54 protein-coding genes, 2 tRNA genes and 1 riboswitch (2 of these 57 cut by a window edge) are annotated in these 55079 nt (G+C 68.7%); of the genes, 34 read left to right on the top strand and 22 right to left on the bottom strand.

Annotation, left to right across the window (positions count from 1 at the left end; genetic code table 11):
- Positions 1–278: the 3' portion of an MAPEG family protein gene (locus tag FBZ87_RS14710; protein WP_145611003.1), read on the top strand. The gene continues 121 nt to the left of window position 1, outside the view; 278 of the gene's 399 nt are visible here — the last part of the coding sequence; its start codon lies off the left edge, out of view; its stop codon occupies positions 276–278.
- Here the strand turns inward: FBZ87_RS14710 and FBZ87_RS14715 are convergent.
- From FBZ87_RS14715 to FBZ87_RS14725, 3 genes are all read right to left on the bottom strand, one after another.
- On the bottom strand, positions 275–817 hold the full coding sequence (locus FBZ87_RS14715) for a DUF3299 domain-containing protein (protein ID WP_145611004.1): 543 nt from the start codon (positions 815–817) through the stop codon (positions 275–277). The two genes, FBZ87_RS14710 and FBZ87_RS14715, sit on opposite strands and share 4 nt — an antisense overlap.
- A gap of 80 nt (positions 818–897) precedes the next feature.
- Complete coding sequence (locus tag FBZ87_RS14720; RefSeq protein WP_145611005.1) at positions 898–2118, bottom strand: ABC transporter permease; 1221 nt, start codon at positions 2116–2118, stop codon at positions 898–900.
- Complete coding sequence (locus FBZ87_RS14725) at positions 2115–2777, bottom strand: ABC transporter ATP-binding protein (RefSeq protein ID WP_145611006.1); 663 nt, start codon at positions 2775–2777, stop codon at positions 2115–2117. The genes FBZ87_RS14720 and FBZ87_RS14725 overlap by 4 nt, the downstream gene beginning before the upstream one ends.
- A 188-nt stretch (positions 2778–2965) precedes the next feature.
- On the opposite strand from FBZ87_RS14725, the gene FBZ87_RS14730 reads away from it, so the two are divergent.
- Positions 2966–3499: a low molecular weight protein-tyrosine-phosphatase gene (locus FBZ87_RS14730; RefSeq protein ID WP_145611007.1), complete on the top strand. Its 534-nt coding sequence runs from the start codon at positions 2966–2968 to the stop codon at positions 3497–3499.
- Positions 3500–3634: 135 nt separating this feature from the next.
- Positions 3635–6289 (top strand): DNA mismatch repair protein MutS, encoded by a 2655-nt coding sequence (gene mutS / locus FBZ87_RS14735; protein ID WP_145611156.1) that lies wholly within the window; start codon positions 3635–3637, stop codon positions 6287–6289.
- A gap of 15 nt (positions 6290–6304) precedes the next feature.
- Here mutS and FBZ87_RS14740 read toward each other — a convergent pair whose 3' ends face one another.
- On the bottom strand, positions 6305–6790 hold the full coding sequence (locus tag FBZ87_RS14740; protein ID WP_145611008.1) for an FxsA family protein: 486 nt from the start codon (positions 6788–6790) through the stop codon (positions 6305–6307).
- 164 nt (positions 6791–6954) lie between these two features.
- Here FBZ87_RS14740 and FBZ87_RS14745 point away from each other — a divergent pair, with 164 nt between their 5' ends.
- From FBZ87_RS14745 to purB, 8 genes are all read left to right on the top strand, one after another.
- Entirely contained in the window at positions 6955–7686 is a 732-nt protein-coding gene (locus FBZ87_RS14745) for a Tim44/TimA family putative adaptor protein (protein ID WP_145611009.1), read from the top strand.
- Between the two features lie 115 nt (positions 7687–7801).
- Entirely contained in the window at positions 7802–9028 is a 1227-nt protein-coding gene (mltA, locus tag FBZ87_RS14750; protein ID WP_186454757.1) for a murein transglycosylase A, read from the top strand.
- Entirely contained in the window at positions 9025–9603 is a 579-nt protein-coding gene (locus FBZ87_RS14755; RefSeq protein ID WP_145611010.1) for a Smr/MutS family protein, read from the top strand. Before mltA ends, FBZ87_RS14755 begins: the two co-directional genes overlap by 4 nt.
- Positions 9600–9953 (top strand): helix-turn-helix domain-containing protein, encoded by a 354-nt coding sequence (locus tag FBZ87_RS14760; protein ID WP_004274464.1) that lies wholly within the window; start codon positions 9600–9602, stop codon positions 9951–9953. The genes FBZ87_RS14755 and FBZ87_RS14760 overlap by 4 nt, the downstream gene beginning before the upstream one ends.
- Positions 9954–10129: 176 nt before the next feature.
- The gene (locus tag FBZ87_RS14765) at positions 10130–10552 is read left to right on the top strand and encodes a Fur family transcriptional regulator (RefSeq protein WP_004274465.1); all 423 of its coding nucleotides are present in this window, start codon (positions 10130–10132) and stop codon (positions 10550–10552) included.
- 11 nt (positions 10553–10563) lie between these two features.
- Complete coding sequence (locus FBZ87_RS14770; protein ID WP_145611011.1) at positions 10564–10773, top strand: hypothetical protein; 210 nt, start codon at positions 10564–10566, stop codon at positions 10771–10773.
- 16 nt (positions 10774–10789) lie between these two features.
- Positions 10790–11005, top strand: coding sequence for a DUF6434 domain-containing protein (locus FBZ87_RS14775; protein ID WP_145611013.1), 216 nt, complete (start codon positions 10790–10792; stop codon positions 11003–11005).
- A gap of 124 nt (positions 11006–11129) precedes the next feature.
- Positions 11130–12425 carry an adenylosuccinate lyase gene (purB, locus tag FBZ87_RS14780; protein ID WP_145611014.1) on the top strand — a complete coding sequence of 432 codons (1296 nt, stop codon included), beginning with the start codon at positions 11130–11132 and terminating at the stop codon, positions 12423–12425.
- Positions 12426–12624: 199 nt separating this feature from the next.
- Here the strand turns inward: purB and FBZ87_RS14785 are convergent, their stop codons facing one another.
- Complete coding sequence (locus tag FBZ87_RS14785; RefSeq protein WP_145611015.1) at positions 12625–12945, bottom strand: DUF1476 domain-containing protein; 321 nt, start codon at positions 12943–12945, stop codon at positions 12625–12627.
- 156 nt (positions 12946–13101) lie between these two features.
- Here FBZ87_RS14785 and FBZ87_RS14790 point away from each other — a divergent pair, with 156 nt between their 5' ends.
- The 3 genes from FBZ87_RS14790 (at position 13102) to purS (ending at position 15123) form a co-directional block, all read left to right on the top strand.
- Positions 13102–13887, top strand: coding sequence for an NRDE family protein (locus tag FBZ87_RS14790; RefSeq protein ID WP_145611016.1), 786 nt, complete (start codon positions 13102–13104; stop codon positions 13885–13887).
- 155 nt (positions 13888–14042) lie between these two features.
- The gene (purC, locus tag FBZ87_RS14795) at positions 14043–14801 is read left to right on the top strand and encodes a phosphoribosylaminoimidazolesuccinocarboxamide synthase (protein WP_145611017.1); all 759 of its coding nucleotides are present in this window, start codon (positions 14043–14045) and stop codon (positions 14799–14801) included.
- A gap of 82 nt (positions 14802–14883) precedes the next feature.
- On the top strand, positions 14884–15123 hold the full coding sequence (purS, locus tag FBZ87_RS14800; RefSeq protein ID WP_145611018.1) for a phosphoribosylformylglycinamidine synthase subunit PurS: 240 nt from the start codon (positions 14884–14886) through the stop codon (positions 15121–15123).
- A gap of 39 nt (positions 15124–15162) precedes the next feature.
- Here the strand turns inward: purS and FBZ87_RS14805 are convergent, their stop codons facing one another.
- Positions 15163–15786, bottom strand: coding sequence for a TetR/AcrR family transcriptional regulator C-terminal domain-containing protein (locus tag FBZ87_RS14805; protein ID WP_145611019.1), 624 nt, complete (start codon positions 15784–15786; stop codon positions 15163–15165).
- An 85-nt stretch (positions 15787–15871) separates the two neighbouring features.
- Here FBZ87_RS14805 and FBZ87_RS14810 point away from each other — a divergent pair, with 85 nt between their 5' ends.
- Positions 15872–17086, top strand: coding sequence for a TCR/Tet family MFS transporter (locus FBZ87_RS14810; RefSeq protein ID WP_145611020.1), 1215 nt, complete (start codon positions 15872–15874; stop codon positions 17084–17086).
- A gap of 22 nt (positions 17087–17108) precedes the next feature.
- On the opposite strand, the gene FBZ87_RS14815 is transcribed toward FBZ87_RS14810, so the two are convergent.
- Complete coding sequence (locus FBZ87_RS14815) at positions 17109–17633, bottom strand: MarR family winged helix-turn-helix transcriptional regulator (protein ID WP_145611022.1); 525 nt, start codon at positions 17631–17633, stop codon at positions 17109–17111.
- A gap of 157 nt (positions 17634–17790) precedes the next feature.
- Here FBZ87_RS14815 and FBZ87_RS14820 point away from each other — a divergent pair, with 157 nt between their 5' ends.
- Entirely contained in the window at positions 17791–19560 is a 1770-nt protein-coding gene (locus FBZ87_RS14820) for a redoxin family protein (protein WP_145611023.1), read from the top strand.
- Positions 19561–19623: 63 nt separating this feature from the next.
- Here FBZ87_RS14820 and radC read toward each other — a convergent pair whose 3' ends face one another.
- Positions 19624–20367, bottom strand: a complete 744-nt coding sequence (gene radC, locus FBZ87_RS14825) for a RadC family protein (protein ID WP_145611024.1) — start codon at positions 20365–20367, stop codon at positions 19624–19626.
- Between the two features lie 271 nt (positions 20368–20638).
- Between radC and FBZ87_RS14830 the strand changes: the two genes are divergently transcribed.
- A complete protein-coding gene (locus FBZ87_RS14830) occupies positions 20639–21124 on the top strand; it encodes a hypothetical protein (protein ID WP_145611025.1) in 486 nt (161 codons plus the stop codon).
- Positions 21125–21197: 73 nt separating this feature from the next.
- Here the strand turns inward: FBZ87_RS14830 and map are convergent, their stop codons facing one another.
- The gene (gene map / locus FBZ87_RS14835; RefSeq protein WP_088872221.1) at positions 21198–22043 is read right to left on the bottom strand and encodes a type I methionyl aminopeptidase; all 846 of its coding nucleotides are present in this window, start codon (positions 22041–22043) and stop codon (positions 21198–21200) included.
- A gap of 248 nt (positions 22044–22291) precedes the next feature.
- On the opposite strand from map, the gene FBZ87_RS14840 reads away from it, so the two are divergent.
- Positions 22292–23062 carry a competence/damage-inducible protein A gene (locus FBZ87_RS14840; RefSeq protein WP_145611026.1) on the top strand — a complete coding sequence of 257 codons (771 nt, stop codon included), beginning with the start codon at positions 22292–22294 and terminating at the stop codon, positions 23060–23062.
- Positions 23063–23167: 105 nt separating this feature from the next.
- Positions 23168–23254, top strand: a tRNA-Leu gene (locus FBZ87_RS14845).
- Between the two features lie 23 nt (positions 23255–23277).
- On the opposite strand, the gene FBZ87_RS14850 is transcribed toward FBZ87_RS14845, so the two are convergent.
- The gene (locus tag FBZ87_RS14850) at positions 23278–23538 is read right to left on the bottom strand and encodes a hypothetical protein (protein ID WP_145611027.1); all 261 of its coding nucleotides are present in this window, start codon (positions 23536–23538) and stop codon (positions 23278–23280) included.
- 171 nt (positions 23539–23709) lie between these two features.
- Here FBZ87_RS14850 and FBZ87_RS14855 point away from each other — a divergent pair, with 171 nt between their 5' ends.
- Positions 23710–24810 carry a patatin-like phospholipase family protein gene (locus FBZ87_RS14855; RefSeq protein WP_145611028.1) on the top strand — a complete coding sequence of 367 codons (1101 nt, stop codon included), beginning with the start codon at positions 23710–23712 and terminating at the stop codon, positions 24808–24810.
- A 246-nt stretch (positions 24811–25056) separates the two neighbouring features.
- Here FBZ87_RS14855 and FBZ87_RS14860 read toward each other — a convergent pair whose 3' ends face one another.
- On the bottom strand, positions 25057–25479 hold the full coding sequence (locus tag FBZ87_RS14860; RefSeq protein ID WP_145611029.1) for a YccF domain-containing protein: 423 nt from the start codon (positions 25477–25479) through the stop codon (positions 25057–25059).
- Positions 25480–25708: 229 nt separating this feature from the next.
- Here FBZ87_RS14860 and FBZ87_RS14865 point away from each other — a divergent pair, with 229 nt between their 5' ends.
- Together FBZ87_RS14865 and FBZ87_RS14870 are read left to right on the top strand one after the other, a co-directional pair.
- A complete protein-coding gene (locus FBZ87_RS14865) occupies positions 25709–26986 on the top strand; it encodes a PQQ-dependent sugar dehydrogenase (protein WP_145611030.1) in 1278 nt (425 codons plus the stop codon).
- A 146-nt stretch (positions 26987–27132) separates the two neighbouring features.
- Positions 27133–27420: a hypothetical protein gene (locus FBZ87_RS14870; RefSeq protein ID WP_145611032.1), complete on the top strand. Its 288-nt coding sequence runs from the start codon at positions 27133–27135 to the stop codon at positions 27418–27420.
- 102 nt (positions 27421–27522) lie between these two features.
- Here FBZ87_RS14870 and FBZ87_RS14875 read toward each other — a convergent pair whose 3' ends face one another.
- The gene (locus FBZ87_RS14875) at positions 27523–28176 is read right to left on the bottom strand and encodes an HAD family hydrolase (RefSeq protein WP_145611033.1); all 654 of its coding nucleotides are present in this window, start codon (positions 28174–28176) and stop codon (positions 27523–27525) included.
- Positions 28177–28407: 231 nt separating this feature from the next.
- On the opposite strand from FBZ87_RS14875, the gene FBZ87_RS14880 reads away from it, so the two are divergent.
- Both FBZ87_RS14880 and FBZ87_RS14885 read left to right on the top strand, forming a co-directional pair.
- Positions 28408–30498 (top strand): S9 family peptidase, encoded by a 2091-nt coding sequence (locus tag FBZ87_RS14880; protein WP_145611034.1) that lies wholly within the window; start codon positions 28408–28410, stop codon positions 30496–30498.
- A gap of 91 nt (positions 30499–30589) precedes the next feature.
- A complete protein-coding gene (locus tag FBZ87_RS14885) occupies positions 30590–31657 on the top strand; it encodes a COX15/CtaA family protein (RefSeq protein ID WP_246134403.1) in 1068 nt (355 codons plus the stop codon).
- 77 nt (positions 31658–31734) lie between these two features.
- Here FBZ87_RS14885 and FBZ87_RS14890 read toward each other — a convergent pair whose 3' ends face one another.
- Complete coding sequence (locus FBZ87_RS14890; RefSeq protein WP_145611035.1) at positions 31735–32337, bottom strand: DJ-1/PfpI family protein; 603 nt, start codon at positions 32335–32337, stop codon at positions 31735–31737.
- A gap of 360 nt (positions 32338–32697) precedes the next feature.
- The gene (motA, locus tag FBZ87_RS14895; RefSeq protein WP_145611036.1) at positions 32698–33558 is read right to left on the bottom strand and encodes a flagellar motor stator protein MotA; all 861 of its coding nucleotides are present in this window, start codon (positions 33556–33558) and stop codon (positions 32698–32700) included.
- A gap of 187 nt (positions 33559–33745) precedes the next feature.
- Positions 33746–33855, top strand: a riboswitch (TPP riboswitch).
- On the opposite strand from motA, the gene thiO reads away from it, so the two are divergent.
- From thiO to FBZ87_RS14915, 4 genes are all read left to right on the top strand, one after another.
- Positions 33823–35043, top strand: coding sequence for a glycine oxidase ThiO (gene thiO, locus FBZ87_RS14900; RefSeq protein ID WP_186454758.1), 1221 nt, complete (start codon positions 33823–33825; stop codon positions 35041–35043). It overlaps the preceding riboswitch by 33 nt.
- Positions 35040–35243: a sulfur carrier protein ThiS gene (thiS, locus tag FBZ87_RS14905; RefSeq protein ID WP_145611038.1), complete on the top strand. Its 204-nt coding sequence runs from the start codon at positions 35040–35042 to the stop codon at positions 35241–35243. The genes thiO and thiS overlap by 4 nt, the downstream gene beginning before the upstream one ends.
- Complete coding sequence (gene thiG / locus FBZ87_RS14910; RefSeq protein ID WP_145611039.1) at positions 35236–36009, top strand: thiazole synthase; 774 nt, start codon at positions 35236–35238, stop codon at positions 36007–36009. The genes thiS and thiG overlap by 8 nt, the downstream gene beginning before the upstream one ends.
- Positions 36010–36014: 5 nt before the next feature.
- The gene (locus FBZ87_RS14915) at positions 36015–36599 is read left to right on the top strand and encodes a thiamine phosphate synthase (RefSeq protein ID WP_145611040.1); all 585 of its coding nucleotides are present in this window, start codon (positions 36015–36017) and stop codon (positions 36597–36599) included.
- 49 nt (positions 36600–36648) lie between these two features.
- Here the strand turns inward: FBZ87_RS14915 and polA are convergent, their stop codons facing one another.
- The 5 genes from polA to FBZ87_RS14940 all read right to left on the bottom strand — a co-directional run bounded on the left by polA (position 36649) and on the right by FBZ87_RS14940 (position 43665).
- Positions 36649–39651, bottom strand: a complete 3003-nt coding sequence (gene polA, locus FBZ87_RS14920; RefSeq protein ID WP_145611042.1) for a DNA polymerase I — start codon at positions 39649–39651, stop codon at positions 36649–36651.
- Between the two features lie 158 nt (positions 39652–39809).
- A tRNA-Arg gene (locus FBZ87_RS14925) sits at positions 39810–39886 on the bottom strand.
- Between the two features lie 100 nt (positions 39887–39986).
- Positions 39987–40355: a hypothetical protein gene (locus FBZ87_RS14930; protein WP_145611043.1), complete on the bottom strand. Its 369-nt coding sequence runs from the start codon at positions 40353–40355 to the stop codon at positions 39987–39989.
- 175 nt (positions 40356–40530) lie between these two features.
- The gene (locus FBZ87_RS14935) at positions 40531–40854 is read right to left on the bottom strand and encodes a heavy metal-binding domain-containing protein (RefSeq protein ID WP_145611044.1); all 324 of its coding nucleotides are present in this window, start codon (positions 40852–40854) and stop codon (positions 40531–40533) included.
- 108 nt (positions 40855–40962) lie between these two features.
- Entirely contained in the window at positions 40963–43665 is a 2703-nt protein-coding gene (locus FBZ87_RS14940) for a M1 family metallopeptidase (RefSeq protein WP_186454759.1), read from the bottom strand.
- 813 nt (positions 43666–44478) lie between these two features.
- On the opposite strand from FBZ87_RS14940, the gene FBZ87_RS14945 reads away from it, so the two are divergent.
- Entirely contained in the window at positions 44479–46596 is a 2118-nt protein-coding gene (locus FBZ87_RS14945) for a methyl-accepting chemotaxis protein (RefSeq protein ID WP_145611046.1), read from the top strand.
- Positions 46597–46739: 143 nt separating this feature from the next.
- Complete coding sequence (greB, locus tag FBZ87_RS14950; RefSeq protein ID WP_145611047.1) at positions 46740–47276, top strand: transcription elongation factor GreB; 537 nt, start codon at positions 46740–46742, stop codon at positions 47274–47276.
- 9 nt (positions 47277–47285) lie between these two features.
- On the opposite strand, the gene FBZ87_RS14955 is transcribed toward greB, so the two are convergent.
- The 3 genes from FBZ87_RS14955 to secA are packed head-to-tail and all read right to left on the bottom strand — an operon-like array spanning position 47286 to position 50911.
- Positions 47286–47834: a YqhG/Tai3 family protein gene (locus tag FBZ87_RS14955; RefSeq protein WP_145611048.1), complete on the bottom strand. Its 549-nt coding sequence runs from the start codon at positions 47832–47834 to the stop codon at positions 47286–47288.
- Positions 47831–48091, bottom strand: coding sequence for a hypothetical protein (locus FBZ87_RS14960; protein WP_088872201.1), 261 nt, complete (start codon positions 48089–48091; stop codon positions 47831–47833). Before FBZ87_RS14960 ends, FBZ87_RS14955 begins: the two co-directional genes overlap by 4 nt.
- A gap of 51 nt (positions 48092–48142) precedes the next feature.
- Positions 48143–50911: a preprotein translocase subunit SecA gene (secA, locus tag FBZ87_RS14965; protein ID WP_145611160.1), complete on the bottom strand. Its 2769-nt coding sequence runs from the start codon at positions 50909–50911 to the stop codon at positions 48143–48145.
- A 498-nt stretch (positions 50912–51409) separates the two neighbouring features.
- Here secA and FBZ87_RS14970 point away from each other — a divergent pair, with 498 nt between their 5' ends.
- The 4 genes from FBZ87_RS14970 to FBZ87_RS14985 form a co-directional block, all read left to right on the top strand.
- On the top strand, positions 51410–52357 hold the full coding sequence (locus FBZ87_RS14970) for a peptidylprolyl isomerase (protein WP_246134404.1): 948 nt from the start codon (positions 51410–51412) through the stop codon (positions 52355–52357).
- 238 nt (positions 52358–52595) lie between these two features.
- Positions 52596–53828 (top strand): bifunctional glutamate N-acetyltransferase/amino-acid acetyltransferase ArgJ, encoded by a 1233-nt coding sequence (gene argJ / locus FBZ87_RS14975; RefSeq protein ID WP_145611049.1) that lies wholly within the window; start codon positions 52596–52598, stop codon positions 53826–53828.
- A gap of 186 nt (positions 53829–54014) precedes the next feature.
- Entirely contained in the window at positions 54015–54455 is a 441-nt protein-coding gene (gene mutT / locus FBZ87_RS14980; RefSeq protein WP_211106958.1) for an 8-oxo-dGTP diphosphatase MutT, read from the top strand.
- 141 nt (positions 54456–54596) lie between these two features.
- Positions 54597–55079: the 5' end (the start) of an amidohydrolase gene (locus FBZ87_RS14985; protein ID WP_186454760.1), read on the top strand. It continues 1431 nt past the right edge of the window; 483 of the gene's 1914 nt are visible here — the first part of the coding sequence; it begins with the start codon at positions 54597–54599; its stop codon lies off the right edge, out of view.

Genomic DNA, 55079 nt, shown 5'->3' on the forward strand with positions numbered 1-55079 from the left:
GCCCGCCGGCCTTCCAGCGGGTGCTGCGCGTTCAGGTGAACACCCTGGAACAGATCGTGCTGTTCCTTCCCAGCCTGTGGCTGTTCGCCAACATCTGGGGCGACCACCAGGCGGCGGTAATCGGCCTGGCATGGCCTATCGGCCGCGTGCTGTACGCCGTGGCCTACTACGCCGATGCCAAGAAGCGCGCCGCCGGCTTCGGCCTGGCGCTGTTCGGGACCTCGGTGCTGCTGGTCGGCAGCCTCATCGGCCTGGTGCGCTACCTGCTGGGGATTTAACTGCCCGCCTGCAGCGTGGCGTCCGCCAGGCGGTAGTACAGGCCGTTGTCGTCATCACCCACCATGTGCAGCGTGCCGGTCAGGGTGATGGGCTCGTTGGTCATGGCGATGGGGGCGCTGGTCTTCACCTCCATCAGGTCGGCAGGGCCGGGCGGCGGGCAGAAGGGGCAGCTGGGCGCCATGGCGCTCAACAGGAAATGGCCGGACTTCTCCTTCTGCTCCAGCGGGATGATGAAGCCGGCGATGGTCAGGGGCTTGCCCTCCAGCGCCTGGACCTCCGGCCCGAAGGCGGCGCGCACGCGCAGCAGGCCGTTGTCCATGCTGTGCACTTCCTTGACGTCGGCCAGCTTGTCCCAGCCCAGGGTGGCCTTGGGGATGTTGGCCTGCACGGATGCCGCCGTGCCCGGTGCCGGTGCCGTGGGCGTGGCCGACGCCACCTTCTTGTCGGCCGCCAGGGCGGGCGTTCCGGCGACGGCGCTGGTGGCAATGACCGCCATCATCAGGGCGGCGGCGAATGTGCGCTTGGCCTGAACCGTCATGGCGAAATCCTTTCTCTCAACTGCCAAATGCTTTGTTGGCCCCCAATCGTGGCCGATTGAGGGCTGGGTGTGGAGCGGGGTCACCCCCGCGACAGCACCGCCGACACGTCCGTGCGATAGGCCTGGACGGCCGGAACCAGGGCGGCCAGCACCGACAGGCCGGCCGCCAGGACAAGAAGATAGGGTTCGGTGGCCGGAAACTGGAGTCCTGTGATGCCCATGTCGCGGGCCTGGGGCACCAGGCGGCCCGCCAGTTCCACCGCGCCATGGCCCAGCGCCAAGCCCAGCACAGTGCCGGCCGCCCCCATGGCCAGCGCCTCGGTCAGCAGCAGGCAGGAGACGCGCATGCGCGTGGCGCCCAGGGCGCGCATGACCGCCAGGTCATAGCGCCGCGCCTGGGTGGCGTTGTACAGCGCGACAAAGATGCTGAGCGCGGACGAGGCGACCAGCAGAAGGCCGAAACCCCGCACCGTGTCCGTGCCGATGCCCACCAGGGACAGCAGCCGCGTCATCTCCGCCGCCGGCGAGGCCGCCTGCATGGCGCTGCCGGTGTTGATGCGCCGGGGCAGCAGCGCGGCCGCGATGGGGGAGCGGTAGCGCAGCAGGACGGACGTCACTTCGCGTTCGGGTGGCGGCTGGGTCACCTGCTCGTGCTCTTCAGCATCGCCGTCGTGGTGATGATGGTGGGCGTCGTGCACCGCCCACACGCTGTCGATGGGGGTCAGCACCAGGCGGTCCACCACGCCGCCGGTGGGGGCCAGAATGCCCACCACGGTATAGGGCATGCCCTCATGCACCGCCCCGCCGGCCGACAGGCCATGGTTGCCATTGAACTGATCGCCCACCTTCAGGCCGGCGGCCCGCGCCACCTGGGCGCCCACCGTCGCCTCCATGGGCGCCTGCCATAGCCGGCCGGTCGCCACCTGGGCATGGCGCAGGGCGACGAAGGCCGGGTCGGTGCCGACGATGCGGTATCCCCGGAAGCTGTCACCCAGGGCCAGGGGGACGGCCTGGGCCACCAGCGGGTCGGATGCCAGGGCCTGCGCCTGGGACAGCGGGATGTTCCCGGTGGGAATATCGATCTGGTACAGCGCGGACAGGATCAGCTGCAGCGGACTGCCCTTGGCGCCCACCACCAGGTCGACCCCGGCGGCATCCTTGGCCAGGCGGTCCTGCACTTGCGTGCCCACCAGGATCAGCACGACGATGGTGCCGGTACCCAGCGCCAGCAGCGCCACGTTCAGGCAGGTGGTAAGGGCCGTGCGTTTCAGGTACGCCCAGGCCAGGCCGAGGGTGGTCATGCCGCCTCCGTCACGGGGCTGAGCTTGGGCAGGTCCAGCCGGTCGGATATCCGGGCGCGGGTGCGCTCGTCATGGGTGGCCACCAGCAGGGTGGCGCCGCACACCTCCGCCTGTTCCAGCAAAAGGTCCAGCACCAGGGCGCAGTTCTCGTCATCTAGGGCCGATGTCGGCTCATCCGCCAGGATCAGCTTGGGCTGGGTGACCACGGCGCGGGCGATGGCCACGCGCTGCTTTTCCCCCTGGCTCAGATGCTCCGGCTTGGCGGCCAGGCGGTTGCCCAGGCCCACGCGGTCCAGCGCCCGGGCCACGGCCCCCGCGTCGCGCGACAGGCCGGCCAGCCAGCGGGCCAGATGCAGGTTCTGGCCCACGTCCAGCGCCGCGACCAGGTGCAGGGTCTGGAAGACGATGCCGATCAGGCGCCCCCGCAGATGGTCGCGGGCGGCGGCGTCCAGGTCCCACACCGCCTGGCCGTCCAGAAGGATGCGGCCCCCGTCCGGCCGCTTCAGGCCGGCCAGGGCATGGATCAGGGTGGTCTTGCCGCTGCCGCTGGGGCCCAGCAGCAGGCAATGCCGGCCCGCCTCCACCGACCACTGGGGAATATCCAGCACCGGCCGGCCCGCGATGGCGTGGCGCAGACCGGTGACGTCGATAAGGGGCATGGGACCTGTATCCTGCCGCGTTGCCGAACCCCGGCGGCTGCCACCGGCGGGACGGGCGCATCTTGGGCGGCGCCGCGACGTCCGGCAAGCGGGAAGGGGTGGGCCGGATGTCGCGGCCCTACCTTCTTGGAGAGGGGGACCGGGTGAGCATTTGATTCCCGTGTCCGAGGTTGCTACAGTCGCCGCAGATGTCTTGGCACTCCCGGAATAAGGGTAAGGCATTGGAAAATAATCGGAAAATTTCAATCCTGTTCGTTTGCACGGGCAACATCTGCCGTTCCCCCACGGCGGAGGGCGTGATGCGCCGCCGCCTGGCCATGGATGGCCTGGCCGACGATGTGACGGTGGCAAGCGCCGGCACCCACGGCTATCACGTGGGGGAGGCGCCGGACATCCGGGCGGTCGAGGCGGCGCGCCATCGCGGCGTCGATCTGTCGGCGCTGCGGGCCCGCCGCGTGGACGCGGATGATTTCGAGCGGTACGACATGGTGCTGGCCATGGACCGCGATCATCTGGATTTCCTGCGTCGCCTGGCGCCACCCAAACACCGCGACCGGGTGCAGCTGTTCCTGGACTACGCCCCCGACCATAAGGGTCACGACGTGCCCGATCCCTATTATGGGTCGGAGGACCAGTTCGACACCGTGCTGGACATGATCGAGGCCGCGGCCGACGGCCTGCTGGACGAGGTCCAGCGCCGGCTGGGGCGCAAGGCGGGCTAGGGAAACGGACTCGGCTTGGCGGGCCGGGGGCGCTATACCTAAGGGCCCCATCGTTCCCGTCCTACCGGATTTAGTGCCGTGCCCGATACCACCGATACCGCATCCCCGGCGTCCTCCGCCCAAGGCGTAACGCCCATGATGGCGCAGTACCTGGAGATCAAGGCCCAGCACCCGGGCGCCCTGCTGTTCTACCGCATGGGTGATTTTTACGAGATGTTCTTCGACGACGCGGTGGCCGCCGCTCGCGCGCTGGACATCACGCTGACCAAGCGCGGCCTGCATCTGGGGGAAGAGATCCCCATGTGCGGCGTGCCGGTGCATTCGCACGAGAACTATCTGTCACGCCTCATCCGCCTGGGCTTCCGCGTCGCCATCTGCGAGCAGACCGAGGACCCGGCGGAGGCGCGCAAGCGCGGTGGCAAGGCGGTGGTGCGGCGCGAGGTGGTGCGCGTCGTCACCCCCGGTACCATCACCGAGGACGGCCTGCTGGACGCCCGGTCCAACAACTACCTGGCGGCATTGGCCGAGGTGGGCGGCGCCCTGGGCCTGGCCTGGCTGGACCTGTCGACCGGGGAGCTGACCCTGCAGCCGGTGGAACGCGCGGCCCTGCCGGCCGCCCTGGCCCGCCTGGCGCCGGGTGAGCTGCTGGTGTCCGAACGCCTGACGCAGCAGCCGGAGCTGTTCGAGCTGTGGGCCGAGTGGCGCGACCAGCTGACGGTGCAGCCTAACGCCCGATTCGACAGCGAGAACGGCCGCCAGCGCCTGCTGGACCTGTATGGCGTGGGCACACTGGACGCCTTCGGCAGCTTCAGCCGGGCGGAGGTGGCGGCCGCCGGCTCCCTGGTCGATTATGTGGAACTGACGCAAAAGGGCCGGGTGCCCCGCCTGGACCGGCCGCGCCGCCTGGCGCTGGGCGCGGTCATGGAGATCGACCCGGCTTCCCGCCGCAACCTGGAACTCAGCCGCACGCTGACGGGGGAAAAGCGCGGCAGCCTCCTGGGCGCTATCGACCGTACGGTCACCGGTGCCGGCGCCCGCCTGCTGGCGGCCCACTTGGCCTCCCCCCTCACCGATCCCATCGCCATCGGCCGGCGCCTGGACACGGTGGCCTATTTCGTGGAGCAGGGCGGTTTGCGGGCCGACATCCGCGCGCACCTGGGCCGGGCGCCGGATATCGGGCGCGCGCTGTCCCGCCTCAGCCTGGGCCGGGGCAGCCCGCGCGACCTGGCGGGGGTGCGCGACGGCCTGGGCCGCGCCCGTGACATCTGCGACACCTTCCCGGCCGAGGCGCTGCGCGGCGCCCTGGAACCGCCGCTGCCCCCAGGCCTTCTCGACGCCCTGCACGGCGTGAAGGTGCCGGCCGACCTGGTGTCCATGCTGGCGGCGGCCCTGGGCCCGGACCTGCCGCTGAACGCCCGCGACGGCGGCTTCATCGCCCAGGGCTATTCGGCCCCCCTGGATGAACTGAAGGAGTTGCGCGACGACTCGCGCCGCCTCATCGCCAACCTCCAGGCCCGCTATGCCGGGGATACGGGCATCAGCACCCTGAAGATTCGGCACAACAACGTGCTGGGCTATTACATCGAGGTCACCGCCCAGCACGGCGACAAGCTGATGGCGGCGGAACAGCGCGGCACCTACATCCACCGCCAGACCCTGGCCAACGCCATGCGCTTCACCACGGTGGAGCTGTCGGACCTGGAACGTCGCGTGGCGGAGGCGGGCGACAAGGCGCTGGCCCTGGAACTGGCCCTGTTCGAGGAACTGACCCAGGCGGTCCTGGCCAGGGCCGACGACATCGCCTCCACCGCCCAGGCGCTGGCGTCGCTGGATGTGGCGACCTCGCTGGCCGACATCGCGGTGGAATGCCGCTGGTGCCGCCCGGTGGTGGACGACAGCCGCGAATTCCGCATCGTGCGCGGCCGGCATCCGGTGGTGGAGGCGGCACTGGTGGCCGCCGCCAGCGGGCCCTTCGTCGCCAATGACTGCGACCTGTCGGACGCCAACCGCCTGTGGCTGCTGACCGGCCCCAACATGGCCGGCAAGTCGACCTTCCTGCGCCAGAACGCCCTGGTGGCCGTGCTGGCGCAGATGGGCAGCTTCGTGCCCGCCGATGCCGCCCACATCGGTGCCGTCGACCGGCTGTTCAGCCGCGTGGGTGCCGCCGACGACCTGGCGCGCGGCCGTTCCACCTTCATGGTGGAAATGGTGGAGACGGCGGCCATCCTGAACCAGGCCACGGGGCGCAGCCTTGTCATCCTCGATGAGATCGGGCGTGGTACCGCCACCTTCGACGGCCTGTCCATCGCCTGGGCGGCGGTGGAGCACCTGCATGAGGTCACGCGCTGCCGCGCCCTGTTCGCCACCCACTACCATGAGCTGACGACCCTGTCGTCCAAGCTGCCGTCGCTGGCGTGCCACACCATGCGCATCAAGGAATGGCAGGGCGACGTGGTGTTCCTGCATGAGGTGGCCGCCGGCGCCGCCGACCGCAGCTATGGCATCCACGTGGCCCGCCTGGCCGGGCTGCCGGCCACCGTCATCAGCCGGGCGGAGGAGGTGCTGGCCATCCTGGAGGCGGGCGACCAAGGCAGCGCCGTGACGCGGCTGGCCGACGATCTGCCCCTGTTCAGCGCGCCCGTGCGCCGCGCACCGGAGCCCGCCGCGGCGCCGCCGCCAGAATCGCCGGCGCTGGCGGCGCTGAAGTCCGTTAGCCCGGATGAGCTGACGCCGCGCCAGGCGCTGGAAGAGCTGTACCGGCTGAAGGGGTTGTTGCAGGGCGCCCACTGAGGCGGGGCGGGCGCCTCATTCCTTGGGCAGCGTGGGGCCCTGGTCCGGCTTGGTGACGTCCACGAAGTCGCCGTCGATGACGGTGGTGGGACGGGCGGGGCCGCCATAGCTGCCGCCCCCATTCATTCCGCCCCCGGCTGTCCGCACGGTGAAGCGGGTGCCCGACAGCCGCTGGGCCTGGCCCAGCAGGGCGCGGCGCACCGGCGGGACCAGCAGGGCGACGCCGGCCACATCGCTGATGAAGCCGGGCACGGCGAACAGCACACCGGCGGTGGCCAGGCACAGGCCATCCCAGGCCTCCACCACCGGGGCCTGGCCCGGTGACAGCCCGGCGGCCTTGCGCAGGGCGTCCAGCCCCTGGCGCTGCACCAGCCACAGGCCGACGATGGTGGACAGCACCACCAGGGCCACGGTGCCCAGGACGCCCACCTTCTCCCCCACCCAGGCGAAGGCGGCGATTTCCGCCAGAAGATACGCGATGAGAAAAAGGGGAAGGCGCATAAGCTTGCTCTTTCTTCGGGCGCCGCCTATCTACAGCGAGAGGGCCGCCCGTAATGACAACCGGGTGTTCGGTCTTAACATGGTGGGGCGAGGGCCCCGTATCCAGGTGCCGATTGGGCCTGGAACGCGGGCTTATTTCAAGCGCCGGAGGTTCGAAGTCTGCAATGGGTGACAACTCCTACTTCTTCGAAATCATCATCTTCGCGATGATCGCCGTGTTCCTGGCCTATCAGCTGCACAAGGCGCTGGGCCGCAAGACGGGGGAGGAGCGTGAGCGCCCCAACCCCTTCACCGCCGTCCCTCCCGCGCAAGGGCCGACCACCCAGGGTCAGCAGGGCCAGGGTCAGCAGGGCGTGCGCCCGCCGCCCTTCCAGGGGGTGCAGCCCAAGGTGATCGAGGGCACCGCGCGCGACGTCACCCCGCCCGACTACGACGGCCCGCTGTCGCTGGAAGCCGGCCTCGCCCGCATCCACCAGGCCGATCCCAGCTTTGACGAGCGGCGTTTCCTGAAGGGCGCGGAAGGCGCCTTCGGCATCATCGTCGACGCCTTCGCCCGGGGCGATACCGGCGCCCTGCGCCCGCTGCTGGCCGACGCCGTCTACAACGACTTTGCCAAGGCCATCGAGGCGCGCGCCCGGGCGGGCGAGACGCTGGAGGCGCACATCCAGGCCTTCGACACCGTGGACCTGGTGCAGGCCCGCCTGCTGGAAGGCCAGGCCCTGTGCACGGTGAAGTTCATCACCCACCAGACCAACGTCACGCGCGATGCCCAGGGGCGGGTGGTGGACGGCGACGCCGAGCATCCGGCCGAGGTGGTGGACATCTGGACCTTCGCCCGCGACACCAAGTCGTCCGACCCCAACTGGCGCCTGGTCGAAACCCGCGTTCCGCATTAAGCGGGCGAATGGCGGCGCAAATCGCGATGCGCGCCGCATCCGGTGTTTCCTTCCGGCGGCGATCCGTTTTAAGGTCCGGCTCGACCTGACGATCCAGCCGCCCAGCGAGGAACCATTGCCCATACCGTGCCGGCCCGTTTTCGCCCGCGCGGCGCGCGGCGTGGCGGGCGCCCTGCTGCTGCTGACCACCGCCTGTTCCCTGTTCACCTCCGAAGAGCCGCCGCCGCCGGCCCCGGCGCCGGGGGCCAAGCTGGTGCTGCAGCCGGCCGCCTATGCCGACCTGCCCGGGTGGCAGGCTGACAGGGTGGTTGAGGCCGTGCCCGCCATCCTGCGTTCCTGTGACAAGATGCTGCGCCAGACCTCCGGTGTCGCGGGCAAGCCCCAGGACTGGAACGCCCCCTGCTCGGCCCTGAAGAACCTGCCGCCGGGGAACGAGGCCATGGCCCGCGCCGCGCTGGAACGCTGGTTCCAGCCCTGGCGCGCCACCGACAACGGCAATCCCGAGGGTTTGTTCACCGGGTACTATGAGGCGGAACTGCGCGGCAGCCGCACGCGCCACGGCCGCTACACGGTGCCGCTCTATCGCCGTCCGCCCGACCTGGTGATGGTCGACCTGGGCGAGTTCCGCGACAGCCTGAAGGGCCAGCGCATCGCCGGCCGGGTGACGGACGGCAAGCTGAAGCCCTACGAGGACCGCCGCCGTATCGATGCCGGCGCCCTGACCGGCAAGGGGTTGGAGCTGGTGTGGCTGGACGACGCCGTCGATGCCTTCTTCCTGCACATCCAGGGCTCTGGCCGGGTGGTGCTGGAGGAGGGGGGCGAGATGCGCGTGGCCTATGACGGGCAGAACGGCTGGCCCTATGTCGCCATCGGCCGCCAGATGGCGGCGGATGGCAAGCTGGACCGCGACGCTGTCACCATGCAGTCCATCCGCGCCTGGTTGGCCGCCAACCCGGCGCAGGCCCAGGCCACCATGGAAGGCAACCCGTCCTACGTCTTCTTCAAGCCGCTGGAGGGGGACGGCCCCCTGGGCGCCCAGGGCGTGGCGCTGATCCCCGGCCGCTCGCTGGCGGTGGACCATACCTACGTGCCTTACGGCCTGCCCGTCTGGCTCGACGTCACCGACCCGGAGGACGGGGACAAGCGCCTGTCCCGCCTGATGGTGGCGCAGGACACCGGCGGCGCCATCCAGGGACCTGTGCGCGGCGACGTGTTCTGGGGTCACGGGCGTGAGGCGGAGAGCCGCGCCGGCGTGATGAAAAGCCGGGGCGGCTATTGGCTGCTGCTGCCACGCACGGTGACGCCGGCCAACATTGCCGCCGGGCCCGGACCGTCTTCATGAGCCGCCAGCGCCGCAGTCCGACGTCGGAGGAAATCCGCCTGTGGCGTGAGGTCATGCGCGACGCCGCCCCGCTGCGCCGGGGCGCTCCCCTGCCGCCGCCCCCGCCCGCGCCGGTGGCGGCCGCCACCGCCGTGCCCGCCGCCCCGCCGCTGGCGTCGGCGCCGGCGGCCAAGCCCGTTCCCGCCGCCCCTCTGGTCCATCCCCCGCTGGTCTTCGGCGCCCGCGCCGGTCTGGACCGCCGCACCGACGACCGCTTGCGCCGGGGCCAACTGGTCATCGATGGCCGGCTGGACCTGCACGGCATGACCCAGGCCGAGGCGCACGGCGCCCTGAACGCCTTCGTCGCCCGCGCCCACCGCGAGGGTCGGCGCACCCTCCTGGTCATCACCGGCAAGGGCTCCGGCGGCGGCGTCCACATGGGCACCGACCGGGAAAAGGGCATCCTGCGCGTGGCGGTGCCCCGCTGGCTGGGGGAGGCGCCCTTGCGCCCCCTGGTGCTGGCCATCCGCCAGGCCCAGCCGCAGCATGGTGGTGGCGGCGCGCTCTACGTGCTCCTGAAGCGGCAGCGTCCATGACCCCCTTCGGCCAGCGGATGCGTGAGCTGCGTGAGCAGCACGGCCTGGCCCTGAAGGACATGGCCGCCGCCCTGCACATCTCCTCCGCCTACCTCTCCGCCTTGGAGCACGGTCGCAAGGGCACGCCCTCGCCCATGCTGGTGCGCCAGATTTGCGGTTATTTCGGCATCATCTGGGACGAGGCGGAGGAGATGGAACGCCTGGCGCAAATGTCCGACCCCCGGGTGGTGGTGGACACCAGCGGCCTGCACCCCAAGGCGACCCTGGCCGCCAACCGCTTGGCGCAGCGCATCGGCAAGATGGACGAGGCCACGTTAGATCGGCTGCTGGCGCTGATCGGGCCGGCCTGACCAGATGCCCTCTTTCCCGCCGCTGCTTCATGCGACGAAACGGGCTGCGCGGCGAAACGGGGCAGCCCTGCAGTCGATTCCACTCGAACCGGGCGGGGCGCTCGGTTTAGAATGTTTATAGTTTCCCGTCTTTACCGGCGGCCGGTTCACCATTTCCGTCTTTTGGGAGCGTCCCCATGCCATCGCGTCTTGAACAGCTTTGCATCCAGAAGGGCCTCAAGATGACCGAGCAGCGGCGGGTGATCAGCCGCGTGCTGTCCGAGGCCATGGACCATCCGGATGTGGAGCAGGTGTACCGCCGCGCCGTGGAGATCGATCCCAACATCTCCATCGCCACGGTCTACCGCACCATGCGGCTGTTTGAGGAAGCCAACGTCATCGAGCGGCTGGACTTCGGCGACGGCCGCGCGCGGTACGAGGAAATCCGGGATGAGCACCACCACCACCTGATCGACCTGCAGTCGGGCGAGGTGATCGAGTTCCGCAATGAGGAGCTGGAGCGTCTGAAGGAAAAGGTGGCGGCGGAGCTGGGCTATGAGCTGATCGGCCACCGCCTGGAACTGTATGGCGTGCCGCTGAACCGCGCCAAGCGCTCCTGAGGTTCCATCCCATGGCTTGCCGCGAGGATGCCACGTCCGACTGTTGCCGCCCCGCCGTCGTGCGGGCGTACCAGGAGATGCGCGGCAAAGGCCAGCCGGAGAAGTTCTGCCTGGAGGCGGCGATCACCGTCTACCGCTGGCACCACCCCAGCCCGGACGACCTGCCGCCCGAGGTCATGGCCATGGTGACCGGCTGGGTGCACGACGGCCTGCGGCACTGAGCGGGCAGGGAAGGGCATGGAAACGGTGTTCGACTGGCATGCCGACCCGATCGACCGCTCCACCCCAATCACCGCCGGCTATCGAGCCACCCAGAACGTGCGGCGCTTCTTACGCCGGGAGTGCGGGGAGCATTTTAGGTTCGACCGTCCCTTCATGGCCTGGATGAAGGCCGCCGTGGGGCGGACCATGGGCGATGCCGCCGATGAATGGCTGCGGCGGGACCGGGCCTGACCGGCGTGGGTGACGTCCGTCACCCTGGCAGCACCCTGCCCCTGCGCCCCTTGCACTGGTCAAGGCGTCTGGCCGCCCGTATGGTCCGGCGCCATCAGCAGCCCCCCAGCAGAGGCGACGCCCCATGATTCCGCGCTACAGCCGCCCCCAGATGGTCAAGATTTGGGAACCGGAGAACCGGTTCCGGATCTGGTTCGAGATCGAGGCCCACGCCTGCGACGCGCAGGCCGAGCTGGGCGTCATCCCCAAGGAGGCGGCGGCAGCCGTATGGGAGCGCGCCAAGTGGGACGTGGCCCGCATCGATGAGATCGAGCGCGAGACCAAGCACGACGTCATCGCCTTCCTGACCAACCTGGCGGAGCATGTCGGCCCCGAGGCCCGCTTCGTCCACCAGGGCATGACCTCCAGCGACGTGCTGGACACCTGCCTGGCGGTGCAGCTGAAAGAGGCGACCGACCTGCTGCTGGCGGACATGGATGCCCTGCTGGCCGCCCTGGCACGCCGGGCGCAGGAACACAAGTATACCCCCAGCATCGGCCGCAGCCACGGCATCCATGCCGAGCCGGTGACCTTCGGCCTGAAGCTGGCCGGCCACTACGCCGCCTTCAAGCGCGGCCGTGATCGCCTGGCCGCCGCCCGGGATGAGATCGCCACCTGCGCCATCTCCGGCGCCGTCGGTACCTTCGCCAACATCGACCCCCGGGTCGAGGAGCATGTGGCCGCCAAGCTGGGCCTGACGGTGGAGCCGATGTCCACCCAGGTGATCCCGCGCGACCGTCACGCCATGTACTTCGCCGTCCTGGCGGTCATCGCCGCCAGCATCGACAACCTGGCCACGGAAGTCCGCCACCTGCAGCGCAGCGAAGTGCGTGAGGCCGAGGAATATTTCAGCCCGGGCCAGAAGGGCTCGTCGGCCATGCCGCACAAGCGCAACCCGGTGCTGTCGGAAAACCTGTCGGGCCTGTCCCGCCTGATCCGCAGCCATGTGGTGCCGGCGCTGGAGAACGTGACCCTGTGGCATGAGCGCGACATCAGCCACTCCTCGGTGGAGCGCGTCATCGCCCCCGACGCCACCATCGCCCTGGACTTCGCCCTGTCCCGCCTGACCGGCATGATCGACAAGCTGGTGGTCTATCCGGAAAACATGCAGCGCAACCTGGACATGCTGGGCGGCCTGCACAACAGCCAGCGCGTCCTGCTGGCCCTGACCCAGGCCGGCATGAGCCGCGAGGACGCCTATCGCGCCGTGCAGCGCAACGCCATGCCGGTGTGGCTGGAGGGCAAGGACTTCCGCACCCTGCTGAAGGCGGACGCCGACGTGGCCAAGCACCTGACGGCCGAGCAGATCGACGGCGCCTTCGACCTCGACTACCACACCAAGCACGTCGACACGGTGTTCAAGCGCGTGTTTGGCGAGTAAGGCGTCCGGCATGAAGACCAGCCTCATGCCGGTATAGGACGCGACCGCGTCCGCCGGAGCGTTTTGGGAAGCGAAGCGGACTGAAACGCGAGGAAGCCAAGCCGGCGGATGCCGGCGCCCGGCGTCTGAGGGAACACGAAAAAAGGGGCGCTCCCGTATGGGGCGCCCCTTTTCCTATTCCCCGTGATCCTGGAGCGGATCAGGCGGTCATCATCTGTTCGCGGGCCACTTCCAGCGTGTGCTCCATCTCCTTCTCCACGCGGTGGGCGGAGATGTCGACGCCCTTGGCGGTGAAGTCGGCCATGATGCGGGCCAGCACGTCCTGGTGGCCGGGCTCGCGCAGGTCTTCCGAGACCATTTCCTTGGCGTAGGCGGCGGCCTCGTCGCCCGTCAGGCCCAGGTGCTGGGCGGCCCACTCACCCATCAGGCGGGCGCGGCGGACGTAGATGCGGAACAGCAGTTCCTCGTCATGCTTGAACTTGGCCTCGAAAGCCTGTTCGCGTTCGTCAAAGGTCGTCATCGCTATTCCTCGAAGCACAGCTCTGGGTGGTTTCGATTTCCCCCGGCAGCCTTATATATCGGGTGGTCGCTTGCGGTCTACAGCCCCCGGGGCAATACGCCGCCCCCGGGGCATTTCCCGAAGCGGCGCCAATACTCTGTCAGGTGCCTTCATCCCATGTGCAGCGTCATCCTTCTCCGCCGTCCCGGCCACGCCTGGCCCCTGATCGTCGCCGCCAACCGCGATGAGATGAACAATCGTCCCTGGCTGCCTCCCGCCCGCCACTGGCCCGACCGGCCGGAGGTGGTGGCCGGCAAGGATGAGCTGGCGGACGGCAGCTGGTGCGGCCTGAACGACACCGGCGTCCTGGCCGCCGTGCTGAACCGCGAGGGCTCGCTGGGCCCGGCGGCCGGCAAGCGGTCGCGCGGGGAACTGGTGCTGGAGGCGCTGGACCATGCCGACGCCCCGGTGGAGGCGCTGTCGGATTTGGACACCCGCGCCTACCGCCCCTTCAACCTGCTGCTGGCTGACAATCGCGACGCCTGGCTGCTGGAACATACGGGGGAGGCGGGGCGCAACCGGGTGCGGGTGACGCCTATCCCCGAGGGCGTCTCCATGATCACCGCCCGCGGCTTGAACGCCGCGGATTGCCCGCGCACCCGGCGCTACCGCCCCCTGTTCGCCGCCGCCCCCGCGCCGGATCCTGAGACCGATCACTGGGCGGAATGGGAGATGCTGCTGGCCAGCCGCGTCAGCGGCGCGGGCGATAATCCGCGCGAGGCGATGTGCATCGTGACTCCACAGGGGTTTGAAACCACCAGCAGCTCCCTCATCGCCCTGCCGGCCATGGACCGCGCCGGGGTGCTTCCCCGCTGGCGCTTCGCCGCCGGCCGGCCGGACGAGGCACCTTTCCTTGATGTGGATCTGGGACGCGGGTTTGGGCCGATAAGTCCGACCGTATAGGCGCCCGGCGTGGGGCGAGGGGTGCCTGACATTGTACAGGACCCCATTGCTTGCTATATCCTCGCCATCAGGGCCGGCCCTCGGGCGCGGGCGTTCCGCTATGCGCACGTCCGCCCGATGCCGCCCGCATCCGTTCGTTCGAAAGAAGTGATCCCATGTCTCGACGCCGGCGGATCTACGAAGGCAAGGCCAAAGACCTGTTTGAAGGGCCTGAGCCCGGCACGCTGGTTCAGTACTTCAAGGATGATACGTCCCATGAGCACAAGAAGGGCGTCATCACCGGCAAGGGCGTGCTGAACAACCGCATCTCCGAATACCTGATGACCCGCCTGGGCGAGATGGGGGTGCCCACCCATTTCGTCCGCCGCCTGAACATGCGCGAGCAGCTGGTGCGCGAGGTGGAGATCATCCCGGTCGAGGTGGTGGTGCGCAATGTCGCCGCCGGCTCGCTCAGCAAGCGCTTCGGCATTCCCGAAGGCACGCAGCTGCCCCGCTCCATCATCGAGTTCTATTACAAGTCCGACGAGCTGGGCTGCCCCATGGTGTCGGAGGAGCACATCACCGCCTTCGGCTGGGCGGGGCCCCAGGACCTGGACGACATGCTGTCGCTCAGCCTGCGCATCAACGACTACCTGTCCGGCCTGTTCCTGGGCACGGGCCTGAAGCTGGTGGACTTCAAGGTGGAGTTCGGCCGGCTGTGGGACAATGACGAGATGCGCATCGTCCTGGCCGATGAGATCAGCCCGGACAATTGCCGCCTGTGGGACATCAAGACCAACGAGAAGCTGGACAAGGACCGCTTCCGCCAGGACCTGGGCAAGGTCGAGGAAGCCTACCAGGAAGTGGCCCGCCGCCTGGGCATCCTGCCCGAGGGCGGCCCCGGCGACGTCAAGGCGCCCAAGCTGATGCAGTGAAGTTCCGGTCCCGGGGGCGATTTCGCCCCCGGGCCTTTTCATATCCCTCGTTTTGCGTAGAACCAACCAGGAAGCATCGATCATGAAGGCCAAGGTTACCGTCACGCTGAAGCACGGCGTCCTCGATCCCCAGGGCAAGGCCATCGGCCACGCCCTGCAGACCCTGGGCTTCGACGGCGTGGGCGAAGTCCGTCAGGGCAAGCTGATCGAGCTGGACCTGGAAGAGACCGACCCCGCCAAGGCCAAGGCGGCGGTGGAGTCGATGTGCCAACGCCTGCTGGCCAACACCGTCATCGAGAACTACGCCATCGAGCTGGTCTGAGTCCCGGTCCGGGGCGGCGCCCGGCCGCCCCGGTGCCCCTTATTCCGTCGGTTTCAGGCCGGCGATGAAATAGCCCAGCGCCCGGTCGAACGCGGCGTCCGGGCTGTCGCTCAGGACGCCGGCCATCGCCGCCGCCATCAGCGGCGCGTCGGGCCCCACCTCCGGCAGGGTCTGGCCGGCGCGGTCGGGCGCGTCCGTGGCCCGCGCCTGTTCCTCCAGCACCCATCCCACGACGAAGCGCGACAGCGCGATCATGATGCACAGCGCGTCCGCCGGGGCGAAGCCGTGCCGGCACAGCAGGCCCACCTGCGCCTCCGCCAGCGGCATCTGTTCCGCCAGCGGGCCGGTGCCGGCGTGCACGCGGGCGCCGTCGCGATAGGCCAGCAGGGCGTGGCGGAAGCTGCGGACGTTGAGCGTCAGCCACGCCCGCCAGTCCGTCTCCCCCTCCGGTGGCCACACATGCTTGTGCTGCGCCAGCATGGCCACGGCCATGGCGTCCAACAGCGCGCGCTTATTACGGAAATGCCAATACAGGGTGGGCGACTGCACGCCCAGGCGCGCCGCCAGCAGGCGGGTGCTGAGCCCGTCCATCCCCACCTCGTTCAGCAGATCCAAGGCCGCGCGCACCACCGTGTCGCGGGTCAGTTTGCCCTCTGGCCGCATGCCATCCTCCATTCGCGCTTGACTCTCTATCATCGATAGGGAAAATGCAACTCTATCAGTGATAGGGATTTGAAGGCGTGGCGTCATGAACAAGGCGTTGTATGTGGTTTTCCTGGCCATGGCGCTGGATGCGGTGGGCATCGGCATCATTATGCCCATCCTGCCGGGACTGTTGCGCGAAGTGACCGGCACGGACGATGTGGCGCCGCTCTATGGCCTGCTGCTGGCGATCTTCGCCCTGATGCAGTTCTTCTGCGCCCCGGTGCTGGGCGCGCTCAGCGACCGCTACGGTCGGCGGCCCATCCTGCTGCTGTCGCTGATCGGCGGGGCACTGGATTATTTGGCCCTGGCGTGGTCGCCCAACATCTGGGTGGTGGCGGGCGGCCGCATCCTGGCCGGCATTACCTCCGCCAACATGGCGGTCATCACCGCCTACATCACCGACACGACGGAAGAGGCGGGGCGGGCCAAGCAATTCGGGCGCATGAGTGCCGCCTTCGGCGTCGGCTTCATCGCCGGCCCGGCCTTGGGCGGCCTGCTGGGCATGGTTTCGCTGCGAGCGCCCTTCCTGCTGGCGGCCGGCTTGAACGGCCTGAACTTCCTGCTGGCGCTGCTGGTGCTGCCGGAGTCGCGGCCGGCGACAACGGAGCGCGCGCCCATCAAGCTTGGCGCCTTGAACGCCTTCGGCTCCCTGCGCTGGGCCGTCGGCGTACCGATCCTGGCGCGGCTGCTGGTGGTTTATGTCCTGGCGGAAGGGGCGGGCCAGCTGGCGGCCTCGCTCTGGGTGCTGAACGGCCAGGACCGATTCGCCTGGGACGCGTCGGTGGTGGGCTGGTCGCTGGCGGCCTTTGGTTTCCTGCACGCCATTGCCCAGACCTTCGTGACGGAACCGGTGACCCGCCGGCTGGGTGAACGGGGCGCCTTCATCCTGGCGGCGGTGGCGGACGGCGTGGCCTATGCCGTCATGGCCTTCGCCACCCATGGCCTGGCCGTCTTCCTCATCATGCCGCTGCTGTCCCTGGGTGGCATCGTCGGGCCGGCCCTTCAGGCGCTTATGTCCTTCCGCGTCGGCCAGGACCGGCAGGGTGAACTGCAGGGCACGCTGGCGGCGCTGGGTAGCCTGGTGGGTATCGGCGGCCCGTTGCTCTTCACCGCCGTCTATGGCGCCACCCGGGCCAGCATGCCGGGTGCCGTCTGGCTGCTGGGCGTGGCGGCCTATGCCATCGCCGTTCCGCTGCTGCCCAGCCGCCGGGCCCTGGCGCCCACTGGGACACCAGCCGGCACGCCGGCGGGGGAATGAGGCGCGCGCTTCGCCCCGCGCGTCAGTCGGCTTTCGGTCCCACCCTTTCCGCCTCGTCCCGGTCCGCCTGGCTGGCGCCGGCGTGGACCAGCAGGTTGTCACGCAGGCGGCTGACCGTCTTCTGGATCACCTTGAACTCTTCCGGTGTCAGGCCGCTGGCCTTCACCAGATTGCGCTGCCCCCCCTTTTCCCGCAGCTGGCGGCCGGCCGGGGTCAGGCTGACCCGCACCTGGCGCTCATCCGCCGGGTCGCGGCGGCGCTGCAGATAGCCCAGCGACTCCAGCTTCTTCAGGATGGGGGTCAGGGTGTTCGATTCCAGAAACAGCTTCTCACCCAAGCCGCTGACCGTCTGGTCGTCCTGCTCCCACAGGGCGACGATCGCGATCCACTGGGTATAAGTCACGCCCAGTTCATCCAAGATCGCCTTGTAGGCGCGGCCGTAAGCTAGGTTCGCGGAATAGACGGCGAAGCACAGGAAATCCGCCAGCTTCGGCTGGGGGGCGGAGGGCGCGGGGCTGTCTGGTGCCGGGGCATCAGGGGGTGTCATCGGCGTTCCTTCCGATAAGGGTGTCAAGGGGCCTGCCGGCCTGTCCTGCCCTATATAACACGGATGCGATTAAATCGGGAATTGACGCCGCATTGGAACAGGTCTATTAACAGCGTATACGATCTAAACGGACACGATTAAAATAGGAGCCATCGTCATGGCCTCGATCCTTCTGGCGTATCTGGCGGGTGTGTTGACCATCGCCGCCCCCTGCATCCTGCCGCTGCTGCCCATCGTCCTGGCCCCGGCCCTGTCGGACGGGGCCGGCTTCCGCCGCCGGGGGCTACCCCTGCTGATGGGGCTAACGGCGGCCTTCGCCGTGACGGCCAGCCTGGCGGCAGCGGGCGGCTGGGCGGTGGCGGCCAACCAGTACGGCCGGGCGATGGGTCTGGCCTTCGTGGCCCTGTTTGGCCTGGCCATGATGTGGCCGGCGCTGGCCGCCCGGCTGACGGCGCCGCTGGTGGCGGCGGGGGCGCGGCTGGCTGAACGGTTCAGCCCTGGCGCGGCTTCGGGGGTCGACAGGACCGTCGCTTCGTCGCTGGCCCTGGGCCTGGCCACCGGGCTGATGTGGGCGCCCTGCGCCGGGCCCATTCTGGGCCTGATCCTCAGCGCCGCCGCCCTGCATGGGCCCGGCCCCGATACCACGGTGGCGCTGTTCTTCTACGCCCTGGGCGCCGCCACGCCGCTGGCCGTCTTCATGATCGGCGGCGGCAGGCTGGTGCGCGCCCTGCCGCAGGGGGCCCTGCGCTGGGCCGAGGGCGTGCGCCGGGTGGCGGGTGGTGCCGTGGTCGCCACGGCGGCCATCAGCGCCGCCGGCCTGGACACCCGCCTGTTCCTGGGGGTGCCGGCCTTGCCCACCGACCGGGTGGAGCGCGCCCTGGTCAAGGTGTTGAGCGCCCATGACTCCGGCGTGGCCCATGCCGCCACCCTGCCGGCGGCGAACCCATCTCCACAACCCCCGCTGACCGGACCCCTGGCTGACGTGCTGAAGGCCAAGGCCTGGGTCAACACCCCCGGTCTGACATCGGGGGATCTGCGTGGCCATGTGGTGCTGGTGAACTTCTGGACCTATTCCTGCATCAACTGCCTGCGCACCTTACCGCATGTCCGCCAGTGGGCGGCGCAGTACAAGGACCGGGGCCTGGTGGTGGTGGGCGTGCACACCCCGGAGTTCGCCTTCGAACGCGACGTCGACAACATCACCAAGGCCGCCGCCACGCTGGACGTGACCTATCCGGTGGCGGTGGACAACGACTATCGCATCTGGCGCGCCTTCGACAACCAGGCCTGGCCCGCCCTGTACCTGGTGGGCGCCGATGGCCGCGTCATCTACCAGGCCTTTGGCGAGGGCGATTACGACAAGACGGAACGCGTCATCCGCAAGGCGCTGGCGGACGCCCAGGCCACGCCCGCTGCTCCGGGTCCCGCCACCGCAGTCAAGGTTGAGGGCACGCAGGCCGCCGCCGACCTCAACGACCTGGGCTCCCCCGAAACCTATGTCGGCTATGGCGAGGGCCAGCGCTATTCCGGTGGCGATGACATCGTGGCCGACGCCCCCGCCCGCTACCGCCCGGCCGGCAGCCTGCGCCTGAACCGCTGGACCCTGGGCGGCGACTGGACGGTGGGCCGGGAATTCGCCACGGCCGGCCAGGCCGGGGCTCGTATCGCCTACCGCTTCCACGCCCGCGACCTGCACCTGGTGCTGGCGCCAGGCGCCGATGGCCAGCCCGTCCGCTTCCGGGTGCGCATCGACGGTGCCGCCCCCGGCGCCGACCACGGCACTGACGTGGACGCCGACGGCGTGGGCACGGTGCGCGCCGCCAAGCTGTACCAGCTGGTCCGCCAAACCGGCCCGGTGGTCGATCACACTTTCGAGATCGAGTTCCTAGACCCCGGCGCCCGCGCCTACGCCTTCACCTTCGGCTAACACCCTGCCACGGCAGGCGCGCCCCGGGCCCTCCGCGCAGGCGGTGCTGGACGTGGTAACGCTCTAAACCAGCCCCTGGGCGCGGAAGCTGAAGTGCCGGCCCCGGCCGATGACCAGATGGTCATGCACCGATATCTCCAGGGCCTTGGCGGCGTCGGCGATGGCCTTGGTCATCTGGATGTCCGCCCGGCTGGGGCTGGGATCGCCGCTGGGGTGGTTGTGCACCAGGATGATGCCGCTTGCGCCCAGCTCCAGCGCGCGCTTCAGCACCTCGCGCGGGTAGGCCGCCGTCTGGTTGACCGTGCCGCGCTGCTGCACCTCGTCACGCAGCAGCGCGTGCCGGCCGTCCAGGAACAGCACGCGGAACTGCTCTACCGGCTCATGCGCCAGGGCGCCCTGACAGTAATCCAGCAGCTTCTGCCAGGACGACAGCACGGGGCGGTCCAGCAACTCCCGCCGTGCCATGCGCAGGGCGGCGGCGGCCACCACCTTGATGGCGCCGATGGCGGCGTCGCTCAGCTTGAACTCGTCACGCAAGGTGGCCACCGGCGCCGACACCAGCCCCCAGAAGGAACCGAAGCGGTCCAGCAGCTGCTTGGCCAGGGGCTTCACGTCGCGCCGGGGGATGGCCTGGAACAGCAGCAGCTCCACCAGCTCATAATCCTGCAGGGCTTCCGGGCCCTGGCTCAGAAAACGCTCGCGCAGGCGGTCGCGGTGGCCGTGATAGTGGGGCGGCGGTTCCTTCTCGGCGGCCGGCGTGGGCAGGTCCAATTCCAGTACGGCGTTCTTGTCGTGCTCGCGGCCCATGCCCCATCCCCCGTTACCCGCGCAGGCAGTATAGGCGGGGCGCGATGCACCTGCCAGAGGCGGCGCCCAGGATGGGGTGGGGAGACCTGGGTGGGGAAAATCGTCCCGGCAAAACCTGCCCTTCGCACGGCGGGCCGGAGGGGCTTGCCGGGGTGGGCCCGGACCGGCCCCAGCAGCGACTCGCGGGAATCGCTGCTCTATCCGCCCAGCCATTGCCTGGCATATCTATTGCTTTGGGGTTACTTCGCCTGACCAGAGGAGTCCAGCCGCGATGCCCCATCTCATTCCCCTGTCCACCGTCAAGACGGCGCGTGCCGACAAGTCACTGGCCGAGAGGTCCTATGGGTGCGGGGACGAGCGCGGCCTTGAGCCCTTGCCCGGCATTCCCCTGGTGGAGGAGGAGCGGCTGCGCCGCTACGCCCTGTCGCTGGGGGACGGCGCGCTGTCCGAGATTCTGACGCTCTACGCGGAATGCCTGGTGGACGCCGGCGGCGCCTTGGACCTAGCGCTGCAGCGCGGTGCCGTCGACGGCGTGCGCCACTACGCCTATCTGCTGACCGGCACGGCGGCGGAGATGGGGACACCCCGGCTGGCCCACATCAGCCGCTTTCTGGCACGCCGCGCCGGGCAAGGGGTGGCGGAGGCTGGCGCCCTGGCCTCCTTGCGCCAGGTGCTGGCCCAGACCCAGGCAGCGGTGGGCGATGTGCTGGAACATCATCTGCAGGTGGTGCAGGGACCGCAGGTCGCCCGTGCGTGATCCCGAAATCCAAAAGAAAACCCCGCCCGGGGCGACCTGGGCGGGGTTTGCCTTTCCGGCACAGGGCCGGTGATCAGGCCTTGGCCGCGTAGGGCGGCTGGTGGAAACCCGCCGGGGACAGGGTGAAGATCTCACAGCCGTCCTTGGTCACGCCCACCGTGTGCTCGAACTGCGCCGACAGGCTCTTGTCCTTGGTCACGGCGGTCCAGCCATCGGACAGAATCTTCACGTCATAACGGCCGATGTTGATCATGGGCTCGATGGTGAAGATCATGCCTTCCTTCAGCTCCGTGCCCTGGCCCGGCTTGCCGAAATGCAAGACGGACGGGGCGGTGTGGAACACCTTGCCCACGCCGTGGCCGCAGAAGTCACGCACGACGGAGAAGCGGTTGCCCTCGGCGAAGGTCTGGATGGCGTGGCCGATGTCGCCCAGGGTGGCGCCGGGGCGCACCGCCTGGATGCCGCGCATCATGGCCTCATACGTCACGTCCACCAGCTTGCGCGCCTTCAGGGGGATGTCGTCACCCACGAAGAACATGCGGCTGGTGTCGCCGTACCAGCCGTCGACGATGACGGTGACGTCGATGTTGGCGATATCGCCCTTCTGCAGGCGCTTGTCGCTGGGGATGCCGTGGCAGACCACGTGATTGACGGAAATGCAGCAGGACTTGGGATAGCCGCGATAGCCCAGGGTGGCGGACTTGGCACCGTGGGCCTGCGTCCATTCCTCGCACAGCCGGTCGATCTCCTCCGTCGCCACGCCGGGCACGACGAAGGGGGTCAGGTAGTCCAGCAGGGCCGCGGCCGTCTGGCCGGCCTTGCGCATGGCGGCGAAGCCTTCCTCGCCATGGATGACGATGCCGCGATCTTCCAGTTCGTACTCTTCATCCGCGGCGGCGGCCGCTTCGCCTCTGTTCATGCTCTAAAATCCATCTGTCGGGCGGCCAGCCGGCCAAGCCCAGCCAAGTACCAGCGTCCGGCGGTCATGGGGCTGGTGAACAGGCGCCGGCGCATACGGTTCCGAACTTAGGCGCGCCACCGTTCCACGGCAAGGCAATCCGGGGCAGGGCAGGGCTCCGAATCCGCGTCAGGGACGGTTGGCGGCGGGACATTTCCCCCTATAATCGCGCGGCCCATCCCGTCCCGCGACGAAAGAGCCCGCCTCGAATGACCGCCCCTACCGCCGCGCCCACTGGCTGCCTCATCATCATCGGCAATGAGATCCTGTCCGGCCGCACCCAGGACGTGAACCTGAACCACCTGGCCAAGGTGCTGGGCGGCATGGGCGTGCGCCTGAGGGAGGCGCGCGTGGTGGCGGATGACGAGGCCGCAATCATCGAGGCGGTGAACCAGACCCGCGCCCGCTACACCTACGTCTTCACCACCGGCGGCATCGGCCCCACGCACGACGACATCACCGCCGCCTGCGTCGCCAAGGCCTTCGGCGTGCCGCTGGTGCGCGATCCCGAGGCCGTGCGCCGGCTGGAGGCGCACTACCAGGGCACGGGGCGGGAGCTGAACGAGGCGCGGCTGCGCATGGCCAACGTGCCGCAAGGCGGCATCCTGATCGACAACCCGGTCTCCGCCGCCCCCGGTTTTCAGATCGGCAACGTCTTCGTCATGGCGGGCGTGCCGGCCATCATGCAGGCCATGCTGGCCGGCCTGACCAACCGCCTGGTGGGCGGCCCGGTGGTGCTGGCCCGCACCGTGCGCTGCCTGGTGGGCGAGGGAGAGCTGGCCGGCGGCCTCAGCGCCATCCAGGACCGCTATGCCGACGTGGACATCGGCAGCTATCCCACCTATCGCGAGGGCCGCTTCGCCACCAGCCTGGTGCTGCGCAGCCCCGACGGATCGCGCCTGGCCGCCGCCACGGAGGAGGTCGCGGCCCTGGTGCGCGGCATGGGGGCGGAGCCGGAGGTGGTGGAGGGAGCGGCCTGACAGCGGCCGGTGACGTTTTGCCCGCGTTACCGGCTTTTGCACGCTTTACTGGCCTTGCCCTGCCGGCCCCACCTTCGCTAGTGTCCAGCGGCCTCGACCCTGGATGCCCGCTTGGCGGAATTGGTAGACGCAAGGGACTTAAAATCCCTCGCCCTCACGGGCGTGCCGGTTCGATCCCGGCAGCGGGCACCACGGGTGGGGCCTTATTTCCTAAATCACTGCTCCCGCTCTTCCGCCATGTCCTCGGCCAGTTCGCTGGCCAGGTCGACGAACAGGCCGGGGTCGACGGTCAGGCCCTGGGCCTCGTTGATGCGCACGAAGATGCGCCAGGCGTGCAGGATGGCCACGTCCAGGATGGTGTCGTCGGCCTCCTCCGAATGCTTGTCGGTGATGCCCCGCTCCTCCAGGGCCGCCTTGATATCCAGGTCGGCGGCTTCCAGCACAGCTTCCATGGCGCGCTTGTGGGGGGTGGACATGATGGCAACTCCTTGAATAACAATCAGATGCTTGGGACATGACATCCGCCGCCGGGCCCGTGCCGGCGGGGGTGTCCGAAATCCATCATAGCGGATGGCGCGGACGCGAAGCCATGCGCGGGTTTGAGCGGTGTTTCAAGCCGAAACTTGAGCGGTTTTAGGGGGAAGGACGTGGCGCCTGCCTTGCGTTTCCTGGCCGGGCCCGAGGCCATGGCCCGCCTGCGCCGCGACGGCGTGTCGGATGAGCTGTTCGGCACGGTGGCGGGGGCCTCCGGCGGGCCGAAATGGCTGGCGCTGACCCGCTTGGACCGGGCCATCCTGTCGCGCTGGTTCCAGGGCCGCACCCGGCCCCTGGCCCTGGTGGGCAGTTCCATCGGCAGCTGGCGCTTCGCCGCGATGGCGCGGCAGGATCCGGCCAGCGTGCTGCGCCGGTTCGAGGAGGCCTACCTGGCCTATGTCCCGTCCGATGCCACCATGCCCACCCTGACGCGGGAAAGCCGCGCCTTCCTGGACATCATCCTGGGCTCCCCCTCCGGCGCCAACGAGGGTGACCGCAAGGGCGCGCGGGAGATCCTGTCCCATCCCGCCATGCGCCTGTCGATCCTGGCCGTGCGGGGGCGCGGGCCGCTCAGCGCCCGCCATCCGGCCTGGGTGGGCGCCGGCATCGGGGCGGCGGGCCTGGCCAACCTGGTCAGCCGCCGCAGCCTGCCCCTGTTCTTCCAGCGCACGCTGTTCGCCGACCCGCGCGCGGCCGACCCCTTCGACCTGGCCGCCGGCTTCCCCACACGGCGGGTGGCGCTGACCCCGGCCAACCTGGGCGATGCCCTGATGGCCTCGGGCGCCATCCCTTTCCTGTTCGAACTGGTGCGCGACATCGGCGGGGCCAGGCCCGGCGCCTATATGGACGGCGGTATCATGGACTATCACCTGGACATCCCCTTCGTGGCGGAGACACCGGGCAGCGACCTGGTGCTGTTCCCCCATTTCGGACCCAAGGTGGTGCCGGGATGGTTCGACAAGGCCCTGGCCTGGCGACGCCCGGCGGCGTCCTCGCTGGCCCGCACCCTGCTGCTGTGCCCCTCCGAGGACTTCCTGGCGTCGCTGCCGCACGGCAAGATTCCCGACCGCCGCGATTTCAAGGCGCTGCCGCCCGCCGAGCGCCAGCGCTACTGGCGCCAAGCCGTTGCCGAGACCGACCGCTTGGCCGACGAGTTCCTGGACGCCGTCGACCGCGGCCGCATCCCGGATTTGCTGGAGCCGCTGCGGGGCTGACGCCCTTTCCCCCGCGCCCCCTAAGCGCCCGGCTTCCCTAGAGCGGAACGCGATCAGGTGGAATCACCTGATCGTGTAAATCCGCTCTATCATGAACAGGTTAAGAGCAAGATGCGATCATGACTGATCGCATCTTGCTCTAGGCCGCGACTGCGGCCGCCGGAGCGAGTACCGCCCATTGAGTGTGAAGGAGGGCGCAGCGAGGATGAGCCAAAGGGCCGGATGGCCCTGCCGGCGTTTGAGGAACTAGTAACGCGGCATCCCCATGGTCTCCACCGGCACGATGGCCTTGCCGATGGGGGCCAGCGCCAGCATGGCGAACTTGAAGTGCTGGATGCCGAAGGGGATGCCGATGATGGTCACGAACCAGAACACGCCGGCGAAGACGTGATAGAGGGCCAGCCACCAGCCGGCGAACAGGAACCAGACGACATTGCCCAGGAAGCCCAGGGGGCTGGTGCCCAGGTCTTCCCGGCCGGTCAGGACGCGGCGGTCCACCGCCATCTGGCCGAAGGGCCACAGCACGAACAGGCCCATGTTGAAGGCCGCCCGGGCCCAGGGGATGCCGACGATGCTGACCACCATAAGGATCGCGGCCATGAACCAGGCCAGCGCCCCGGTGAACCCGAACAGCACCACCCACAGGATGTTCATCAGCAGACTGATCATGACGCGCAGGCCCCGCTTGTTGCTTCCAGGATCCGATCATTCCCCAACGGGCCCGCGCCGTCCAGGACCACACCGGCCGGGGTTGGGGGAGCCACCTCGGCATGGGGCTGTGACGGCGGTGACTTGCCGGGCGCGGCATTCCGGCATATGCCAAGCTGTAGCCTTGCGAACGTGGTTAAAGTCACCGACAGTGACAACGTTATCATCCCCCCGCACATCCGAGCGACCCATGCGCCGCAGCAGCCTTGCCGTCCTGTCCGCCGTCAGCCTCAGCCTGGGGGCGCTGGCGCCCGCCTGGTCTTCCGCCGGGGCCGCGACCCCGGCCGGCAATCCCGAGCAGAAGGTGGGCCAGCGCATCCAGATTCGCGCCGCCGACCTTCCCGCCCCCTATGCGACCGAGGGCGTGGGCAATTCGTCGGAAGAGGTGCCGCGCCCCGACGGCGCCAGCCTGAACGTGCCCAAGGGCTTCACCGTTTCCGTCTTCGCCACGGGCCTCAGCCGCGCGCGCAACCTGGCGGTGGCGCCGAACGGCGACGTCTTCCTGGCCCGCCAGGCCACACCGGGTGAGATCACCCTGCTGCGCGACAGCAAGGGCACCGGCACTGCCGACCAGATCATCACCTTCGCCGGCGGTTTCGACCGCCCTTACGGCATCGAGTTCCACGACGGCTACCTCTGGGTGGGCGACATCAAGGCGGTGTGGAAGATCCCGTACAAGGACGGTGACACCAAGCCGGCGGGCGACCGCATCCAGGTGACGCCGGACGGCGCCCTCGGTCAGCCCAAGGGCCACCCCACCCGCACCCTGGAATTCGCCCCCGACGGCAAGAGCTTCTTCGTCGGCATCGGATCCATGAGCAACATTGCCGAGGATCCCAAGCCCCACGCCACCGTGACCGAATTCAACATGGACGGCACGGTGAAGCGCGTCTACGCCTCCGGCACCCGCAACCCGGTGGGCCTGCAGTTCTACCCCGGCAGCGACGACCTCTACGCCGTGGTGAACGAGCGCGACGGCCTGGGCGACGGCCTGGTGCCCGATTACTTCACCCGTCTGCAGCCGGAAGGCTTCTACGGCTGGCCCTATTCCTACACCGGCAGCCACCCGCAACCGGACTTCGCCGACAAGCGGCCGGACCTGGTGGCCAAGGCCATCGTGCCCGACCTGCTGTTTGACGCCCACTCCGCCCCGCTGGGCCTGCTGTTCTACACCGGCCACCAGTTCCCGGCGGATTACCAGGGCGGCGCCTTCGTCACCCTGCACGGCTCGTGGAACAAGGCGAAGCCCACGGGCTATAAGATCGTCTACGTGCCCTTCACCCACGGCCGCCCGGCGGGCCATTACGTGAACTTCGCCACCGGCTTCTGGCTGCCCGGCACTAACCCGGCCCAGGTCTGGGGCCGCCCGGTGGGCCTGGCCATGGCGCACGACGGCAGCCTGCTGGTGGCGGATGACGTCGGCGGCACGGTCTGGCGCATCAGCTATCACGCGAAGGGCAAGTCCTAAGCCTTTCTATTTGCAAGACTCGACGGCCGCCTAGAGTCCAGCGGCAATGAAAGGGGCGGTGGCGGTGGGCAATTTCTGCCGCCGCCACCCTTGTCCAATTTGCAAAATGAGCGTATATGTCGGGGTGGCTAAAGGAGGCCATTCCCATGTCCATCGGCGGCATCAACTTCTACAGCTCTGGTTACGGCGCGACGTTCCTGACCTCCGGTGTCGGTTCGACCAGCGACGTCTCCAACTCGCAGGTGCAGTCCATCTCCCCGGTCAAGACCCAGGGGACGTCGGACCAGGGCACCGACCAGGCCAACACCGACAACAACGCGTCCAACAGCAGCAGCAACAGCTTCACGCAGAACTTCAGCCCGACGCAGGACCAGGTGAAGGCGGCGTCCGACACCGGCCGCACCCGTGGCGCGTTCGTGAACCTGACGGTCTGAGGAAACGCTGATCGCTGGGCACCTTGGGTGTTCCAGGGGAAGGGCCGACAGCATCTGCTGCCGGCCCTTTTTGTTGTGCGCGCGGCGCCTGCGCTGGGTGGGTCAGGCCACCCAGCGGCGAACCTCGTGCAGGTCGGCGGCCACGCGGCACAGGGCCTCGATCTCTTCCGTGGGGGCCAGCAGGTCCGGCACCATCACCGCCATCATGCCGGCGGCGTGCGCCGCGCGGATGCCGTTGTGGCTGTCCTCCAGCGCGATGCAGTGCCGGGGATCGATACCCAGGGCGGCGGCGGCCTTCAGGTAGGGCTCTGGATGCGGCTTGCCCTGGCTGACGTCGTCGCCGCCGATGACGGCGCGGAAGCGCTGGGCGATGCCGGCCTGGGTCAAATGGTGCAGCGCGCGTTCCCGCTGGGTGCTGGTCGCCACCGCCATGGGGATACCGGCGGCGTCCAGATGGTCCAGCAGTTCCACCACCCCGGCCATCAGGGCGATGCCGGCGTCGAAATGCGCTTGGATCGCGCTGCGGTACAGTTCGGTGAAGCGTTCGAACACGGTCTCGCCGCCGAAATGGTCCACCAGCATCTGGCGTACCGCCGGATAGGGCCGACCGATCAGGGTGCCGTAGAACACCTCGGTCAGGGGGCGGCCCACCGTCACGGCGGCGTCCATCATGGCGCCGCGCAGGGGGCGCTCGCTGTCGATCAGCAGGCCGTCCATGTCGAAGATCGCGGCCTGGATGGCGTGGGGAAACGGCATGTCCGTGTCTTCATGGTGCGGTGGATGTCATGTTGGGGATAACCCGGTCTTGGCCCCGCCGCCAGTGCCGGGGCGGCATGGCAGGTTCCCCGCCGCTGGCCGTGCCGGGGACATGGCACACCCCCACTCGGGCCCGCTTGCCGGCTCCACACCCCCGACCATATCGTTGCGATCCGTTTCCGCCGCCTGCCATTCCCGACGCGGGCGGCACAACCATTGGTGTCTCCATCCATGTCCGCTTCCGACGTCCCCTTCCGCCAGTCCGCTTTCGCCAAGCCGCCCGTGGCCCGGGTCTGGCCGGTGGAGAAGACGGCCCACGGCGAGGTTCGCGTCGACCCCTACGATTGGTTGCGCGACCCGGCCTTCCCCGAGGTGAAGGACCCGGACATCCTGTCCTACCTTGAGGCGGAGAACGGCTATATCGAGCAGGTGCTGGGCGGGGAGGGGGACCTGCGCCCCGCCCTGGTGGCCGAACTGCGCGCCCGCATCAAGGAGGACGACACCGGCGTTCCCTACCGCCGCGATGGCTATTTCTACCAGTCGCGCTTCGCTGCCGGCCAGAACTACCCCGTCTTCGTGCGCTGGGCCGCCGGCACCTCTGAAGAGGAGGTGGTGCTGGACGTCAACGTCCTGGCGGCGCAGCACGACTTCATGCGCGTGGCGGATTTCGAAACGACGCGCGACGGTCGCTACCTGGCCTACACCGCCGACACCGACGGCTCCGAACGCTACGGCGTGCGGGTGAAGGACCTGTCCACCGGTGACCTGGTGCTGGAGGGGGCGGCCGATGCCACCCCCGGCGTCGCCTGGGCGGCCGACGGCCGGCACCTGTTCTACGTTCGCCAGGATGAGTTCCAGCGGCCCAAGACCGTGTGGCGCCACCGCCTGGGCACCGCCCTGACCGAGGACGTGCTGGTCTATGAGGAGGCCGACCCCGCCTGGATGGTCAGCCTGGACCTGACCCTGTCCGGCCGGTTCATCCGCATCGTCGCCCACAACAACGTGTCGACCGAGGTGCGGCTTCTGGACGCCGCGCAGCCGGAGGGTGAGCCCCGCCTGGTCCTGCCCCGCCGCCAGGGTCACGAATACAATGTGGAGGATCAGGGCGACACCGCCTGGATCATCACCAACGACACCCACCGCAACTTCCGCCTGGTGAAGGCGCCGCTGGCCGATACGGCGGAGGCTAACTGGGTGGAGGTCATCGCCCCGGCCGACCGCACCTACCTCACCGGCCACATGGCGTTCCGCGACTGGCTGGTGGTCTATGCCCGGGTGGACGGCGCCCAGGTAGTGCGGGTGCTGGATAAGAAGGGCGGTGCCCACGACATCGCCTTCCCCGACGCGGCGTTCGAGGTCGGCCCCGGCGCCAACTTCGACTATGACGGCGGCCTGCTGCGCCTGCGCTACCAGTCGCTGGTGACGCCGCCCACGGTCTACGACTACGACTTGAACGACCGCACTTTGGCCATCCGCAAGGTCCAGGAAATTCCCAGCGGCTACGACGCCGACCAGTATGTCAGCGCCCGCCTGATGGCGCCGGCGCGCGACGGCACGCTGATCCCCGTCTCCATCGTCCACCGCCGCGACTTTCCAAAGGATGGCTCCGGCGCCCTGCACCTCTACGCCTATGGCGCCTACGGCAACGGCATCGACCCTTATTTTTCGGCCAACCGGCTGGGCCTGCTGGATCGGGGCTTCGCCTTCGCCATCGCCCACATCCGCGGCGGTGATGAACTGGGGCGCGGCTGGTACGAGGACGGCAAGCTGGAGAAGAAGATCAACAGCTTCACCGACTTCATCGACGCCGCGCAGTTCCTGGCGGGCCAGGGCTATGCCAAGGCCGGCAACATCTCGGCCGAGGGCGGCAGCGCCGGTGGCCTGCTGATGGGTGCGGTGGCCAACATGGCGCCCGAGGGCCTGTTCCGCGCCATCGTAGCCCAGGTGCCCTTCGTCGATGTGGTCAACACCATGCTGGACGACAGCCTGCCCCTGACGGTCATCGAGTATGACGAGTGGGGCAATCCCAACGAGCCCGAGGTCTATCAGCGGCTGAAGTCCTACAGCCCCTACGACAACGTGGCGGCCAAGGCCTATCCCCACCTGCTGATCACCGCGGGCCTCAGCGACCCGCGCGTCACCTATTGGGAACCGGCCAAGTGGACGGCCAAGCTGCGGACGCTCAAGACCGACGACCATGTCCTGCTGTCGCGCACCGAGATGGGGGCCGGCCACGCCGGTGCCGCCGGCCGCTTCGACAAGCTGAAGGAGGTGGCCCTGACCCAGGCCTTCCTGCTGCGGGCCTTCGGCAAGGGGCTGTAAGGGCAATTCGTCCAATGCCGGGCATTTGTAAGGGGGGCTGGGGCGGGCTTATAGTCCGCTCCAGCCCTTTACTTTTCAAAGGCCCCATCCCGTGACCGTCACGCCTTTCCCCACCGCCCGCGCCCGTGCCGCCACCCGCGCGCCCTATCGCGCCATCGGCATCTGGCTGCTGGTCTGTGCCGGCCTGGTATTCGCCATGGCCGTCATCGGCGCCATCACCCGCCTGACGGAAAGCGGCTTGTCGATCACGGAATGGAAGCCGGTGACGGGTGCCCTGCCGCCCCTGTCGGACGCCGCCTGGGCGGAGGAGTTCGCCAAGTACCAGGCCACGCCGGAATTCGCGCTGAAGCACAGCGGCATGGACCTGGCGCAGTTCAAGGGCATCTTCTTTTGGGAGTGGTTCCACCGCCTGGTGGGGCGCCTGATCGGCCTCGTCTTCCTGTTGCCCTTCCTGGTCTTTCTCGCCACTCGCCGCGTGCCGCGCAGCCTGGTGCCGCGCCTGGCCGGCCTGTTCGTTCTGGGCGGGCTGCAGGGCGCCTTGGGCTGGTACATGGTCAAGAGCGGCCTGGTGAACCGCCCCGATGTCAGCCACTACCGCCTGGCGGCCCACCTGTCGCTGGCGGTGCTGATCTATGTCGCCATGCTGGCCACGGCCCTGCCGCTGCTGTTCCCTGCCGCCAGTGGCAGCCTGCACCGGGCGCGCGGCAGTTTGCGCCGCCACGCCGGTATTGCCATGGCCCTGGTCGCCACCACCATGGTGTGGGGTGCCTTCACCGCCGGGCTGGACGCGGGCCAGGCCTACAACACCTGGCCGCTGATGAACGGCACCTTCGCGCCGGAGGAGATGTGGAACCTCAGCCCCATCTGGCTGAACATCCTGGAGAACACGGCGGCGGTGCAGTTCACCCACCGCTGGCTGGCCATCCTGACCGGCCTGGTGGTCTGGTCCTACGCCTTCCGCGCCCTGCGTGCTGACGTCCAGGGCCGGGTGCGGACGTTGGCCATCGCCGTGGCCGCGATGGTGCTGGTGCAGATCAGCCTGGGCATCAGCACCCTGCTGATGTTCGTGCCGGTGCACGTGGCCGCTACCCACCAGGCCGGCGCCCTGGTCCTGCTGGGCCTGTTCACCTGGACGGTGGTGGAATACCGGCGGGGGTGAGCGCCTCATCTGGATAAACAAAAAGGGCGCGAAGCTGGATGCCACGCGCCCTTTTTTCATTCCGTATGCCGGCCTGATCAGGCGGCTGCGGCCTTCTCGGCCAGCAGCTGGCGGCGGTACTCGATGGCGTCGGCGAAGACGCGCAGCATGGTGTCGATGAACTCCGGCACCACCTCTTCCGGACCACGGGCGGTCAGCAGCTGGCGGTCGATGTTCATGTTCTGGCCTTCCTCGGCCACCCAGGTGGCGCCGGCGGCCTCGACGGTCTCGCGGATCGCCTCGTTGCCGGTCACCGTGCGCCCCTTCAGGCGCTGGGCCACGGCCAGCAGCTGGACGCCGTGGTTGATGGCGGCGACGCCCTTGCCGGCGTCCATGAAGCTGCCGATGATGCGGCGGGTGTGCGGGTTGGCGGCCAGCTTGGTCACGCTGCGCTCACCGCCCGGCAGGACCAGCAGGTCGAAGTCGGCGGCCAGCACCTCGCCAATCTGCTTGTCCGTGGGGAAGTAGTGGCCCCAGGACGTGCCGTGCCAGCCGTTCACCAGGCCCTGTTCGGGCGAGATGATCTTGGGCGCGGCGCCGGCGCGCAGCAGGGCGCGCTGGGCTTCGGTCATTTCCACTTCTTCGAAGCCGTTGGCGATGAGAATGGCAACGGCTTTTCCAGCGAGCGGCTGATCGGTCAAATTACGTCTCCTATGTTGTTTCGGCGGCCCGACACCCGCCCGTCGCCGTTCCCCAGGGGACGGCGCCGTTGGCAAGGCGCGATGGATGCTGCCTCGTGAAAATGGCCGCCCAGGAACAGGCGGCCATGGCAAAGCGTCAGGCGTGGGCGGCTGTCGTGATGCATGCCGGGCCGATGGGATGACGCTCTATTCGCATGGCACCGTAGTTGGCCTCTCCGGCGCCCCAGGTCAATCGCATTAAGACCGAATCGGGGTTGCAGTGCGGCATGGCTGGGTTGCGGGTGCATGGCCGGGCTCTGGCACGCTCGCGCCCGCCTTGACCTAAACTTTGGGATGGGGGGCGCCCGCCGCCTGCCGGCGTCAATTAATCGCCGACAGCGCCTCTTCCAACTCGTTGAAGTCGGGCATGTACTCCGTCGGCACCTTTTTTCGTGCCGCCTCGATGGACACCTGGGGCGCGTAGCCCGCCAGGTGGGATGTGATGGCCGCCCGGATGACGTGGTAGAACTGGTTCTCCTCCTCCGCCACGCCCTTCAGCCGCGAGGCGATGGGGGCGATGATGCAGTAGGACAGGAAGATACCCATGAAGGTGCCGACCAGGGCGCCACCGATCAGCTTGCCCAGCACCTCGGGCGGCTCGGTGATGGACGCCATGGTCTTGATGACGCCCAGCACGGCGGCCACGATGCCCAGGGCGGGCATGGCGTCGGCCATGGTCTGGAAGGCGTGGCTGGAGTGCAGGTCCTCGTGCTTGGCCTTGTCGATCTCCTGCTCCATCAGCGCCTCAAGTTCATGCGGGTTGTCCACGCCGATGGAGAACATGCGCAGGTAGTCCGCGATGAACTTGACCGTGAACGGATCCTTCATGATCGAGGGGTAGGCGTTGAAGATGTTGCTTTCCAGGGGCTTTTCGATGTGCTGCTCGATGGCCAGCACGCCCTTGGTCTTCATCGTCTTCAGGATTTGATAGAGCAGCGACAGCAGCTCCATGTATTCCTTTTTGTGGAACTTCGCGCCGGGGAAGATGCGCTTCACCGCACCCAGCGCCTGCTTGATGGTGTGGGTGCTGTTCGCCACCATGAAGCCGCAGATGGCGGCGCCGCCGATGGTCATGAATTCGCCTGGCAGGGCCTCAAGGATGATGCCGATCTTGCCGCCGAAAATCATGAACGACCCGAACACGCAGATGAACACGCCGAGCAGGCCGATGGCGGCAAACATGAGCAGACCTTGGTAGCTGGACCCCTAAGGTTCGCAGAGTCCAGACAATCGGCCTACTTGTCAAATCCCTGATGGGGTAGGCCGACGGCGCATCGGCGCGCCCGGACGGGGGATGTCGAACGCCGCCCTGTCACCCAGCCATGACGGCAAGACCCTTGAATTCGGACGCCCCGTCCGCCATCGTTCCCGCCATCGACTGGGGTGCCGCCCGCCTGACCACCGGGCCCGCGGCTGAGATCAGACCCATGGAACCTGCTCCGGATCATGCCGGCGAAGGGAGATCGCGAGACCGTGACCTATCATCCGCCTTCGGGCCATTCATTTGCCAAGCCGTCCGTCGCCCCCCGGGTGGTCGTCATCGGTGCCGGCTGCATCGGCCTGTCAATCGCCTGGCGCCTGGCCGCCGCCGGCTGCGCGGTCGACATCTATGATCGGGGGACCGCTGGCCGGGGTGCCACCCATGCCGCCGCCGGTATGCTGGCGGCCGCCGTGGAGACGGAACCGGGGGAGCAGGCGCTGCTGCCCCTGACCCTGGACAGCCAGCGCCGCTGGCCCGCCTTCGCCGCCGAGCTGGAGGCTTACAGCGGCCTGCCCGTCGACCTGCGCACGGACGGCACGGTGCAGGTGGCCCTGACTCGCGACGATGTGGAGGTGCTGCGCAGCGGCTTCGAGTTCCAGCGGTCCTTGGGCCTCAATGTCGCCTGGCTGAATGGCGCGCAGGTGAAGGAGCGTGAGCCGTGGCTGAACCCCCGCGCCGCCGCCGGCGTGCTGGGCGCCGATGACGGCCAGGTGGACAACCGCAAGCTGGCCGTGGCGCTGAAGGCCGCGGCATTGAAGGCGGGCGCCCGCCTGCACGAGGGCGCGGCCGTGGAGGCGCTGTCGCTGACGGCGGGCCGCACCGATGGCGTGGTGGTGGATGGCGCGCTGAAGCCCGCCGACGTGGTGGCGCTGGCGGCCGGCGCCTGGTCGCGCCAGTTGCCAGGCCTGCCGGAAGGCGCGGTGCCGCCGGTGCGGCCGGTGAAGGGCCAGATGCTGGCCCTGCGCATGGACCCGGCCCAGCCGCTGTTGCGCCATGTGGTGTGGCCGCCCAAATGCTATCTGGTGCCCCGTCTGGACGGGCGCCTGATCGTGGGCGCCACGACCGAGGACAAGGGCTGGGACGACCATCTGACGGCCGGCGGCGTGCTGGCCCTGCTGGAGGCCGCGTGGCGGGCCCTGCCCGGGGTGGAGGAACTGCCCATCGAGGAGATGTGGGTGGGCCACCGCCCCGGCAGCCGCGACGACGCCCCCATCCTGGGGCCCGTGCCCGAGGTCGCCGGCCTGGTCATGGCCACCGGCCACCACCGCAACGGCATCCTGCTGACGCCCGGCACGGCCGACCTGGTCGCCGACCACATCCTGACCGGCCGGGTGGACCCGCTGCTGGCGCCCTTCGGCATCGGGCGATTTGGCCAGCGAACTGAGCTTGACGTGAGGCGTGCATGATCACCGTGAACGGCAAGGCCCGCGACCATGCGGACGGCCTGGACCTGCCGGCCCTGTTGGGCGAGGCGGGGGTGGGGCCGGATTCCCGCGGCATCGCCGTGGCCATCAACGGCACCGTGGTGCCGCGTGCCCGCTGGGCGGAGCGTGCCATCGCCGATGGCGACGCCATCGAAATCGTGAAGGTGCTGCAAGGTGGCTGAAGACCTGTTCCGCATCGCCGGCAAGGCGTTCACCTCCCGCCTGTTCTTGGGCACGGCGGGCTATCCCAACCAGCAGGTGTTCCTGGACAGCTTGGCGGCGTCGGGCGCTGAAGTGGTCACCGTCTCCATCCGCCGGGTGGATATGGAGGGCGGGGCCGAGGGCATCCTGGACCTCGTGCGCGACAGGGCCTGGCTGCTGCCCAACACCGCCGGCTGCGCCACGGTGAAGGACGCCGTGCTGACCGCCCAGCTGGCGCGCGAGGCGCTGGACACCAGCTGGATCAAGCTGGAACTGATCGGCGACCGCGAGACGCTGTACCCGGATGTGGAGCAGTTGGTGACCGCCGCCGCCCAGTTGGTGGATGACGGTTTCACCGTCCTGCCCTATTGCACCGACGACCCCATCGTCTGCCGCCGCCTGGCCGACGTCGGCTGCGCCGCCGTCATGCCCCTGGGGGCGCCCATCGGTACAGGCCTGGGCATCTTAAATCCTTACAATATCGAAATGATCTGCGCGCGCAGCGCCGTGCCGGTCATCCTGGACGCCGGCGTGGGCACGGCCTCCGACGCCGCCCTGGCTATGGAACTGGGCTGCGACGCCGTGCTGCTGAACACCGCCGTGTCCAAGAGCACGGACCCGGTGCGCATGGCGGCCGCCATGGGCCACGCCGTCATCGCAGGTCGCCTTGCCCGCCTGGCCGGCCGCATCCCGAAGCGCACCCGCGCCGAAGCCTCCAGCCCTGAGCTGGGGCTGATCGGGGGATAGGTGGGGTGGTGTTGCCCGCCCCACCCCTGCTGGTCATCACCGACCGCCGACAGGCGTCCTTGCCGCTGCCCCAAGTGCTGGACCGCGTGTTCGCCGCCGGCTGCCGCTGGGCCAGCGTGCGGGAAAAGAACCTGGCCGCCCAGGACCGGCTGGATCTGGTGCGCCGGCTGGTCCCCATCGCCCGTCACCACGGCGCCCTGCTGACGGTGCACGGCGACCTGGCGGCGGCGATGCTGTGTGACGGCGTGCATCTGGGGGCGGGCGGCGACGTGGCGGCGGCCCGCGCTCGCTTGGGGGCCCAGGCCCTGGTCGGCCTGTCCCGCCACCATCCGGAGGAGGGCCTGGGCGGCGCCGACTACGCCACCCTCAGCCCCATTTTCGAGACGCCATCCAAGCCCGGCTATGGTCCCGCCCTGGGCCCCCAGGCGCTATCCCGCCTGCCCGGTGCCCTGGCGCTCGGCGGCATCACTGCTGTCAACGCGGCGCAGGCCCGCGCGGCTGGCGCCGCTGGCCTGGCCGTCATGGGCACTGTCATGCGCGCGGCCGACCCAGGCGCCGTGGTGCGGGACCTGCTGGCGGCGTGGGGCTAGGCGAGGACAGCCGAGGCAGCGAATGCTGGCGCCGGCGCCTGAAGCGCGCTCAGTGCGCCTCGCCCCAACTCCGCCCCGTGCCGGCCTCGGCCACCAGGGGCACGGACAGGCTGGCGGCGCCCTCCATCACCTGGCGCACCACGGGGACGGTGGCGTCCACCTCCGCCACCGGCACCTCGAACAGCAGTTCGTCGTGCACCTGCAGCAGCATGCGGCCGGTCAGGCCGGCATTCGCCATCGCGGCGGGCACGCGGGCCATGGCGCGGCGGATGATATCGGCGGCGGTGCCCTGGATGGGGGCGTTGATGGCTTGGCGCTCGGCGAAGGCGCGGCGGGCGGCGTTACTTTCCTTGATGCCCTGGATCCAGCACTGGCGGCCGAACAGGGTGGTGACGTAGCCCTTTTCCTTGGCCTCGGCCTTGGTCTTCTCGAAATAGCCGGCCAGTTCGGGGAAGCGTTCGAAGTACTGCTTGATGAAGGCGCCGGCCTCACCGGCGCCGATGCCCAACTGGCGGCCCAGGCCGAAGCCGGAGATGCCGTAGATGATGCCGAAGTTGATGGCCTTGGCCTTGCGGCGGATCTCGCTGGTCATCTGGTCCAGCGGCACGCCGAACACCTGGGACGCCGTCATGGCGTGAATGTCGATGCCCTCGGTGAAGGCCTGCTTCAGGGCCGGCACGCCGGCGATCTCCGCCACCAGGCGCAGCTCGATCTGGCTGTAGTCCACGGACAGCAGCACATGGCCCTCCGGCGCCACGAAGGCGCGGCGGATCTTGCGCCCCTCCTCCGTGCGGATGGGGATGTTCTGCAGGTTGGGATCGGTGGAGCTGAGGCGCCCGGTGGCGGTGGCGGCCAGGGCGAAGCAGGTGTGCACGCGGCCCGTGCCGGCGTTGATCTCCTCCTGCAGGGCGTCGGTGTAGGTGGACTTCAGCTTGGCCAGCTGGCGATGGTCCAGCACCTTCTGCGCTACTTCCACCCCTTGTTCGGCCAGGGGTTCCAGCACGCTGCTGTCGGTGGAATAGGCGCCGGTCTTGCCCTTCTTACCGCCGGGCAGGCCCATCTCGTCGAACAGCACCTCGCCCAGCTGCTTGGGGCTGGCGACGTTGAACGGGTGGCCCACCAGGGTGTGGATTTCCTGTTCCAGTGCGGCCAGGCGGCCGGCGAAATCGCGCGAAAGCTCGGCCAGCATGGCCCGGTCCACCAGGATGCCGGCCTCCTCCATGGTCGCCACCACGGGCGTCAGGGGGCGGTCCAGCGTCTCGTACACCGTCATCAGGTGGCGGCGCAGCACGTCGGCCTTCAGCACCTGGTGCAGGCGCAGGGTGATGTCCGCATCCTCCGCCGCATAGGCGCAGGCTCGGTCCAGGGGCACGCGGTCGAAGGTGATGCGATTCTTGCCGGTGCCCGTCACCTCGTCGAAGGTGATGCAGGTATGGCCCAGGTGGCGCTGCGCCAGTTCATCCATGCCATGGCCGTGGGCGCCGGCGCCCAGGGCGTAGGACAGCAGCATGGTGTCGTCCACGGGCGCAATGGCGGCCGGGCCGGGGGCGAAGCCGTGGCGGGCCAGCACCCGGATATCGAACTTCAGATTATGGCCCACCTTCAGCACCGACGGGTCGGCCAGCAGCGGCGCCAGCAGGGCGCGGGCCTCGTCCAGCGGAATCTGCGGCGGCGGAGGCGGCGCCTCGCCGAAATCAAAGCCGCCGGCCTGCTCCTTAGGAGCGTCTGGGTTAATGTGGCTAAGGGGCACGTAGCAGGCGCGGCCCGGCGTGTGGGAGAGGGAGAAGCCCACCAGCTTGGCTCGGTCGGGGTACAGGCCGTCGGTCTCGGTATCGATGGCCACCGTGCCGGCCAGGGTCGCCTCATCGATCCAGCGCTTCAGCACGGCGGCGTCCTGCACCAGCTCGTACACGATCTCGGTGGGGGCGGGGATCTTGGGCTCCCCGATGGGGGCGGCCTCGGTACTGTAGAAGCGGCTGTTGTAGGCGGCGCGCACGGCATCGGTGCGTTGCTCCGCCCCGCCGCCGGTCGTGGCCTCCAGCGTCAGGGCCGGGGCGCCGGTGCCGGCGCGGGTGGCACCCCCATTGCCGCCATTGGCCTTCAGGATGTCGTTCTCGACCTTCTGGATGGCGGAGCGGAAGCCCTGCTCGCGCAGCCAGCCGATCAGCTTGTCATGGTCGGGCTTGCGCGCCGTCAGGTTCTCCAGCGGCTCAGGAACCGGCACGTTGGCCTCCAGCTTCACCAGCTGGCGCGAGATGCGGGCCATCTCCGCATGCACGGTCAAGGCTTCGCGCCGCTTGGGCTGCTTTATCTCGTGCGCGCGCTCCAGCAGGGCGTCCAGCCCGCCATACTCCGTGATCAGCTGGGCGGCGGTCTTGATGCCGATGCCGGGCACGCCCGGCACGTTGTCCACGCTGTCGCCGGCCAGGGACTGCACATCCACCACCAGTTCCGGCACCACGCCGAACTTCTCCAGCACCTCGTCCCGGCCGATGCTCTTGTTCTTCATCGGGTCCAGCAGGCCGACGCCGTCGGTGATCAGCTGCATCAGGTCCTTGTCGGACGAGACGATGACGCAGTCGCGCCCCGCCTCCCGCGCCAGGCGGGCGTATGTCGCGATCAGGTCGTCGGCCTCATACCCCTCCAGATGCAGGCAGGGCAGGTTGAAGGCGTCCACCGCCTGGCGGATCAGGTCGAACTGCGGGATCAGATCTTCCGGCGGCGGCGGCCGGTGCGCCTTGTAGTCCGGATAGATGGCATTGCGGAAATTCTCCCGCTTGCTGTCGAAGATGACGGCGACGGAGTGCACCTTCACGTCGGCCAGCAGCTTCATCAGCATGTTGGTGAAGCCCAGCACCGCGTTCACCGGCGTGCCGTCCGGCCGATTCAGCGGCGGCAGGGCGTGATAGGCGCGGAAGATGAAGCCCGAGCCGTCCACCAGGTACAGCGTCTCCTTCAGCTTGCCCGGCACGGCCGGCACACCGGTCACGGGCGTGGGCGCGTCCGGCGGAACGGGGATGGGGGCGGTTGCGGCGGCGGGCGTGTCGGCCATGGCGGGCATCTTCGGCGTAACGGACGGGAAGGGACGGGCGCGTCGACGCAGGCGTCCCGGGACCGCACCATGGCCGATTTGGGGCGGGGCTGTCGAGGGGCGGTGGCGGATGTCAGGCCACGGGCCGGAAGGGCTGTCGACGATATGAAAGGGAAAGGTGGCGGACCCGATACGATTCGAACGTACGACCTCTGCCTTCGGAGGGCAGCGCTCTATCCAGCTGAGCTACGGGTCCATGCCGGGCGACACACCGGGTTTCCGGCGGCGCGGCGCGCACCATACAGGCAAGTTCCGGGCAATGCAAACGCTATGGTGCGTGCCGGCTGGCGCGCCGCTCAGGGCTCCCGGTCCAGACGGACGTAGCGGCGTTCCAGGCAGGTGGGGTTGTAGTAGACGGCGACGGGGGCGCCGGTGCCGGGGTCGGTGAAGCGCTCGCCCGTGTCCTGCCAGCCGGGGCCGGGCAGGCCCGTCAAGGGCTTGTAGGCGACGCGCTCGATACAGGCGGCCAGGCACAGGACGCCGGTGCCGGCCAGCAGGCCGATGGGGAAGACGGTAACCATGCCCATGTACCAGACGGCCAGGGTGGCGGCGAAGGCCAGGGCGCTGCCGATCATCAGCCAGGTGCAGGCGGGCTGGCGCAGGTGGGAGCGGCGTTGCCGGGCGTGGCCGGGACCGGATCCGAAATGGACATGCAGCACGGACATGATGGACGTCTCCTTCCCCTGTTCGGGGGCCCTGGCGGCGGGCGTGCCCGGATCGATGGCGGGGCCGGCGGTCCGTGGCGGGCGTCCGGGGCGTCGGGCCCCTCTGCTTGGTAGTGGTTCGCAGGCTTTCCCTAGGCAGGCTTTCCTTTCCTGAAACTCAAACGGCTCCTGAAATTCAAACGGCGGCTTCCAGCACCACGGCGGTGCCGTAGGCGACGATCTCGCTCATGGTCTCCCCGATCTCGGAGCTGTCGAAGCGCATCATGACCACGGCATTGGCCCCCATGGCGCCGGCATTGGTGACCATGCGGTCGATGGCTTGGCGGCGGCCCTCTTCCAGCATCTGGGTGTATTCGTGGATCTCGCCGCCCACCAGGGTGCGCAAGCCGGCCATGAAGTTGCCGGCCAGGCCTCGGCTGCGCACCACCACACCGAACACCTGGCCCTTCACGGCCATGACCCGGTGTCCCGGCACGGCCTCCGTCGTCACCACCAGCATGCGACACTCCTGTCCTGTGGGGGAAAGCTTACGCCCGGGCGCTATCCCGCGCCATGAGCGCGTTCGGTCAGGGTGGTGGCCCCCGCCAGGGACGGGGGCCGTTGTCAGTCAGTGCGTGGCCGGCAGGGCGGCCAGCCAGCTGTCCACCTGGGGCAGCCGCTCCTGCGCAACCTTGACGCGGTAGGCGATCTCGCCTGCGGCCTTGGCGACACCCTGGCGGGCGGTGGCGGGCACGTGCGCCTCGGCATAGGCGTTCAGCTCGCCGATGCGCGCCGGATCGGACGAACGGCGCGCCACGCCGGCGAAGAACTCATAGCGCTGCATCTGGTCCAGCGTGGCCTCCACCGCGTCGACATGGGCCGTGACGAAACGCCAGGCCAGGTCGGGATTCGCATCGGCCACGGCCAGGATCAACTGCGGCGCGATGGTGGTGCCCACCTCCGGCGTCAGGCTGAGGTCCAGCACCTTCTGCGCCAGGGCGGGGTCGCGCACCGCCCCCAGCGCCCCGTACAGCTGGCGGCGGGCCAGCGGGTCGGTGGTGCTGGACGCCAGGGCGTGCAGCCGGTCGAAGGTGGCGGCATCGGCGTGCTGGGCCACGGCGGTGATGACGGCCAGGCGGATGCCGGGGGGCAGGGCCGTGGGGTCGGTGCCGTCGGCCGCCAGACGCCGTTCCGCCTCCGTCAGCGTATCCGGGGCATCGAAACTGCTGAGCGCGCGGATCAGGGCGGCGCGGGTCAGGCCCACCTTGTCGCCCTGGCCCGGCTGCGGGTCCCAGCCGATGGTGGACAGCACCGGCGCCAGCACGCCGCGGGCGAAGGCGCGGAAGGCGGCCTGCCCGGGCCTGCCGGCGTAATAGCCGTCCACATCGCGCAGATAATCGGCCGCCTGTTCCCACACCGACGGGTCGGCGTCCGGGCGCAGGGCGCGGATCAGGGACAGGCTGTCGCTCATGGCCATCTGCCCCGCCTCGCCCAGGGCGGCGCTGTCATACATCAGGCCCAGCTGGTCGATGGGCGCCAGCCGATCGACATGGTCGACCAGAGCCTTGAACGCCGGCTCGGTATAGGCAGTGCGGAAATAGCCGGTCTGGCCGGCATTGGCCAGCAGGGGGCCGCAGCCGGGCACGGCGGCCTTGCCCGTCAGGGCCGTCAGCAGCGTGTGCGACGGCGCACTGGTCGCCCCGCCCACCGTGGCGAGGGGAACGGGGATGGCCCACAGCCGGTCGCTCAGATGGTACTGGTCGGGGATGGTCACCGGCTCGGTGGCGAAGCGCGCCTGGCGCAGGCTGACCTGCGTGCCGCTGCCGGCCATGGCCGGCGCCGTCTCCTTGGCGCCTTTCTTGCCCTTATGCGGCTTGGGGCCGTCGCCGGCGCCGCAGGTGGCGCTGACCGATACCAGGGGGATGCCCGGCTTGGTGATGAAATCGGTGGCGATGCGCAGCGCGTCCTTGGCGCCCGCCTCCTCCACCGCCTTGAACAGGTCGCGGGTGGTGGCGTTGCCGTAGGCGTGGCGCTTCATGTAGCGGCGCACGCCATCACGGAACACCGTCTCGCCCACCGTCGCCTCCACCATGCGGATGACGGCCTGGCCCTTGTCATAGGTGATGTCGTCGAAGGCCTCGTCCGCCTCGGCCACAGAGTTGATGGGCTGCACCACCGGGTGGGTGGCGGCGCGGGCGTCCAGGCGCTTGGCCCGCTCCATCGCCGGCATGGCCACCAGCCAGGGTGACCAGTCGGGATGCAGGGCGTCCATAGCCTTGGCCTCCATCCATGAGGCGAAGCCCTCGTTCAGCCACAGGTCATCCCACCAGGCCATGGTGACCAGGTCGCCGAACCACTGGTGCGCCATTTCGTGCGCCACCACCTGGAACACGCGCTGGCGGGCCTCCTCGGTGGCCAGGGCCGGGTCCAGCAGCATGTCCTTCTCGAACGACATGATGGCGCCCCAGTTCTCCATGGCGCCGAAGCCACCGGCGCCGGGCGTGGCGATGAAGTCCAGCTTGGGCAGGGGATAGGGCGTGCCGAAATAGTCGTTGTAGCGGGCCAGGATGGCGGCGGCCGTCTCCAGGGCGAAGCGCGCCTTGTCCACCGATCCGCGCCGCACGACCACGCCGATCTCCACGTCGCCGGCCTTGGCGGTGGCGCGCTCCAGGTCGCCCACGGCCACGAACAGCAGATAGCTGGACATGCGCGGCGTGGGTTGGAAATGCACCAGGTGGCGGCCGTCGGCCATGGCCTCGTCCGCCTTCACCGGCATGTTGGACACGGCCATCTGGCCCTGGGGCGCCATGACCGACAGGGTGAAGGTGGCCTTGGCCGCGGGCTCGTCCCAACAGGGCAGGAAGCGGCGGGCGTCGCCGGCCTCGAACTGGGTGGACAGCATGCGGGCAGGCACGCCGGCGCCCCCCTTGCCGTTTCCGGGCGCGTCCGTGGCGGTGTAGTCCAGCTGGAACAGGCCGCGCGCCGATTTCTCGATCTGGCCACGGTAGGCGATGTCCACCGTGTGATGGCCGGGCGGCAGGGGGGATGCCGCCGTCAGGGTGGCCGTCTGGCTGTCCTTGTCCAAGGTGACGCCGGTGGCGGGGTTGCCGTCGATGGTCGCGCGGTCCAGGGTCAGGCTTTCCGCGTTCAGCACCACCGTGGGCGTGGCCGTGGCCACGTCGATGTCGATGTGCACCTCACCGGCGAAGGTCGAGGCCTCGATATTGGGGATGACCGTCAGGTCATAGTGCAGGGGTGAAATGTTGCCCGGCAGTCGGCCGTTGGCCGCTAGACTAACCGTGGGGCTGAGGCATAGGGTCGCAGTCGTCACCAGAACAGTTTTGATCACGCCTTTGAAATTAGTCGAGGCCAGGGGCATACAGCCGCTCCTACGCTTGTATTGCGCGGCGCCACTGCGGGGCGCTTTACGCTTTGGCGCTGAGTGTGCCTGCGTCCACCCCGCAGTTCAATTGCGGACTTCCTGACAAATATGTGCGTCTTCGCCAAAGGCGGAGAGGTGAGCACCGTCCGGATATTATATCCAGTTGCGCTCAAGGTAAGCGCTGTCCCCAGGCTGAAATCGCGGCCTCGTGCCGGCAATTTGCCCGGGGATGCGACAGAAGAACGCAGGCTTGACTGGAAACCGTCGCCGGCTGAGACGGCTTCTGGGCGCCGGCTCCGTGCTCTTCGAACAGCTTTTAGCGGCAGCCGTTGGATGACTTATCAACCTCGTCTTCCCCGGACATCGACTTCGGTGTCCGATTAGTTAGGCTGGGGAATCTATTTTCTGCAAATTCACGAAGTATTACTTAGCAGCCAGTGCTGATCTGTCCTGGTAAATGGACAGCAAAACCGCAAAAAGATTATGGGGCGGTGATGAAGCCGAGGGGCGTTTGAAGGAAATTTCAAAAGCTAACGGATCGGCGTGCCATTCGTCCTGATGGTCTAGTCTTCAAAATTCGCATGGGCTTATCCCTGGACTAAATCTCCAGCCGTCTATATTGAAACTCGCCTTCCGAAAGACAGCTCCGCGGTTCGCGGGCCGATCGGGGTCGCCCTAGCCGGCATTTCAAATTTCGCTGTTGTTCTCGCCCGTGCGCGCCCCTCGGCGCCCTCGTGGGCGCTGCATTTGGGAAGTGTTGCCATGTTCCAAGCCCAGTCCTCGACGGCCCGGTCGGCCGCCGGCACCCCCTCCATTTCTGCCCCCTCCATTTCTGCCCCCTCCATTTCTGCCCCCTCCATTTCTGCCCCCTCCATTTCTGCCAAGGTCCGCAAGGGTTTCGCCGTGTCGGTGGCGGCACGCATCGCCCTGCTGATCGTCGGGGCCGTGACCCTGCTGACGGTGGTCAGCCTGGGCATCAGCCACGTGTTGCTGGCGGGCTTCACCATGGAATTGGCCAAGGACCGGCAGGACGCCAACATGCAGGTGGCGTGGCACGTGCTGGAAGGTTACGGCAAGGGCTACAGTCTCAGGGACGGGCACCTGTACGCCGGCGACACCGCGCTGGAGAACAACGTTGCCGCCGTCGATACGGTGAAGCGCCTGGTGGGCGGCACCGCCACCATCTTCGCCGCCAAGGATGGCGAGATGGTGCGCATCGCCACCAACGTCATGAAGCAGGATGGCAGCCGTGCCGTCGGTACCGCGCTGGCCCGCAACGCCGTCTACGACGCTGTCGTCGGACGGGGCGAGGCCTATCGCGGCGAGGCCGACATCCTGGGTGTGCCCTTCTACACCGCGTACGACCCCATCAAGGACGCCGGTGGCCATATCGTGGGCGTTCTGTACACCGGCATCCAGAAGCGCATCTTCGCCGAGGCGGTGGAGCATCTGAAGACCAGCATCCTGGTGGCCAGCGTCACCCTGGCCGTGGTGCTGGGCCTGGCCGCCTGGTGGCTGGCCAGCCGCTGGGTGGGCCGTCCCGCCCTGCTGGTGGCCCGCCTGCTGGAACGCCTGGCGGCCAACGACACCACGGTGGAGATCCGCCCCACCCAGCGCCGGGATGAGATCGGGCGCATGCTGCGCGCCGCTGGCGCCCTGCGCGGCGTGGTGGCCGACGTCTTCCGCCTGAAGCAGATGGTGGACGACATGCCGCTGAATGTCCTGCTGGCCGATGCCGATCAGGATTTCCGCATCACCTATGCCAACGCCGCCAGCCTGGGCACGCTGAAGACCCTGGGTGCGCCCCTGCCGCGGCCGCTGGCCGGCGGTACGCCGGTGGGCGCCGGGATCGGCCTGTTCCATGCCGATCCGGCCGCGCTGCTGGAGGTGGTGAAGAACCCCGCCCTGCTGCCCTGGCAGGGCCGCCTGACCCTGGAAAACGCCCGTGGCGATAACGAGGAGCTGGAGCTGCGCGTGGCCGCCGTGCGGGATACCGATGGCCGTTATGTCGGCCCCATGATGACCTGGTCGGTGGTGACGCGTCAGGCCCGCCTGGCCGCCGCGTTCGAGACCGACGTGCATGGGGTGGCCGCCGCCGTCACCAGTGCCGCCCACACGCTGGAGGGCGACGCCCGCACCCTGACCGACAACACCGGCAGCGCCTGCACGCAGGCCCAGGACGTGCAGGCCGCCGCCAGCCAGACCTCCAGCAACGTGCAGACGGTGGCCGCCGCCGCCCAGGAGCTGGCGGCCTCGGTGGATGAGGTTGGCCGGCAGGTCGAGCGTTCCAAGGCCATCGCCGCCCGCGCGGTGGCGGAGGTGACCGCCACGGGCCAGACCATCGGCGGCCTGGCCGAGGCCTCGGACCGCATCGGTGCCGTGGTGCAGATGATCAGCGACATCGCCGGGCAGACCAACCTGCTGGCCCTGAACGCCACCATCGAGGCGGCGCGGGCGGGCGAGGCCGGCAAGGGCTTCGCTGTCGTGGCCTCCGAGGTCAAGACCCTGGCCGGCCAGACGGCCAAGGCCACGGAGGAGATCACCCGCTACGTCCAGGACATCGGTCAGCGGACGGACCTCAGCGTCGCCGCCATGGAACGTATCGGCGCCACCATCCACGAGGTGAATGAGGTTGCCGCCGCCATCGCCGCCGCGGTGGAGGAGCAAGGTGCGGCCACCCGCGAGATCGCCCGCAACGTGGCCGAGGCCGCCGACGGCACCGACCACGTCAGCCGCACCCTGTCCTCCCTGACCGACGCCACCGGTGTGGCCGGCAGCACGGCGGGCGAGGTGCTGGACACCGCCGGCAGCCTGACCCGCGAGGCCGGCCGCCTGAACCTGGCGGTGGAAGGCTTCATGAAGGCGCTGCGGGAGATGTGAGGAGCCGCGCGTTTACCTCGCGCTTCCAGGCGACGTTCCCCGAAGACCTGCGTTGACCGCAATTTTCACGCAAACGGGGGCGCGGTCTTGTCGCTGCGCTCCGGGTGCGCTAGAGGGCGGGGGCAAGTTAGCGAAGTGACCTCATGAACACCACGCCCGATCCAGACGACGATGACGAGGACGACCTGCCGCCCCTGCCGGCTGGCGCCAAGAACTATATGACGCCGGAAGGCTTCAACCACATGCGGGATGAGCGCCACCAGCTGCTGCGGGTGGAGCGTCCCAAGGTGGTGGAGGTGGTGTCCTGGGCCGCCGGCAACGGCGACCGGTCGGAGAATGGCGACTATCTGTACGGCAAGAAACGCCTGCGCGAGATCGACCGGCGCATCCGCTTCCTGACCAAGCGCATCGAAAGCGCCGAGGTGGTCAATCCGCAGCTGCAGAAGAACCGGTCCCAGGTCTTCTTCGGCGCCACCGTCACCTATGCCGATGAGGACGATGACCGCATGACCGTCACCATCGTCGGCCGGGACGAGGTGGACATGGACCGCCACCGCATCAGCTGGGTGTCGCCGGTGGCGCGCGCGCTCATGAAGGCCAAGGTGGGCGACGTCGTCACCGTGCGCACGCCCAAGGGGCCGCAAGAGGTGGAGATCCTGGACATTCGCTACCCGGACTGAGCGGGCGGCTCAGCGGTGTTTCTTGCCCGTTGCGCCGTACTCGCTCACCAGCGTGTCTTTCAGCGACCAGGGATGGTCGGCGGCCCCGGCATCGTCCTTCAGGATGACCACGTCGTCGATCAGCCAGCGTCCGCCGGTCCGCGCGAAATGGTAGGCCAGGACGCGGGGCCCGAAGTTGTTGAAGCGCGCCGTCACCGTGGCCGTGTCGCCCGACGCTTCCGCCTGCAGGCCGAAGCCTGACAGGTCCCAGTCCTGGCCGTCGATGATGATGTCGAAGTCCAGGGCGCAAATCCCCTGGGTGCGCTTTTCGCAGGCCCGGTCGGCATCGAGCAGGCGCGCCAGTGCCGGGGTGGCGTGGCGTCGGACCTGGGCAACCGAATCGATGGTCGTGTCTTTCTCGGCGTGGGGATCGGCGAGATACGGCCGGTACAGGGCCTCGACGATGGCCTGCGGTGTCGATCCCGGCGGCTCGGCGCCGCCGGCCCGCGCCGCCGGCGGAAGGGCCGCCAAGCTCACGGCCAGCAGGCCCATGGCCGGCAGGAGGGCCGCCCGCGTCATAATTCAGGCCGCATCGCGGCGAGCGACCGCCGGGCGATGTCCTTCAGGGCGGCGCGCAGGCGCTCGATCTCCTGCGCGGCGGCCTCGTAATCCTCGATCAGGCCGCCGACCAGGGTGCCGGGGTCCCCGGCATGGTCGGGATAGCGGTCACGGGCCCGTTCGGCGCGGCGGCGCAGCCGCTCCACGATGTCTTCGTTGACGGGTGGCGCCGGGCGGTGGCTGTCATCCTCCGGCGTCATATCCTCGGCATCCGGCATGGCCCGTGGCTCCCTTCCTTCACGCGTAGGCGGGTCGTCAGGACCGGCCCCTTACGGGGCGCGGCCATGGCAATGCTTGTACTTCAGGCCGCTGCCGCAGGGGCAGGGGGAATTGCGGGGGGTGTTCATCCAGGTGTCCGGGTCCTGGCCGCCCACCTGGGTCGACTGCGGCATGTTCACGGCGCCATAGCCCAGGCCGGCGCTGGCGCGCGCCATGCCCGGGGGCAGGGGCTCGTCGGCCGGCGGCAGGCCAGCGGGCAAGCCAGTGGGCGGGAACGCCGGGTCGACGCGGGTCTCCTGCATCTCCTGGGGCGGGAAATCGTTGGGGTCCAGCGGCGGCTGGGCGACCTGCAGCTGCACGCGCATCAGCACCTGGGTCACCTGCTCGCGCAGGCTGTCCAGCAACTCCTCGAACAGGTTGAAGGCTTCGCGCTTGTATTCGTTCAGCGGGTCGCGCTGGCCATAGGCGCGCAGGTTGATGCCCTGGCGCAGATGGTCCAGCGACAGCAGGTGGTCCTTCCACGACTGGTCCAGCAGCTGCAGCAGCAGGCTGCGCTCGATGGAGCGCATGATCTCCGGCCCGTAGCTGGCCTCCTTGGCGGCGTAGGCCTCGTCGGCGGCCTTCATCAGGCGCTGCTCGATCTCAAGCTCGGCGATGCCTTCTTCCTTGCCCCACTCCTGCACCGGCACATCCAGCGCCAGGACGCGCACCACGTCCTCGTGCAGCTGGTCCATGTTCCACTGCTCGGCATAGGAATTGGCCGGGATGGCCTTGGCCACCAGGGTGTTGATGGTGTCCTGGCGCATGTCCTCGACGGTTTCCTTGATGTCGTCGACGGCCATGATCTCACGACGCTGCTCATAGACGACCTTGCGCTGGTCGTTCATGACGTTGTCGTACTTCAGCAGGTTCTTGCGGATTTCAAAGTTGTGGGCCTCAACCCGGCTCTGGGCCTTTTCCAGCGCCTTGTTGATCCAGCTGTGGATGATGGCCTCGCCCTCCTGCAGGCCCAGGCGCTGCAGCATGGTGTCCATGCGCTGCGATCCGAAGATGCGCATCAGGTCGTCTTCCAGCGACAGGAAGAACTTCGAGGCGCCGGGGTCGCCCTGGCGGCCCGAGCGGCCGCGCAGCTGGTTGTCGATGCGCCGGCTTTCGTGCCGCTCCGTACCCACGACGTAAAGGCCGCCGGCGGCCAGCGCCACGTCCTTGGCGGCCGCCACCTCCTCCTCGATCTGCTGGATGCGGCGTGCGCGCTCGGCCGGGTCGGTCACATCCCCCAGCTCGTACTCGATGCGCATCTCGACGTTGCCGCCCAGTTTGATGTCGGTGCCGCGGCCCGCCATGTTGGTGGCGATGGTGACGGCGCCTGGCCGGCCGGCCTGGGAGACGATGTAGGCTTCTTGCTCGTGATAGCGGGCGTTCAGCACGTTGTGCGGGATGCCCTGCTTCTTCAGCAGGTCGGACAGCAGTTCCGACTTCTCGATGGAGATGGTGCCGACCAGGATGGGCTGCTGGCGCTCCTGGCACTCCTTCACCAGCTTGACGATGGCGTCGTACTTCTCGCGCGCCGTGCGGTAGACCTCGTCATCATAGTCGATGCGCTGGACGGGCAGGTTGGTCGGCATATCGACCACGTCCAGGTTATAGATCTCCGCGAATTCCGCCGCCTCGGTCATGGCCGTGCCGGTCATGCCGGCCAGCTTGGGGTACAGGCGGAAATAGTTCTGGAAGGTGATGGACGCCAGCGTCTGGTTCTCGCGCTGGATGGTCACATGCTCCTTCGCCTCCAGGGCCTGGTGCAGGCCTTCGGAATAGCGGCGGCCGTCCATCATGCGGCCCGTGAACTCGTCGATGATGACGACCTTGTCGTCCTTGACGATGTAATCCACGTCGCGGGTGAACAGCTTGTGGGCGCGCAGGGCCTGGTTCACGTGGTGGACCAGGGTGATGTTGTGAATGTCGTACAGGTCGCCCTGCTTCAGCAGGTCCATCTCGGTCAGGATCTGGGCGACCTTCTCCGTGCCCTCTTCCGTCAGGTTGACGGACTTGGCCTTCTCATCCTTTTCATAGTCGGTGTCGGCCAGGCGCAGGATGACCGTGTCCACGGCGGCGTACAGCTCGGACCCGTCGGTGGAGGGACCGGAGATGATCAGCGGGGTGCGCGCCTCGTCGATCAGCACGCTGTCCACCTCGTCGACCACGGCGAAGTTGAAGGGCCGCTGGACCATGTCGTCCAGGCGGAACTTCATGTTGTCGCGCAGGTAGTCGAAGCCGAACTCGTTGTTGGTGCCGTAGGTGATGTCGGCGGCGTAGGCGCGGCGGCGCTCGTCGTCATCCAGGCCGTGGACGATGCAGTCGGTGGTCAGGCCCAGGAAACCGTAGATGCGGCTCATCCAGCCGCTGTCGCGCTTGGCCAGGTAGTCGTTCACGGTCACGACGTGCACGCCCTTGCCTTCCAGAGCGTTCAGGTAGACCGCCAGGGTCGCCACCAGGGTCTTGCCTTCGCCGGTGCGCATCTCGGCGATGCGGCCGCGGTGCAGGACGATGCCGCCCATCAGCTGCACGTCGAAATGGCGCTGGCCGATGGCGCGCTTGGCCGCCTCGCGCACGGTGGCGAAGGCGTCGGGCAGGATGTCGTCCAGCGTCTCGCCCTTGGCCAGCCGGTCGCGCAGCCAGTCGGTGCGCATGCGCAGCTCGTCATCGGACAGCGAGACCAGCTTCGGTTCCAGCGCGTTGATGGCGTCGACGTCCTTCCGCAAGCTTTTGACAACGCGCTCGTTGGCGCTGCCGAACAGTTTGCGGGCGATGGAACCGAACATGAAAACCTCGAAGAGAACGAACACGGGGAAACCGGCCGGATCATCCAGCCCGGCCGCGCGGGACATGGGGCCGTTTTGGATAAGGCCCCCCATGCGCCTTGTGAGATAAGGTGGCAGGGCCCGGCGGTCAATGAAGCCCCGCCGTTTCCGGTACCGCGATACCGGTCCTACCTGCCGCGTCAAATCCCCCACACGCGCGGGGCTGGACCATAGCATGATCCGCCTGCTTTCCAACCGCTTTGATGCCCCGGCGGATGCGGTATCCGGCGACCGTTCCCGGGCGTGGCGCGAGGCCCGCGGTTCGGGGGGTGGGGTGCGGCATCAGGACACGTACGGGGTGGGTATCCGGCGCTGTCCCACCTTGCGAGAGGGGCGCCCCCCGTGTTTTATGGCGCGACAGCCGAAGAAGGGCCCGGCAGTGCTACGGCGTGGCCGTCCCTGGTCCCTAGCATCGCGCCGTTTTTTGATGCAGCCCCAGTCCTCGAGGAATTCAGCTCCATGTATGTGAAGATGTTGCGTGCCGCGCTGCTGACCGCGGCTTTCGGGTCCCTGGCCGGCACCGCCCTGGCCGCTGACACCCCGGCCAAGGCTGCCGCTCCCGCCGCGGCGCCGGCCGCCGGCTCGCCGGCCCAGGCCGCGGACGATCCGGTGGTGGCCCGTGTGAACGGCAAGGAAATCCACCGGTCGGAAGTGCTGGCCGAATACAGCCAGCTGCCGGCCCAGACCCAGCAGCAGATTCACCTGAACGAAGCCTACCCGCGCGTTCTGGAGAACCTGGTGACCGCCCGCCTGCTGGCGGATGCCGGCTACAAGGACAAGCTGCAGGACAGCAAGGAAGTGAAGACCGAGCTGAAGCACGCTGAAGAGCGCTTCGTGCAGCAGGCCTACATCCGCAAGCAGGTCGACGCCCGCATGAACGAGGCGCTGCTGAAGAAGAAGTATGACGAGATGGTGAAGGCCATGCCGGCTGAGGACGAGGTCCGCGCCCGGCACATCCTGGTGAAGACCAAGGAAGAGGCCGACGCGCTGATCAAGCAGATCCAGGGCGGCGCCGACTTCGCCAAGCTGGCGTCCGAGCAGCAGATCGACAAGAACTCCGCCGCCTCGGCCGGCGACCTGGGCTACTTCACGAAGGGCGACATGGTCGCCCCCTTCGCCGATGCCGCCTTCGCCATGAAGCCGGGCGAGGTCAGCAAGACCCCGGTGAAGACCGACTTCGGTTGGCACGTGATCAAGGTTGAGGACCGCCGCAAGCGCCAGGCCCCGCCGTTCGAGCAGGTCAAGGGCCAGGTCGCCCAGGCCGAAGCCCAGGATCTGGCCGCCCAGGTGGTGGATGAGCTGCGCAAGGGCGCCAAGGTCGAGGCCTTCGACATCACCGGCAAGCAGGCCATCTCCCTGACCCCGCCGCCGGCCGCCGCCAAGCCGGCCGCCCCCGCCAAGCAGTAAGGCGGGCGGGAAGGCGCGGGATGAGTTCCTTCCCGCGCCGGTACGCTAACGAAGGGCGCAAGCATCGCCGGTGGCGGTCTTGCGCCCTTTTGCTGTCCGCGGTTCGCTTTCGCTTAAGCGCCGAACGCCCGTTTTCGATTTTATTCGTCACGGATTTCGGCCTATTTTCTGCGCCGTTTGCCCGGTTCCTCCGGGCGGCCCCTCATCCGAACCGTTCGCCTTCAACGGAGCGATCCCCATGGCCCTCAAGGTCTCCCCCCTGGCGCCCGACGCTTTCCCCACCCTGTCCCCCGTGGCTGGCGTCCGCCTGGCGGCGTATAACTGCGGCATCCGCTACAAGGGCCGGGATGACCTGATGGTGGCCGAGCTGGCCCCCGGCACCACCGTTGCCGGCGTGCTGACCCGCTCGCTGACCGCCAGCGCGCCCGTGCATTGGTGCCGCAAGGGCCTGACCGGCGGCAGCGCCCGCGCCCTGGTGGTGAACTCCGGCAACTCCAACGCCTTCACCGGTGCCGCCGGCGAATCGCTGGTGTCCGAGACGGTGGCCACGGCCGCCCAGCTGGTGGGCTGCAAGCCGGAAGAGGTCTTCGTCGCCTCCACCGGCGTCATCGGCCAGCCCCTGCCGGCCGACAAGATCGCCCAGCACCTGGGCGCCGCCTGGGCCAAGCTGGACGCCGGCAACTGGGACGCGGCCGCCCGGGCCATCATGACCACCGACACCTTCCCCAAGGGGGCGGTGGCCACCTGCGTCATCGACGGCAAGACGGTGACCCTGAACGGCTTCGCCAAGGGCAGCGGCATGATCGCCCCTGACATGGCGACCATGCTGGGCTTCCTGTTCACCGACGCGGCCATCGCCGCCCCGGTGCTGCAGAAGCTGCTGTCGCGCGCCACCGACCGCAGCTTCAACTGCGTGACGGTGGACGGCGACACCTCCACCAGCGACACGGTGATCCTGGTGGCCACCGGCCAGGCCGGGAACGCCCCCATCACCGACGCGACCGATCCGCGCCTGCGCCTCTTCGCCAAGGCGCTGGACGCCGTCTGCCTGGACCTGGCGCAGCAGATCGTGCGCGATGGCGAGGGTGCCACCAAGTTCGTGACCCTGACCGTGACCGGTGCGGCCAGCAACCAGGCGGCCAAGCGCATCGCACTGACCGTCGCCAACTCCCCCCTGGTGAAGACTGCCGTGGCGGGTGAGGATGCCAACTGGGGCCGCATTGTCGCCGCCGTGGGCCGCGCCGGCGAAAAGGCCGACCGCGACAAGCTGGTCATCAGCATCGGCGGCGTGCAGATCTGCGCCAACGGGATGGAGGTCCCGGGATATGACGAGGCGCCGGTAGCCGCCCACATGAAGGGGCAGGAGATCGACATCCAGGTCGACCTGGGCCTGGGCCGGGGCAAGGCCACCGTGTGGACCTGCGACCTGACCCACGGCTATATCGACATTAATGGCAGCTACCGCAGCTGAGGCTGCGGTAGCTTCCTTTGTTCCCTCAGGCGCCGGGCGGCGGCATCCGCCGCCTTGGCTTGTCCTCGATTTCCAGTCCGCCTACGGCTCCCCAGAAATCTCCGGCGGCCGCGGTCGCGGCCTACGGCTGCATGAGGGAAATCTCATGCAGCTGATTTATTTGGAGGAAGTGCTGTGGCGGATGAGATGACCGCGTGCTGGGATGGGCGGGTCGAGTCGACGGAACCGGTGCGCACTGTCCTGGTGGCCGCCGTGGCTCTGATCGACGCCGACGGGCGGGTGCTGCTGGCGCAGCGGCCGCCGGGCAAGTCCTTGGCGGGCCTCTGGGAGTTTCCCGGCGGCAAGGTCGACCCCGGCGAGACGCCGGAGGTGGCCCTGGTGCGGGAACTGCGGGAGGAGCTGGGCATCGACACGCGTACCAGCTGCCTGGCGCCCTTCACCTTCGCCAGCCACCGGTATGAGACCTTCCATCTGCTGATGCCGCTTTACGTCTGCCGCGTCTGGCAAGGCACGCCCCAGCCCCTGGAAGGCCAGTCCCTGGCCTGGGCGCGGGTGGATCAGCTGAACGACTATCCCATGCCCCCCGCCGACGTGCCGCTGGTGGCCATGTTGCGGGATTTGCTCTAAGGCCGCCATTCGGTGGCGCAGGTTAAATCACAACTAAGAAGATATGTGATCGAATCAGATAAAACTTTAAGAATTATAATATAGATTTTGATGTTACCCCTACGGGCAATCCATCCGCCACAAATCCCAAAGAGGTTTAGGATGTTGCCCAATTGCGCGTGTTCTCGCTTCGATATCGCCCAGGCTGTGCTGGCCTCCACGGACAACCTGACACCTGAGCAGCTGTACAAGGCGATAAAGGCGGCCCTGGAGGTGGTTCGGCAGGATTATGCCGTGCTGCAATCGGCCCCGGCGCCTGAGCCGGTTGACGCGCCGGCCCGGCTGTTCCACGGCGGCGTCATCCGAACCATGCGCGACGATCTGCCCACGGTTGAGGCCCTGGTCATCCGGGGCAAGGACATCCTGGGCGTGGGCACGCTGCAGGCGATGCGGGACCTGGCTCCAGGCGCACGGGAGGTCGATCTGGCCGGGCGGACGCTGATGCCGGGCTTCGTCGATCCCCACATGCACGTCGTGGCCAGCGCCCTGCTGGCTCCTGGCTTGGGCTTGGGGCCGGTAGCGGGGGAGGACTACACCTTCGACAGCGTCAAGGCGAAGCTACGCCAGGCCATCCGGTCGGCCAAG

The sequence above is a fragment of the Nitrospirillum amazonense genome (assembly GCF_007828035.1).
Taxonomy (GTDB): domain Bacteria; phylum Pseudomonadota; class Alphaproteobacteria; order Azospirillales; family Azospirillaceae; genus Nitrospirillum; species Nitrospirillum amazonense.

Excerpts from the sequence above, each read along its gene's own strand:
- FBZ87_RS14715 (WP_145611004.1), bottom strand. The coding sequence starts at position 817 with ATGACGGTTCAGGCCAAGCGCACATTCGCCGCCGCCCTGATGATGGCG.
- FBZ87_RS14720 (WP_145611005.1), bottom strand. The coding sequence starts at position 2,118 with ATGACCACCCTCGGCCTGGCCTGGGCGTACCTGAAACGCACGGCCCTT.
- FBZ87_RS14725 (WP_145611006.1), bottom strand. The coding sequence starts at position 2,777 with ATGCCCCTTATCGACGTCACCGGTCTGCGCCACGCCATCGCGGGCCGG.
- FBZ87_RS14730 (WP_145611007.1), top strand. The coding sequence starts at position 2,966 with ATGTCTTGGCACTCCCGGAATAAGGGTAAGGCATTGGAAAATAATCGG.
- mutS (WP_145611156.1), top strand. The coding sequence starts at position 3,635 with ATGATGGCGCAGTACCTGGAGATCAAGGCCCAGCACCCGGGCGCCCTG.
- FBZ87_RS14740 (WP_145611008.1), bottom strand. The coding sequence starts at position 6,790 with ATGCGCCTTCCCCTTTTTCTCATCGCGTATCTTCTGGCGGAAATCGCC.
- FBZ87_RS14745 (WP_145611009.1), top strand. The coding sequence starts at position 6,955 with ATGGGTGACAACTCCTACTTCTTCGAAATCATCATCTTCGCGATGATC.
- FBZ87_RS14755 (WP_145611010.1), top strand. The coding sequence starts at position 9,025 with ATGAGCCGCCAGCGCCGCAGTCCGACGTCGGAGGAAATCCGCCTGTGG.
- FBZ87_RS14760 (WP_004274464.1), top strand. The coding sequence starts at position 9,600 with ATGACCCCCTTCGGCCAGCGGATGCGTGAGCTGCGTGAGCAGCACGGC.
- FBZ87_RS14765 (WP_004274465.1), top strand. The coding sequence starts at position 10,130 with ATGCCATCGCGTCTTGAACAGCTTTGCATCCAGAAGGGCCTCAAGATG.
- FBZ87_RS14770 (WP_145611011.1), top strand. The coding sequence starts at position 10,564 with ATGGCTTGCCGCGAGGATGCCACGTCCGACTGTTGCCGCCCCGCCGTC.
- FBZ87_RS14775 (WP_145611013.1), top strand. The coding sequence starts at position 10,790 with ATGGAAACGGTGTTCGACTGGCATGCCGACCCGATCGACCGCTCCACC.
- purB (WP_145611014.1), top strand. The coding sequence starts at position 11,130 with ATGATTCCGCGCTACAGCCGCCCCCAGATGGTCAAGATTTGGGAACCG.
- FBZ87_RS14785 (WP_145611015.1), bottom strand. The coding sequence starts at position 12,945 with ATGACGACCTTTGACGAACGCGAACAGGCTTTCGAGGCCAAGTTCAAG.
- FBZ87_RS14790 (WP_145611016.1), top strand. The coding sequence starts at position 13,102 with ATGTGCAGCGTCATCCTTCTCCGCCGTCCCGGCCACGCCTGGCCCCTG.
- purC (WP_145611017.1), top strand. The coding sequence starts at position 14,043 with ATGTCTCGACGCCGGCGGATCTACGAAGGCAAGGCCAAAGACCTGTTT.
- purS (WP_145611018.1), top strand. The coding sequence starts at position 14,884 with ATGAAGGCCAAGGTTACCGTCACGCTGAAGCACGGCGTCCTCGATCCC.
- FBZ87_RS14805 (WP_145611019.1), bottom strand. The coding sequence starts at position 15,786 with ATGCGGCCAGAGGGCAAACTGACCCGCGACACGGTGGTGCGCGCGGCC.
- FBZ87_RS14810 (WP_145611020.1), top strand. The coding sequence starts at position 15,872 with ATGAACAAGGCGTTGTATGTGGTTTTCCTGGCCATGGCGCTGGATGCG.
- FBZ87_RS14815 (WP_145611022.1), bottom strand. The coding sequence starts at position 17,633 with ATGACACCCCCTGATGCCCCGGCACCAGACAGCCCCGCGCCCTCCGCC.
- FBZ87_RS14820 (WP_145611023.1), top strand. The coding sequence starts at position 17,791 with ATGGCCTCGATCCTTCTGGCGTATCTGGCGGGTGTGTTGACCATCGCC.
- radC (WP_145611024.1), bottom strand. The coding sequence starts at position 20,367 with ATGGGCCGCGAGCACGACAAGAACGCCGTACTGGAATTGGACCTGCCC.
- FBZ87_RS14830 (WP_145611025.1), top strand. The coding sequence starts at position 20,639 with ATGCCCCATCTCATTCCCCTGTCCACCGTCAAGACGGCGCGTGCCGAC.
- map (WP_088872221.1), bottom strand. The coding sequence starts at position 22,043 with ATGAACAGAGGCGAAGCGGCCGCCGCCGCGGATGAAGAGTACGAACTG.
- FBZ87_RS14840 (WP_145611026.1), top strand. The coding sequence starts at position 22,292 with ATGACCGCCCCTACCGCCGCGCCCACTGGCTGCCTCATCATCATCGGC.
- FBZ87_RS14850 (WP_145611027.1), bottom strand. The coding sequence starts at position 23,538 with ATGTCCACCCCCCACAAGCGCGCCATGGAAGCTGTGCTGGAAGCCGCC.
- FBZ87_RS14860 (WP_145611029.1), bottom strand. The coding sequence starts at position 25,479 with ATGATCAGTCTGCTGATGAACATCCTGTGGGTGGTGCTGTTCGGGTTC.
- FBZ87_RS14865 (WP_145611030.1), top strand. The coding sequence starts at position 25,709 with ATGCGCCGCAGCAGCCTTGCCGTCCTGTCCGCCGTCAGCCTCAGCCTG.
- FBZ87_RS14870 (WP_145611032.1), top strand. The coding sequence starts at position 27,133 with ATGTCCATCGGCGGCATCAACTTCTACAGCTCTGGTTACGGCGCGACG.
- FBZ87_RS14875 (WP_145611033.1), bottom strand. The coding sequence starts at position 28,176 with ATGCCGTTTCCCCACGCCATCCAGGCCGCGATCTTCGACATGGACGGC.
- FBZ87_RS14880 (WP_145611034.1), top strand. The coding sequence starts at position 28,408 with ATGTCCGCTTCCGACGTCCCCTTCCGCCAGTCCGCTTTCGCCAAGCCG.
- motA (WP_145611036.1), bottom strand. The coding sequence starts at position 33,558 with ATGTTTGCCGCCATCGGCCTGCTCGGCGTGTTCATCTGCGTGTTCGGG.
- thiO (WP_186454758.1), top strand. The coding sequence starts at position 33,823 with ATGCCGGCGAAGGGAGATCGCGAGACCGTGACCTATCATCCGCCTTCG.
- thiS (WP_145611038.1), top strand. The coding sequence starts at position 35,040 with ATGATCACCGTGAACGGCAAGGCCCGCGACCATGCGGACGGCCTGGAC.
- polA (WP_145611042.1), bottom strand. The coding sequence starts at position 39,651 with ATGGCCGACACGCCCGCCGCCGCAACCGCCCCCATCCCCGTTCCGCCG.
- FBZ87_RS14930 (WP_145611043.1), bottom strand. The coding sequence starts at position 40,355 with ATGTCCGTGCTGCATGTCCATTTCGGATCCGGTCCCGGCCACGCCCGG.
- FBZ87_RS14935 (WP_145611044.1), bottom strand. The coding sequence starts at position 40,854 with ATGCTGGTGGTGACGACGGAGGCCGTGCCGGGACACCGGGTCATGGCC.
- FBZ87_RS14945 (WP_145611046.1), top strand. The coding sequence starts at position 44,479 with ATGTTCCAAGCCCAGTCCTCGACGGCCCGGTCGGCCGCCGGCACCCCC.
- greB (WP_145611047.1), top strand. The coding sequence starts at position 46,740 with ATGAACACCACGCCCGATCCAGACGACGATGACGAGGACGACCTGCCG.
- FBZ87_RS14955 (WP_145611048.1), bottom strand. The coding sequence starts at position 47,834 with ATGACGCGGGCGGCCCTCCTGCCGGCCATGGGCCTGCTGGCCGTGAGC.
- FBZ87_RS14960 (WP_088872201.1), bottom strand. The coding sequence starts at position 48,091 with ATGCCGGATGCCGAGGATATGACGCCGGAGGATGACAGCCACCGCCCG.
- secA (WP_145611160.1), bottom strand. The coding sequence starts at position 50,911 with ATGTTCGGTTCCATCGCCCGCAAACTGTTCGGCAGCGCCAACGAGCGC.
- FBZ87_RS14970 (WP_246134404.1), top strand. The coding sequence starts at position 51,410 with ATGTATGTGAAGATGTTGCGTGCCGCGCTGCTGACCGCGGCTTTCGGG.
- argJ (WP_145611049.1), top strand. The coding sequence starts at position 52,596 with ATGGCCCTCAAGGTCTCCCCCCTGGCGCCCGACGCTTTCCCCACCCTG.
- mutT (WP_211106958.1), top strand. The coding sequence starts at position 54,015 with ATGACCGCGTGCTGGGATGGGCGGGTCGAGTCGACGGAACCGGTGCGC.